This window comes from Paenibacillus sp. EKM211P, from assembly GCF_011066175.1.
Taxonomy (GTDB): domain Bacteria; phylum Bacillota; class Bacilli; order Paenibacillales; family Paenibacillaceae; genus Paenibacillus; species Paenibacillus polymyxa.
The window spans coordinates 173,014-230,684 of record NZ_JAAMNS010000006.1; the positions used below are offsets into that span (position 1 = coordinate 173,014).

A 57,671-nucleotide genomic window follows, 5' to 3' on the forward strand; every position below is an offset into this window, starting at 1 on the left:
CAGCTGTTGCTCACACTCGCTTCATTTGAATCACAAACCTACCCGAAGCAACTATTCGAAGTCATTGTAGCTGATGATGGTTCTACAGACGGAACGAAAGAAATGGTCGAAGGCTTCAAAGCATCCTATCCTCTTATCTATGTGTCACACCCTGAACAACGCGGTCGATCTGCCGTTCGAAATTTGGGACTGCGCCGAGCAAAAGGGCTATACATCATTTTCTGTGACGCTGACTTTTTGGTGCTGCCTCATTTCATTAAAACCGTGAGCCGTTATCACCGCAAGTATCCCAAATCTGTGTTTTCAGGCATTCCGCACTCGTGGGACGATGCATTTACCCACTATCACCCTGATTTTTCTGTGGAAGAAAAAGAACATTGTCGGAGCATACTTACACAATCCGGCTTATGGAATCCTGACTTTGAAACAGCGAATGAAATTACCCCGGTCATAACGCCAGAAGATATCCTTCATCAAACGGGCGCACTGTCTAAAGTCGTTAGTCCCACAAGGGTTCCTCCCAATACGCAGAAACAATTTGCCTCAACGGACGTAGCTCCCTGGATGATGCTAGTAACTCGTTGTGTGGCCATCAGACGCAACCACTTAATTCGTATTGGAGGTTTCAATGAACGGTTTGTACTGTATGGACTGGAAGACTGGGATCTTGGCTATAGACTGCATCGCTTAAAAATCCCTTTTTATTGCATCAAAGAGGTGGTCGGGTATCATCAGGAGCATCCAACCCATCTTAGAGGTAACGTTTTAAATACGGAAAATTTAAGAATCATGTATGAAACTTACGGGTTCAATGACTCCTCGTTAAATTTATTTGCTCTGATTCCTCCATCCGAGGATTTTGAGACCTACAAAAATACGCTGCGAGTATTGCGCAGGGGACTCCGTTCCAGGTTAACACGTTCATCGGCTATGTTGTTGAGAAGGACACTACGCATTGCTGCCAAGCAGTTTTATTATCACAACAACACCCCAGCATACCAACAATCATTACGAGCGATACAAAGGAAAGCTGAGAACCGGAAAAGCCGAGTCGCTCATGTGTTACGAGAAATGTTAGTAAAGTCTGAAAAGCTGGTGTAATAACAAGAGGGCGGAAGGTCATGAGATATATACCTGGAAGCAGGTTCTGTCTTGGATAGATAATGTCGTATATTAGATTAGTCAAATCATAAATATAGGTTAATTGCGGAAGATTTCATTTTCAGGAGGTAATTCATCGAATGAAAAATCCACAATCGAATGAGATTGTGGATATATGTGACTTCATCTGGATGCAAAACAGCAGCCATTTCATTTACTTTTGCTTTTCTGTTAATGTTCTCACTTCAATAGGATGCAGGTTTGCCTCGATCTGAGCCCGCTGCGGTTCATACCACTCTGGTAGCATTAATTTCTGCCCCAAAGATTCCGCAGGTTCATCGTTAGCAAAGCCCGGTGGATCTGTAGCAATTTCAAATAGTATGCCGCCCGCTTCTCTGAAATATATCGCATTAAAATATTGGCGGTCGATGATGGGAGTCGGCTGATACCCATAATGCTGAACTGTGCTTCTCCAGTCTTCATGTTGCTCGAAATCTTTTGCGCGCCATGCAATGTGATGCACTGTGCCTGCTCCACCAAAGCCTAAACCCATCTTGGCAAGCGGAACATCCACGATATTACCGATTTCTCCTGCAGATTGATAACGAGCATATTCGGCATCTTCGTCGATTTTCGTAAATCCGAGTATACTCTCCAATGCATCCATCGTTTTCTGTGGATTGACGCTAAATAGTACGGCGCCTCCGAACCCTTTAATGGCGTTGTCAGCCGAAATGCCATCGTAAGACCAAGTACTGTTCGCTCCTTCCGCACGTTCAACAAGCTCAAGACGTAGGCCCTCATTATCCTCGAATTGAAGATATTGTTCATTAAAACGGCTTGTTTTCGTAACTTCAATACCAAAGCTTTGCAAACGGTGCTGCCAAAAATCAAGTGAACCTGGCGGTACCACATACGAGGTTATGCCCACCTGACCGCCTCCGACTCGCCCTTTGGGAGTTCCTGGTGCCGGGAAAAAAGTAATGATCGTTCCAGGACTTCCTGCCTCGTTACCAAAATACAAGTGGTAAACCTCAGGAGCATCGAAGTTGATCGTTTTCTTCACTAACCGAAGTCCAAGAATACCTGCATAGAAATCGACATTTGCCTGCGGATTACCAGCAAAAGCTGTAATATGATGAATACCTGCAGTTTGAAGTGACATATAAAATCCTCCTTTTAATTGTAGAAATCCTTATTTTTATCATTGGTAATTTTTAATGACTTAGGTTCATGTATTAATGAAGTATTGCATCAATGGAATATGGACCTGCGCCTATCAACGCAATACCGACTACGACAGCAATAAGAACCAGCGGATATTCATAGCCATTAGCGGTGGCCCAGATCCCGTTTTGACCATGTACTTTGACAATCGCTCCAAGCATCGTCATCGTAATCAACAATGCTGCCAGTGGAGTAAGCAGTCCTACAGCAAATAGAGCTCCTCCCAGCAATTCCATCAATCCAGCGGCCACGGCCATCAGTACTCCGGGCTTGATCCCGATTGATTCCATCCAACCACTGGTACCTTTTGGACCATAACCACCAAACCAGCCAAAAAGCTTCTGAGCCCCGTGCCCCACAAATAGCAATCCTACTACCAAACGTATCAACAACAATCCACTCGCCAACATAAAATCACGCTCCATATTATATTTATTATTTAAAGATTTTTAAATTAGAGATATTTGGCAAAGCTAAATTCATGGTTTAACGATTTTAGCCTGCTCTCTTCTAAGTTTTTCAGGAGTTACATCATCACCATTTGGATCATAAATCGTAGCGTTCAAGAGAATGCTTTGTACAGAGCCCCGGAAGATTTGAAGGTATTCCTTGCGAAGATCCATTTGCTCCGTTTTTTCAATTTCAGTTAACCCAACTTCTTTTGCTTTGTTTGCCAACTGATTAATTCTTTCTAAAATCGCAATCATGTGTATACCTCCCTATGCAAAATTTTCTGTTTGTCTTTATCTTTAATTTATTTATCTTGATATAAAGATATAATACATTTTTATTCTTGTCAATACTTTATTACAAAGAGAAGAAGATGATGAACTCTTGAGTACCTTCTCACCCCCATAATATCAAGGCCATCTCCATACTGATATTACTTGTATTTTAAACGTACCATCGCAGTGACCAGACCGTCGTAGGTAAGACGGATATCCTGATAAGATCGCTTCTTTATCTGGATATCCATCTGATACGAATGCGAAGCAGCCTTCAGTTCAACTGTATACACGTCCCGAATACAATTCGAAACCTAACAGCTTTGAAACAGACCCTTAGTCCAGCTCCTGTCCATCATTTTCAATTTGAATATGACCACAATACAGACATTGATGGGTACAGTTTTGTGTCAAAGCCGGCTGTCCTTCGATCTTCACATCACTTTTCCCATTCAGCCACGGCATGGTCAGGACTGGAACACACGGAGCCTTCTTCACGCCATAGATGTCTACCATCTCACTAGCCTGCACAGCTGGATTTAAGGGACTGGAGCAATTTCCAAAAGACTGAATGTTCACTCCTGGAACGTAATCTCCAATGTTCATTTGTGCTTTGTTTTTTACGTAGACTCCATGGCTAAAAGGTCTCTTCAAACGGGTAGGTTGTGTGCCATAACTACAACTTAAGATCGCTCCTGCCACGACATAGCTTTTTTTTGCACCCGTTCCCGGTCTCACCTGGGCTTCTCCCACTTACCCCATCCTCCTTAGTGCTTCTATCTCAACTCTTTGCACTCGAATACCTGTAAAAGATCGGCGCAGCAGGCTTTCTGCCACAGCCAAATGGATATAGATATAAGGTTCGATCAGTCCCTCAATCCGAAAAACAGGAGGCTCTATCTCCCCCTGTCTCAGTAGCAAACGCTTCAACGTACCATTGAGGTACCATTCCGTTTGTGCGGACAAACAGTCCACCATCGGCGGACGAAGCACCCAGTATACCTCCTGTCTGGCCTGCTGGAAATCGGTAAGGATGGCTGCTTTCCACTTCAGTTCCGGCATATATTTCTCCAATAATACTTTCATCCGATCGGACACCAGTGGTAGGGGAAATTCCAAAAAATCCGGGTACACTGTTCGTGGATCGGTATGTACAGCCAAAAAAAGAGGTTCATCCTGCTGTTGCTGTCCCTCGGCCTCCGTCAGGATATCTTCTACTTGCAAAGGAGACAGCGCAGCAGGCTCCACCCGATGCTTTACCCGCTCGTCTACCATCAGTCGAAAATATCTCAGTGCAACCACCCCCTTTTGCTAGCAGCATCCCTGACCTGTGTAGACCACTCCAAACCAATGGCTCCTCTACGCTGTTCATCGGTAAAAATGACTCCTTGTACGTTTGCACCCGTAAAATCAGTCCCGATCAGGCAAGCCCCTTTAAAGGATGCACCTGTCACATCTGCTCCAACAAAGCAGGCATCCGTGAGGTCTGCCCCGTCCAAGGACGCTTTTTGTAGTAACGCCTCTTGAAATATGGCTCCCCGCAACTGTGCATCTTGAAAACGGGCCCCCTGCAAGCTCGCCCCTGTGAAATCTACGCCAGCAAAACCCAATGCCTCCCAATCTAGTGAAGCATCTGATCCATATCCGGCGTTACCTATAACGACATCCAATATGGCCTCTTTCAACGAGCATCCGCTAAAATTGGCTCCATGAAGTACGCTGTATGTCAAATCGATTCCATTTAGCTGACTTTCCTGCCACACCGTTCCTACCAGGATACAACCATGCAGACGGCTGTGTTCCATTCTGATTTGGCGAAAGGCTGTATAACGGAAATCCAACAGGCTGTAATCCCCATCCGATAGTTCAACTTGGGTCAACGCCTGATAGCTGTACGCATGTTCTTCTCTTTCCTCCAACCACGACTGGATTTCATTTGCCTCCATGGCTCTGCGATCTTCTCGATATACCGACACACTATGATCCATATATTCCCCCACACGAATCTCGAACGTCTCATCTCGCTCCAGCTCTTGAAACTCCGGCAAGCACACCGCCTGTTTCATCGCCAAACGCAAAGCATTCACAACGAGCGCATGAATGTGTACTGCTGCCTCCAACATTATCTGCTCCCATTCAAGCTCCGATAGAGAAACATGCTGCTTCTCTACCTCCCCTCGCAATTGTCGCTGCAAATCGGTCCAGTAGGAATATGTCCAGCTTGTATCCCATTCAAATCGGATCGGCTGCGGATCAAGCATCCATAAAACATCAGAAGCCTCTACGAAATAAGCAGGTCGTTCTTCCAGCCACGTGGTACGCAGCATAGAGTACGTGATATAACCGATCTTTCCTTTTCTTCCTTGAAGCTGCTCTTGCCGAATGTGCTGGCAATATCCCCGAAACTCTTCGACACAGGCCTGAATCCGTTGCTCCTGTGTCCCCTTGAACTTCAGTGCCCAGTCTCTGCGGATGAGAAACCACGCCTGATTCAAAATGGCTTGCCATTGCGGTTCTAACTCATCCATAGGCTTCTCCATTTGTACTCAACCACCACCCAAAGCTCTTCATAAACTCATATCTACAGGCTGATGTCATTCGTCCGCTGCCCTACAGCCTAATTCGACTTCACTTCACTGCCCTTCATATCCGCTGATCCACTCAATTGAATATGACTGCCATTGCAATCCATACGCAGCTCGCTGCCTGCCGACAAATTCATCGTTTTCCCAGCCGACAAGCTCAGATTACCACCCGCCGAGATACTTACCTTTTTATTGCTCATAATATGAATGCCTTCCTTATCGTCCAGCTTGATAAAAATAGCACCATCTTTACCCGTCACGACCAGTTCATCCGGTCCCAAACGAATTTCTTTTCCATGAGGTGTTCGCCATATTTTCATCTGCGGATTGGAAAACTTGTTATGCCCGCTTCCTCTGTCTGCACGTCGGACTGCACTGCCTGCTACCCCATCCTCTTCACGGCTGCCCGGAAAATAGAGTGAAACCGGGTCCCCTTTCTCCGGCATTACGTACCAGCCTGTATGTCCCCCGCCGCTATACACCGTCGAATAATTGAACCAATGCGCTTGATCGACCGCCTGCTTCTTGTCGCAATCTAGATGGATACGTACCTGATCCTGACGTACGTCTACGACCACCCCGCCTAATGAAGCACCCGCCAGCTTTTCCTGATAATAGCCTTTCTGCCGTAAGCCTTTGTACGAGGCAAGCACATATTGATGCCGCAACAGCCCTTGCCTCATCTCCGTATAAGCCTCAATGACATACAAACTGTGTCCCTGAAAGGTCAACTGAGCGCCCAGATCCAGCACCTCGTCTGTCTCCACCTCATAAAAAATAAAATCATTTTCGTTCACCTTCGCCTGCTCATTTTCCTGAAAGTAGCGAAAAGGCAGCATCTGCTTGCGTACCGTATAACGGGTATGATCTAGCACGGTCTGTGCAGGGCTGTCTTCAATGCCAAAATAAAATTTAGGACTGTCAAAACGCGCCACAGGCATCAGACTCGTATGATAGCGGGAAGCCATGCGTCTTAAAAAAGCCCAATCCGTTTCCTGATACTGAATGGCAATCCGTCCAATGGGCTCTCCACCTGTCGCTCCATCAATCACATCCAACCCTTCATAATCCTTACCAATCTGCTCCAGCATCTGAGGAATCGTCATTTTGGTATATTGAAAAGAACGGGTGCGTTGCTGAATATCCATCCGATAAGTATGGGATATCGCCTCTACCTCCAGATAGTACACATCCCGCACAACCTTCACTTCGACCGATAGCGCAATCCCGCTGAATAGCGGCTTACTTTCACCCAATTCATTCTGCTGGCTTACCTCAATCACCGTGTTCTTTTCCGTCGTTTCCACATAGCTGTCTTGCATCTCTTCCGGGATGATCCCTGTAAAATAGAGCCGAGTATGCTCGTTGATTTTCTTCGTGAGGGTAAGCTGCTCCAGCTCAACCAGCTCGTAAGGCTGGATTTGGATATTATCGTAGCCCAGACTCATAGCGAATCCGCTCCTTTCTCAAGCGTAGTTTGTAAGGGCAATGAAACTGCATGAAGCGACTGCACTGTGTTTTCCGCTACAGGTATCCATACCTCCATGTCCGATTCCGTACAGTTAAACGTCCCCATCATCACCTGTCCTGCATGGGTGAACAGCAGGATTTCGTTGTACAAATTCGTATCCACGCCTGCAGCAACAAAACGGATCACTCCAATGGACAGACCGCAATGATTTACGATCACTTGAGTGCCCAACCAGTTACGGATCGGTTGTACAGCTCGCAAAGTGTCCGCCATTTGTTCCACAAACTCAGAAAGTTCCTCGTCTGCCAAAGTGGACTCTGTCCGATTAAAGGTGATATTCACCGTTCCATCCTCCGAGGTATAAATGACCTCTGGACGATATTCCGAAGGATACTTAAATTGGGCCTGCTCCAGTGGCATCAAGCTAAAAGATTTCGGCGCGCTTACTTCCAATTGCCCGTCCAAAATCATTCTCCATTCCAACGCAATGAACTCATCACCTAACCGCAACACCATACTTTTTCCAGACACGGATTGATCCTGATCAGATATAGCAGTTTGAGAAAGACTCGTATTTACGTTATTAGATGCAACATCATAATTAAGCCTATTTTTGAGACTTAAAATATGCTCGTCCATATAGCTCATAGGGTTAGTCCCTTCTTCTTAAAAAGATGAGAGTTTCATTCAAAATATAAAAGCAAAAGGGCATATTTAACAATAACCCATCTTATGTATGTATCGGCCAGAATAGAGATTTTGTTTACAGAAAGAACCATAGCATGCGTTATTTTCAATGTATATTTCTGAAATTAATATGGAAAAGGGGATTGATATGGGAACGGACAATGGATCGAATTGAATCCTTCCTTGCTCAGAATAAAAGCAGTTATTATGACTTGGAAAGGCTGCTCCCATAATAAAAATGATTTTATCAAATGGTTTGGATAATCGGAGTTTGTAGAGTTAAAGTTACACTTGGGTCCACATTCAAACCCATTAAAAAGCAAAAACCCGCTCTATGAGCGGGTTTTTTAAATGGAGTCGAACCGTGGCTTTGCAAATCCACAATTCGCCGCCGCATGATGCTAAGGATGTTTGGGGAAGTATCTTGCTATTAAACTTACTTCAAGAAGTCAGTAACCTTTTCTGTTATTTCAATAGCATTTTCAACTATTTCCCCACCATCACTAGTAAATCCTAATAATGTTTTCATAAAAGTATCGATTTTTTGTAAAACGCCTTTATTCTTCTCCAAGTCAATACTTTCTCTACTTTTATACAGTCCACCTAATAATGAGTCATAGACTTTCTCAAATTCATTGATTCCCCAACGCTTATAACGTTGAACGGCAGCCTCAATATCATCTAATTTATGAAGAAGGACAGCTATCAGCTTTTTAGGTAACGCAGATTCCTCTAATTGTTTACTCAAATCAGCTATTTGGGTTTCAATATCTTCTAATTGCTCTTTTGACACGGTAATAATCTCTTCTTTTTCTTCAAGACCATCAGAACATAATTCGAGAGTATTTATAATAACATCAGTAATGTAGTGTTGAAATTTCGTTATATCATTATCTAAACCGACAGCAATAAAGGCTCTTTGTATTTCATCTAATTGAGTAATATATCTATCCTTATTTTTAAAATTAGTTTCCACTTGTTTCTTTACTAAGTCGATTAATGACAAGTATCCACTTAAAGTACCAAACAGATCATTTTCTTTTATTTCCAATATTATACAAAAAGCTGATTTAACTGTAACCCCCTTTTCACCTAAATAAATCGTACCATTTTTACTTTTCTTATACTCTTTAACTGATTTTAGAAATGATAATAAAATAGAAATAGGTGTATTATTCACTGTTTTCACCATGCTTAAAACTCCTCTACTATTCATCTAGCATTTACCGATGCAGATAATGCATGGGCTTCGTGCTTTTTGTTGACTCCGTTTCAAAACAACAAACAGAAAAAGTTTACTTAACCTTTATCATGATTTTGTATTGCATCAGTCTGTACCGTCCTTATTCCCCTATCTGCCCTCTTCATTTACATTAATTTAATAAGGACCTTCACCAAAAGCGTCATTTTACTGTTAAACTACCGCCAAGTATATCTCTATTACTCAACAGAATATTTTTCTCAATAAATTCTCCTATTTCTTTCTTAAGGTACCCATATCCAAAAGAAACTTCACCTGAGTTAGGATCAATCGGTTCTATTTGAATAAATGTGACAGTTTTATCGTATTTATGTTCGTATGCAGTTCCGTTTGTTTGCTTAGGATACAACGTAATAACTTTATCTATCTTGTTACTACGATTTCTTTCAATAGGACAACGATATAGGATTCGATTATAATCGCTGATTTGAATAAAATCATCTGTTTCTCGATTGAGCCGAGCATTCCATAAATATCTGTATTTTCGATACTTTACTTCAATGATTAGTGATTTGATAAGTTTACCATCAGTATTATATAAATCCAATCGAAGGTCAGGTCTGCTATGATTATTTGCTATAAATCCAAACTCATCCTCATTCAAACGTTTTGGTATCTCCTGGTCATATATAAGCTCTAAACGATATTCATTTTTTCTGAAGATCATTCTTTCACCTGTTAAAAGCTCACCCACATATTGTTCTTGATAATGGTCAGCAAGCCAGCCCGAATCCCAATCAAACTCTAACTCTTTTAAAACATCAATGACCAAACATGTTGAATAGACTTCCATTAAGACAGATGATCGTTTAAAAGGATAGGTACTTTGACGATTAGAAGGATTCCTCTTCATATCAGTATGAATATCTTTGTATAAACGATACAATACTGAGTACCGTTGATCCCTAAGCACTAAAAGAGGCGGACGCTTAAAAACTGGCATATACTTTACATCTTTTAACCAACCATTCTCGAGGTACCTAGAGAACATACTAACTATACGTAATATCTGTTGTAATTCATTCTGTATTTTTTCCCCATTTGCTTCTTCCTGTTGTAATGTCCTTTTTATCCCTTCACGCTCCTTCCGCAGTTGTCTCACAACGGTTTGACTCCCATACTGCATTCCTTTCTGATCATAATTAGATAGGCTAAAATCTACTTGTTCAAGTTTTTCTTGAGCAGACTTGATTCTGGTTTTTTGCGACTCTAATCGTTTTCGATAGCTGTATTCTAAATTTTTAATGTTGCGCTTCAAAAAAACAAGAAACCATTTAAGCCATTGATTCTCAGGAACGTCAGGAGTTATAACAGCATGTTTCTCATAGAAATTTTCAGGACGATATAAATTAATGTTTTTTTGCCCGCCCTTTGTAGCAAGCCACCTTTGACTTTTTAAGTCAGGCTTTTTAGACACTGAACGAAGGTGGTACTGCTGTACAATATGTTCAGAAGGTGCCTCTATTATCAATCCCAAAGCATGTTTTAATCTACGAAGTTTTGATTGAATATGCTGATAAATATTTAGCACATGCGCTGATGACTGATTTTCATCCACGTATACCCCAAACCTACGAGTCACAATATCATAGGATAATCCTGCAATCTTTTGCTCCAAATACTTCCGAAGATAGAAAAAACGATCCTCATCAAAGTTGCTACCTTTAATAGTATACATTCCCTGATAAGTCCCCTGTTTTGTCTCTAATCTCACCATATAGTGTCCGGGCGCTGGCATATTATCAGTATCATTAGCCTGTACAAGCTCCTCCGTCTTAGAAGGAGAGAGTTCTAATAATTCATCACTGTCAAAACGATCAACGTAGAGTCTATCTAATGAATCAGTTGATTCAAATCGAATTCTAATTGCCTGATACTCGTTTACCTCTACAGTAGGAGATAAATCATTTTCTTCAACCTTAGTTAACTGGAGTTCACCTTCCTTCCAGTTTTCATAACTATATCGGTATCCAATAAATACTCTAGGATGCATAGTCATGAATTCTCATCTCCCGAGCCTTGCGGTGTATCTCGGCAAGTGTGAACTCAAAGTCGCTTATTTCCCTCGCTTGCTCGCTAATGAAGAGAGTAAATAATTCACTCTGCTGAACGTCCCCTTGGGTTTCACTTGCCGTACCGATTAGATCCTGAAATTGATCGGATGAACCACGAATTTTTGTTAATATACGTTGTTTAATCTGAAGATCAATTACAATTTTCCGGTCAAGATAAGGTTTGCCTGACGAATTTAAAGGTATGGAGTTTAGATATTCGCCCATTTTGCGAATAACTCGATGGGAAACTCCCTTTTGATTGTCATATTGTTGTATTGTTTCATGAAGCTGATCAAAAAATTTCAGCTCGTCTAAGCTAAAGGCACCTATTGCATGATTCTCACTACGCCATTTTGTAAATACATCCTTCGCTCCAAACGAAATAAGAGGCTTAGTAGGTTCAACAGGTTCACGTTCTGCTAGGTAGCTAAAAGACAATTTTCTCAATGTTACAATATTGGCTCGATCCAAAAAGCGATCCGAGAAGTTCTTAGTAGTTTCATCTATATTTGCAGTTCCAATAAATACAATGTTATCACCAATTTCAATGGAATCAGGGTAATCAGAACGATTATGACAAGTTGCCATATCTTTGTTATATAATCTCAATCTTCTCTCCTGATTTTCTGGTAGTTCTAAGATACTAATGAATGGGGCAAACCAATGTTCAACTTGGCTTAAATTCATTTCATCAAAAACAACCATATGCATCTGTTCGGGGTCATCTTTAGCATGTTTTAAAAATTCTACAAAGCCAGTATCCGATGGAACATAGAGCCCTGTGGAAGCATTAAGATACCCCAACAGATCACTCGGTTCCGTATAGCTTGGACTGATTGGTAATACTAAAAGTGTGTCTTTATCTTGTTTAAGCCCCATTGCCTCCGCATAAAGCAGAGCAAGTTGGGATTTACCTGTTCCAGACATACCTGCAAGTACGGTTATCGGATTGGTTTTTACACTCACATGGAAATTTATTAGATCATCAAGATCATAAAACAATCTTTTAGATTCTCCAAGAGTTGTTAGATGTTCGATAAATTGTATTTCTAGATTGTCATAATCAATCTCATCTTGATCACTACCATTTTTTTCCTCGTGCAGATGATGTGTTTTAGATGACATATCGTGTTTCGAGTCCACTCGTTCCTTGTCTTCAACTGCAACACGAACAAAGGAAGATTCGGCTTCTTGCAAATATTTTAGATCAAGAAAAACTAGATTATCACTTCCATAAATTTGATAATCCGAAATAGCATCTGGATCAATTTTCACCCTTTCTACCGTACTATCAAATGATGATTCATAAACCCATCCATGATCATCAGATGCGTTCCAATCGCCATTAAGTTTATAGAGGTATTCCCCACAAATAACATACTTTGGACCTTCACTATGATAATAAAAATCCTGAAATCGAAGCGCTTTTCCTGACTGAAGAGATGAATCCCATGAGCTTATACTCATTCCCAACTTTGGAACTGAGGCATATTCTGCACCATCTCTATAACCATCGTCTATATTTAATATTTCAATATTTTTAAATATTTTTTCTGAATAACCATCCAATGCCTTCGAATAATTGATCTGCGGTCGGAATACAATTAATTTATTTTCCAATCTTCTGTTTAATGAATCAATGCGCTTATCAAGATCATATGTATACATATAACCTGCCGGGTAAAAGTTGCGCGGGAATCGTAAATTATTATCAGTTAAACCAATATATAGCGGGTTAAGATTCCTCTCTATAAACATACTATTTAATTCAAGTAAAGGAACTGGTTCTGGTGATAGAGGTTTAACAAAAAATTGTGGATTACTGGATTGACCAAAAGGCATAATTGGATCATCAGTTGAATAGTACAATTCATCTTTACTTGCCAGTTTACCAAGCATGAGGCAATTGGATGTATTTTTAAAGCGACTTTTTTCTTCTTTATCTAATCTAAACATTTGGATTTTCTCCTCTTTTCCACAAAGATATAAGTTCAATCAAAGACTTGTGATCATGCATTATGAAGGTAGAATAATGAAGTCCCGCTTTTTCTTGTATAGCAAATAACCTCTTTGATGAAATACCATTCTGTTGAATATATATACGAGTAAGTCCATTTTTCACAAGGTCACCTCTTTGTTTTGACCACTCCTTGGAAGCTACAAAAATTATTTCTGGAAATAAACTCTGTACTAAAGACACATCTGAAGATTCATATATTACACAGAAATCATTTATTTTCTCTGTTGGTTCAACTTTCCAACTATCTAACTTGCGTTGGAGTTCAAGAATTTCTTGGTCCTTTTTTTGGAGTTTAGAATCATATAGTAACTTCTGTTCCTCTAATTTTGAATTTCCAAGACTATTTAATCTCTCAATTTCTGTTTCTTTCTCAGCGACTGTAAATTGCACTTTGTTTACTTGCTCTTGAAGACTCAGAACCTGTTTCTTAGTAATGGTAATCTCCTTATTGCGCTCTTCTGTAATTTTAAGTTTTTCTTTTAGTACACTTACTGAATCCTCTAGCTCCTCGACCTTTACTTTATAGCTTTTCATTTTCTCTAACTTATCTACTTCTTTTTGTCCTTTTTTAGCACATTTGTATATAAAGTCGGTGACCAATCCATATTTTAAGGAATAGTCTAACTGTTCATTTTCAACAGCATACGCCAATGACAATATCCCATCATCCTGAGATTTCCAATAAGAAGTATAGAAATCTGTAAGTGACATACCTCCCACTTTATCGAGCTCTGCCTTATTTTTTTTTATTTGTTCATCGGGAAGTAGTGATATAGCAATTTTAAAAAGGTTATCTTTTTGCTCCTCATCCAAGTAGAGATCTTGTCTTAATTTCTTAGTTGCTTCTTCCTCATCTTTAACTTCATAAGTAAAATCAAATAAACATTCATTATTATCCAGTCTTTTTTTCAACACTGGCATAATTTCTTCAAAAAGCTTCATATCATATTTTAAAGTCAATGCAACTTTCAAATAGTCAGGTATATTCTCAGAGGATACACGCGCTAAAAATTCTTCATTTGATGTTACACTTGATAAATCGCTTAGTTGGTGTCTATTGTTTATATGGTAAAAAAATGGATCAATCGTTTTCTTTCGTGTCTTAGGCGTCTGACGTTTAAATATTTGAATAATATAATTTCTTTTTAATTTCAATGGTGCCTGTTTTGTAAAACCCGGCACAACTTCTTTGAAATCGCTAAGAATCTCATTAGAAATTTTATCATCTAAAAGGCTTACATAAAATTCTATTGCTTCGGTCAATCCTTATCATCCTTTCAAATTAAATAGTTATTTAGTCATAATTCAATTTTTTTCAAATTGACCACCTCTTAGGTATATTATACCTATAAAAAAGGTAGTGTTAAGCATAAATAACTAGAATCTGTCTTGACCAAAAATAATTGTGAAAGAGAATTGTCTGACACTCTTGATTTGCATGACGGAGAAGTCGCCAGTTTCTTTCGTTGGTCAATCAGCTTGCCGAGGATCCGTTTTCTCTTTAAAGACAAATAATCATCCCCTTTGAACCTCAAAAAGCGACGATACCGACAAAAGCGTCACTCTACGCCAACATCGGTACCGTCGCTATTTTTCTAATTTAATGGAGCACACCATATAAACTTTTAACTTTATCGAACAGAAATGAAATTAATCTGTCATCAATATATTTTTCTAAAACAGTATGTTTTTCATTACTAAGCACCCTCTGCAACAAGAGAAAAGAGGTACACCCTGTTTTTGCTTTCGGCCATCTCAAAACGTAGTCCGATTCGAAGACAGTCATAAAATTATTCTGGACCTAGAGGGCCCTTCTCCACCTTTAAGGGCTTTTAAATATTCGCCTTTGCTAGATTAACCCTATTAACACTGTATATATCATAATCCTTGTTATGCCAAAAATCTTTGATCCCTATTCTTTTCATTAGATCAAATTCCTCTTTGTACAAAGGGTACATCCCAACTAAATGTATTGTCTTATCGGGCAGTTCAATCACCGCGTCCTCTTTTTCTAGTATTGCAGAGGCAAAAATAAAATAACCTGTCATATCAGACTCTTGTGATATGGGTTCATCTAAAGAAAACAAATCTGCATAAGAGAATGCCTTTACTCCCCTAAATTCAGCAGCAAAATAGGCAGCAGCCAGCCCCCAACTTTCATCTTGCGTTTCTAGACTTATGATTAGTTCTGGTTTCGCGTTCTTCCAGCCTATAAATTCACCATCAGATAAACCATACGTCACCGCTGTTAGCATACCTTCCTCAGGCAAATCATAGTAAAAAAACACATGTATAGGCGTACTTCCATCTGAAGGCTCTACTTTTCTTATAACGTCCTCCTGACCAAATATTCCCTCAAGCTTATTCATATAAAGTTCCGCATTCGTTTTCAATTAGTTCCGTCCCCCTAAGATTTTAAGGTCCTTTATACTCATCCGAATGATCTTCATCCTTATGACTCCTATTAGAACTTGGACTTTCTGGACGATAATGATCTGGATTATTATGCTCATCTAAAAATTGTTTTCTTGTAATACCACGTTCTTGAGCACTTTGCTTATGCTTCCTAAACTCATAGCCAGGTTTGTGCCCCATATCCCATGGCTCTTTAGGATCAAGAGTATCACCTGTTAGTGGATCTTTTACTTTACCATCAACATCTTTAGCATTTTCCCAGGTTTCTTCCCTAACTCCCTTCCGAAACTTAGAAGGACGACTATAAGTATCTTTGGGTTCACGTGGACGTTTGGGCTTCGTAGCAGGAGGAGGAGCTTTAACCGCCTCATTGCTCGGTTTCTTCGGTGTTAAAGGTCCCTCAGTCTTACCGGATTTTGTACCAGCCGGTTTAGACGGCGATGTTGAGCCTTGATTTTTCTCCTTAATCATTTTCCAGAGTTCCGCAGAATCTCCTCCTGTATTCGACGCCCCATGGTAGGACATCACACCTCCATGATATATCATACCAGCAGATGCAACGTTCACCAACACACCAGCCGGAGATAATACGACCGATCCATCAAGGAGAAAGCCGCCAACCTCTCCCCCCGTACCAATCATCATCTCTCCAACCCCGGCTATAGTGCTGAACACGTCTCCTATCACTTCACCTGTTTTACCTGCAATCGGATGTTTTGGGTTGTAGTCAATATGATGTTTACCATGTGATACACTTCTTAAACCAGCTTGGTATGCTCCTTGAGTAGCATCCCATGCCATTTCACTGCTAATCCGGGCTCCTTCTAACCGTAGTTGTGCGTTCAGTAATTCAGCCTCACCTTGCTTCTCTAATGCTTGTTCCCACCATGACTGAGATTCCTCTTCTTGCTTTGGCTTTGCTTGTTGAGCCATATAGCTGTCATAATTTGCTCTCCAGCGTTGTCTAAGATCTACCGGAATCTGCTGATACGCATGAACCATGGCATTAGACTCTTTCAGCAGGCTTTGAACCAGCTCTAATGGGCCACCGGAATGTGCTATATGACGTGCACTCGTATATACTTTGCCTAAAATCCACTTGCTATAATAGGCTTGTTTCGCTTGCTCATGCTCATACTGACTAATCAATCCTTGAAGCGCCAGACCTGCCAAATGTTTTAACGGATGTACCCCTACTTCTTTAGACGCTCCCAGGGTAAGCGTTCCTTTGCTGCGAACAGGAATCGCTGCGGTTGCTTGTAAAACCGTTGCCACCACTTTACCTGCTAGTCCACCCGACGTATTCAACATCACATTGGCCACTTTCCCGACTACTGGAATGGAGCCTAATAGCTTGGATACCGTACCTAGCAAAGCGTTGGCCTGTTGAAGCGCCGCTGGACTTGTAACCTTTGCCGTAGGAGTAGAAGTTGCACTGCTGGAAGAAGCGTTGGCTGCTTTAGATTGTGCGGCCTCATACGCCTTAATATTCATCAATGGAGGCTCGGGTACAGGAGGGAGGTCAGCTACGAAAACCGGAGCTTTCACCGTACCTTCCTGATAAATCACTGGAGCTTTCGTGTCCGTCTCACGATCTAGCACCATACTGCTGGCTCCGCCTTTTAAGTATATTGCGGTTCCAGCTTCCAGTGATAGTTCCTGACCTGCATCCAGCTTTACATGACCGCCCTGAATCTGTACATTCCCCGGACTGTTGACGGTGATGCCTGTATCCTCATGTAGCGTAATCGAAAACCCATCGGAAGTGGACAGGGTCAGCTCCTGCTCAGACATTTCGATGCCGCTACCTTGTACGTGTTTCCATGCCTTCACATCTGGCCGTCCATTGGCGTGGCGATGCTGTCGCAAGGAATCAGTCACATAGGCTTCCTGTTCACAGTGTGTAGGCAGATACAATTCCACTTGTTCCCCAACTTCAGGCATGTCGTACCAGCCGCTATGTTCTTCCGCCACATAACGGGTGGCTACGGGAAACCAACAGGCTTTAGCTGGGTCTTGCTTCGGATCAATTTCCAGTTGAAGTTGTACGAAATCCTGTTGTACTTTCAATACCGTTCCCGTGAGTGAAATCCCAATGGCTTGATCATTTTCATACCGAGTATAGTGAATATCCCGTTCGGCTTGGAGATCATAACGAGTTTGGAGTAAACCGTCCCTTAACTCTGTCACTGCCCTCACAACAACTAGCTCTTTGCCTTGTCCGACGGGTAACGTAATCAAGTCACCCAGCGCATAGTATTGCAGATTTTCAATCGTATAGGTGACATACGCGCCAGCACGTTCACCTGGTTTTCCTGTATCTAAATCATGAAATGTTTTTCGAACCCTATAAAATACATCTCGTTCCACCTTGTACTGCTTGCCTTCTGGCATTCCAAAGAAAACCTTAGGTGATGCAGCCGTGATCTCCGGCACAAGTACCGAGCCAAAGCGAGAGACAAGGCGCTTTAAAAAGGCCCAGTCGGTTTCTTCATATTGTAAAACAAAAGCACCTAACACGGCATAACTGGTTACCGTATCAATCGCATCCCCATACATGTATTTCCGAACCATCGTTGTAACCAGATCATCATAGGTACGATGTATGTCCTGATAGGAGCGCCTTTTCGTTTTGATATCCATTTGATAGGAATGCGAGGCCGCCTCCAGTTCAAAGGTGTATACTCCCCGTATACAGTGCACAGACATGCGTGTAATTAACCCATGAAATAAACGTCTAAGCGACTGTCCTTGCTCATCTAACTGACGTATAACAATCGGTTCCTGCTCCATGTCCTGTCCAACACACGCGGCCCCCTGTTCTTCCGACAGCATGCCGCTCACATACAGGTATGCATGATCGTTAACAGCCCTGGTAATTCGCAATTGTTCCATATGCTGAGGTTGAAAAGGACCGTATAAGCGAAGACTTTCATACCCTATTCCGTTTTGCAGTACGTCCAAATGCTTTCATATCTCCTTCCCAGCGGCACAAGGTACGTTCGCCAGCCACCTTGTGTTTACATGTGTTCGTAGCTACCACACAATTCAAATCGTGAGTTTAAGAGGTTATTTTTAACAGCAAACCATTCTTATGTATGTATCGGATAGAATAAAGATTTTGTTTACAGAAAGCCCCATCCATTCTGTTATTTTGAATTAACATGGCTAACGAATGAATGCATGAAGCTCCCCAAAACCGTCTTGCCCCTAAAAGAAAAGAGATATTAAAATAGCGAATCACATTCACATTGGTTCTACCTAATCCCAAAAGGAGGGAACTTATTGAAGCCAATTATTATTTCCTTTGCTTCAAAGCATATCGCTAAAGAGGCGTTGGTACTATCGAGAAGTACCTTGTGTATGGGAAATATTACACAAGGTTTCTTAGAAAATATGAGGCGTATCCGCATGTAAAAAAAGTGGATATTGTAGCGTGGAATCGCTTGATTAATGACTGATTTCTAAGCAATAAATGATAATAAAAAACCACCAACCAGAAACACTGGCTGATGGCTTTCTTGTCTTACTCAAATGGAGGCGAGGGGAGTCGAACCCCTGTCCGAAGATAACGACACATAAGCTTCTACGGGTGTAGTCACAGTTTTGATGTCACCCGAGTATCGCCCCGTAACCGGCTATACGTTGGGTCAGCCTGATTGTCTTCTTCAGCACACCCCAGGCGGAGATGTGGCAGCGTATCCCACTATAGGTTAGCCCCTACATCCGGCACATGGGCGATGCAGGAGAGGAGCACGCTCACAGGTTATTAAGCTGCGAAAGCGTAGTTGTTTTGTTGTTTGCCGTTTAATAGGCTTTAGCGTTGATGAAGTGGACGCGTCCCCACTACCCGCTACCCATGCTCGAACTATCCCCGTCGAATCCATAAACGCCCCCTTATTATAAAAGGGCTCCACGGATAAATCCGGAAATACCGGAGCATAAGTGCATAATATCAAAAGCTGAATCCTAAGATTCAACACTCGAACCATGTTAAATCAAGATGCATTGAAAAATTACTACTTCGTTAGTATAACATATTACATGTCATAACGAAACGGATTGAAGCCATTATAGCTTGATAAAATAGCACCATTACAGGAACAAGTAACTTATCCACGTAATTTGTACCATTCTAATCAGCAGTAACTTATCTTGCAATTTTTTGCTTCTCTCGCAGAGCACGTTGGATATCACGCTGTGCATCACGTTTGGCAGCCGTTTCTCGCTTGTCATACTGCTTTTTACCTCTACCCAGTCCCAGCAGCAGTTTGGCATAACCGTTGCGAACATAAATTTTGAGCGGTACGATGGTGTAGCCTTCCTGTTTCGAGAGACCAATAAGCTTACGAATCTGCTCTTTATGCAGCAGCAACTTACGCGTGCGCGTCGGATCAGTCGGATTGTTACGATTACCTTGTTCAAAAGGGCTGATATGCATATTGTGAATATGGATTTCGCCATTACGGATCGTAGCAAAAGCATCGCTTATATTAGAGCGACCATTCCGCAGAGACTTAATTTCCGTTCCCGTTAACACCATGCCCGCCTCGTAGGTGTCCTCAATAAAATAGTCATGGGAAGCTTTTTTGTTCTGGGCGAGCACTTTCCCATCTGCCTTCTTACCCATGAATACCACTCCTTATAAATAACTTAGATTCAATCTAGAATTCTTGCTACAAAGAGCTACCTAGAAATATATTGTAACAAATTTCGGAGGGTAAAAGCAAGAAAGGTCAAGCCTTCTACATTTCTCATTACACGTATAGCACACTAAAACCAAGCGGCTTCTATCCATTACTACAGACAGAAACCGCTCATATACCTAAGCATCCGTAAGCTTCATTCACTGCTCTCGGAAGCCCCAATCTCCTAACAAGTAAGTTATACCAACCTACTTTTTCTTTTTCCGTACAAACCCAGCGGTGCTATTCCCGCCGTTACCGCCCTTTTTTTTCCGCTTGCGACGTGCTACGCCTTCACCGCCTGATCTGGCATCATTACCTGGGGTAGCTGCATCACCAATGAAGATCCCGCTGGCAGACGTCTTCTTCCGTCGCTTGCTTGCACCCGTTGCGGGGGAATTGTATCCGCCCTTGCCACTACCAAAACCGAAGCTGCCTGTCGATCCTGTTCCGACACCGTTTCCACCACCACGCCCTGCGCGACCTGCAGTGCTGATGCCTCCGTTGCCGCCCTCTTTAGGCTTTCCAGCCACCTCACGGCCGCCTTTACGCTCTCTACCAGCTTTGTCCTTGCCGCCCTTGCGGTCACGTCCTTCTCGGCCCCTGCCTTTACCGCGGCCCTCGCCACGTGCAAAATCTCCGCCCTGGCCCGAGCCACCCGTCCGTTCACGGCGTGCCCGTTGCTTCATATCGACGAGTTCGAAGTCAATTGTATAATCCTCCATGTTCACACGTGCGACGCGAACTTTAACCTCATCCCCAATGCGGAACACCTTAGAGGTACGTTCTCCAATTAACGCCATATGCTGCTCGTCAAAATGATAATAGTCGTCCGTAAGTGCACTCAGACGCGTCAGACCCTCGACAGTGTTGTCCAACTCAATGAACATCCCAAAGCTGGTTACACTGCTGATAATTCCTTCGAATTCCTCGCCGACTTTATCCAGCATATATTCAGCCTTTTTCATTTGCTCTGTGTCGCGCTCTGCATCCACAGCCACACGTTCACGCTCGGAGGATTGCTGAGCAATATCTGGCATGCGTGCGGTCAAGTATTCCTGACGCTCATCTGTCAAAGCCCCGCCATTCTCCAATACCTCACGAATGACACGGTGAATCACCAAGTCAGGGTAACGACGAATCGGCGATGTAAAATGAGAGTAATATTCCGCTGCTAGTCCAAAATGACCTGTCGACTCCGCATCATACTTGGCCTGCTTCATCGAACGCAGCATCATCGTGCTAAGCACCGTTTGCTCCTTCGTGCCCTGAATGTCTTCCAACAATGTTTGCAGTGCACGCGGATGAATAGAATTCCCTCTACCTTTGATCTGATGACCAAAATTAGCTGCGAAAGCCATAAAATTTTGCAGCTTCTCTGGATCGGGGTCCTCATGAATTCGGTACAAGAACGGTACCTTAAGCCAGTGAAAATGTTCGGCTACCGTTTCATTGGCCGCCAGCATAAACTCTTCGATAATTTGTTCGGCTATCGTACGATCCCTTTTCACAATATCGACAGCTTTGCCTTCGTCATCTACAATCACTTTGGCCTCATCAAAATCAAAATCAACCGCACCCCGGCGCATCCGATTTGCACGCAGCTTCAACGCCAAATCCTTCATCGTACGGAATACATCAACCAGGTCCTTGTAGCGTTCCATCAGTTCTGCATCTTCCTCTTCGAGGATTTTGCGAACGTTCGTGTAGGTCATCCGTTCCTTTGTTTTAATCACGCTGGTGAAAATATCATGCTTTACGACCTTCATATGCTCATTGAATTCCATCTCACAGGATAAAGTCAGTCGATCCACCTGAGGATTCAATGAACATATTCCGTTTGAAAGTCGATGTGGAAGCATCGGAATGACGCGGTCAACCAAATACACACTACAACCGCGGTTATATGCCTCCTGATCCAGTTTGGAGTTCTCACGCACATAATACCCTACGTCAGCAATATGAACGCCCAGACGGTAGTTTCCATTCGGCAAGCGCTCTACATTAACCGCATCATCGAGGTCTTTGGCATCCTCACCGTCGATGGTAACAATGACCTTATCGCGCAAATCACGCCGTCCTTGACGTATAATTTCTTCTTCCGTAATCGCATCAGGAGCCTGATCCGCTTCCGCCATCACTTCATCCGGAAAAGCCTCTGGAAGCTGATGCTTGCGAATAACGGACAATATGTCGACGCCCGGATCATCCTTATGACCCAGCACTTCCAGCACTTCGCCTTCCGCCGCTGCACGTCCTTCTGGATAGCTCACAATACGTACGACGACCTTTTGCCCGTTCACAGCTCCGTTGAAGCTGTCCTTAGGAATGAAAATGTCCCGATTAATACGTTTATCATCCGGCAAAACAAAACCATATGCTTCGTGGCTCTGAAACACACCGACTACCTGAAGCACTGCGCGCTTCACGATTCGCACAACTTCGCCTTCTAATCGGCCACCCGCAGGTCCCTTTGACGTCACTCTTACCAGTACCGTATCTCCATTCATTGCGCTCTTTAAGTCGTTAGCATGAATGTATACATCCGGGTGCTCCCGGTCCTCTGGAATCAAAAAAGCAAAGCCCTTGGCATGAGCCTGCAAACGCCCGCGCTGCAAATCCATCCTTTCTGGAACACCATAACGGTTCGTGCGGGTCAGCAAAATTTTCCCGTCTTCCTCCAATGCGTTCAAAAGCTTAAGGAATTCACGAAACTCTTCTGCATCCTTAACATCAAAATGTTGCTCCAGCTCCTGGTATGTCATAGGCTTGTATGCGGTCTCGCGCATGAAATCAAGTAGTTGTTGCTCTGTTATCATAATTTTGTCCACCTCGGGTGACCTTTAATTTTCAGTAATAAATCCGCATGTTCCTTGTTCCTGATACAAGGCTCTTAATATACTCATACCCTAGTATACACGAATTTAATCGACGGCATCCCTGCCTGTCCAAAATCCAAAAAAGCCCCCGTTTCCCATGAAACGAAGGCTTAAGGTATATACTTATCTTATTTTGCGAAAAATGCAACCAAAACGGAAACGATCATAAAACATGCACCCAAAACAGCAGTTACGCGTTGTAAAATCAAATCCATACCGCGAGCTTTGGTCTTGCCGAACAGATGCTCAGCACCGCCAGAGATGGCACCGGACAAACCTGCGCTTTTCCCCTTTTGCAGTAAAACAACCGCTATAACAGCAATCGAGAATACAACGAGCAGCACTTTCAAAAAGATTTCCATGAAAAATCCCACCTCCTGAGCTTATACATCTGTTTTGCAAAACAACACAGCCTCTTTTATGAAAACATGCACATATCATGCTTTAAATAGCCGGAAATTAACGCAAAACACTATTTTTATTCTACCACAGCTTCCAGTAGATAACAACAGCTACAGTAAGACACTTAGCCATTAAGCTTCTGTAGATAATAGATACATTATTCATAACAAAAAACAGACCTGCTTGCATATAGCGAGCAGGTCTGTTTAATTCATGCGTAAAAGCTTCGAGCGTCAGACTTCGTGATCATAAATCATCGATCTAAGACGCTGTCAGCATTTTTCGCAATATTATTTTTTCAGGTTGTAGAAAGATTTCAGGCCATGGTATTGAGCCAGTTCGCCCAGTTGATCCTCAATGCGGAGCAATTGGTTGTACTTCGCAATACGGTCAGTACGGGAAGGAGCACCAGTTTTGATTTGGCCTGCATTTGTTGCAACAGCGATATCAGCGATTGTGCTGTCTTCGGATTCACCGGAACGGTGAGAGATTACAGCTGTGTATCCTGCGCGTTTAGCCAATTCGATAGCATCGAATGTTTCAGTCAGCGTACCGATTTGGTTTACTTTGATCAGGATAGAGTTACCGATGTTTTCATCGATACCTTTAGCCAGACGCTCGGTGTTAGTTACGAACAGGTCGTCACCAACCAATTGGATTTTGTTGCCCAGTTTTTCAGTGAGCAATTTCCAACCTTCCCAGTCATCTTCGGAGCAGCCATCTTCAATTGTGATGATTGGGTATTTATCAACCCAAGAAGCAAGCAGGTCAACGAACTCAGCAGAAGTGAAGGATTTGCCTTCGCCTTCCAAAGTGTATTTGCCATCTTTGAAGAACTCAGTGGAGGCAACGTCCATACCGAGGAATACGTCAACACCTGGTTTGTAACCAGCTTTTTCGATTGCTTCGATAATAGTGGACAGAGCTTCTTCGTTGGATTTGAAGTTAGGAGCAAAACCACCTTCATCACCAACAGCTGTGTTCAAGCCTTTGGAATTCAGTACAGATTTCAGGTTGTGGAAGATTTCTGCGCCAACACGCAGAGCTTCTTTAAATGTAGGAGCGCCTACAGGCAGAACCATGAATTCTTGTACGTCAACGTTGTTGTCGGCATGAGCACCACCGTTAACGATGTTCATCATTGGTACTGGCAATTGTTTAGCGTTGAATCCACCCAGGTAAGTGTACAGTGGCAAGCCCAGAGCTTCAGCAGCAGCGCGAGCGACAGCCATGGATACAGCCAGAATTGCATTTGCACCCAGTTTACCTTTGTTTGGAGTACCATCCAATTTGATCATCAGTGTATCGATTTCTACTTGGTTCACAGCATCCAAGCCGATTACTTCAGGAGCAATAATTTCGTTCACGTTTTTAACTGCTTGCAGAACACCTTTACCCAGGTAACGGGATTTGTCGTTATCGCGAAGCTCTACAGCTTCGTGAGCGCCTGTGGATGCACCAGAAGGAACGATAGCGCGACCAATCGCACCGGATTCCAGATATACTTCAACTTCAACCGTAGGGTTACCACGGGAGTCGAGGACTTCGCGAGCGTACACGTCAGAAATAATAGTCATTTGTACTTAATCTCCTTTGTAATTCATAATTTATTGGTCAAGCCTATACTTATTAAATCAAGCTTACTTGCGGGATGCAATCATAGATTTTCCTGTCATTTCCGCAGGTTGCGGAAGTTGCATCAAATCCAGAAGCGTTGGAGCTACGTCAGCCAGAATTCCATGCTCACGTAGAACGATATTTTCGTCAGTCAAAATGAACGGAACCGGATTCGTTGTGTGAGCTGTGAACGGACGTCCCTGCTCATCAATTTCCATATCCGCGTTACCATGGTCAGCGATGATAATTACCACGCCGCCTTTGGCTTTAACTGCATCTACAACACGTCCAACACATTCATCCGTCGTCTCTACTGCCTTAATTGTTGGTTCCAGCATACCGGAGTGTCCAACCATATCCGGATTGGCAAAGTTCAGGATAATCGCATCATGCTTGTCGGCTTCGATTTCCTTAACAGCAGCATCCGCTACTTCATACGCACTCATTTCAGGCTGCAGATCATATGTAGCCACTTTAGGCGAGTTGATCAAAATACGAGTTTCGCCAGGAAGCTCCACATCGCGTCCGCCACTGAAAAAGAAAGTAACGTGCGGATACTTTTCTGTCTCAGCAATACGCAATTGCTTTTTGTTGTTTTGTACCAGCACTTCGCCAAACGTGTTGTCCAGGTTTTTCGGTTCATAGGCAACAAAGCCTCCAACCGTTTCACTGAACAAGGTCAGGCAAACAAAGTGCAGATTTTTAGGCCATTGTGGCCCACGGTCAAAACCACGGAAATCTTCATTGGTAAATACTTGAGACAATTGAATCGCACGGTCAGGACGGAAATTCAGGAATACGACAGAGTCATTGCTTTCAACCAGCCCTACAGGGCTTCCATCAGCCTTCACAATAACAGTTGGCTCCACGAATTCATCGAACACTGATTTTTCATACGATTCCTTCAATGCTTCGAGTGGGTCGGTATATTGAGGACCTTCACCGTATACGATTGCACGGTAAGATTTCTCAACACGTTCCCAACGTTTGTCGCGGTCCATTGCATAATAGCGTCCTTGTACGGTTGCAATTTGGCCAATGCCCACTTCCTGAATTTTAGCGACCAGTTGTTGCATAAAGCCTACGCCGCTATCAGGCATAACGTCACGTCCATCCATGAAAGCATGAATGTACACTTCGGTTAATCCTTCTTTTTTAGCCAGATCCAGCATAGCGAACAGATGGCTGATATGGCTATGCACACCACCGTCGGACAGAAGTCCGTACAAGTGAAGTTTAGTGTTGTTCTTCTTCGCATGCTGCACGGCTTTAACCAATGTTTCATTGTCGAAGAACTCGCCTTCACGGATGGACTTCGAAATACGAGTCAAATCTTGATATACGATTCGGCCTGCGCCGATGTTCAAGTGACCTACTTCGGAGTTACCCATTTGTCCTTCCGGCAGACCCACCGCTTCACCAGAAGCCGTCAAAGTAGTATGTGGATACTGTTTTAAATACCGGTCGTAATTCGGTTTGTTGGCCTGTGCAACCGCATTGCCTTCCACAGTGTCACGCAGTCCGAATCCGTCCATAATAATTAAAGCTACCGGTTTTGGTGCTGTCATCTTACTTCGCCCCCTCAACAAGCGCGATGTACGACGCCGGTTGAAGACTGGCACCGCCCACGAGCGCGCCGTCGATATCGCTTTGACCCAGGTACTCAGTAACATTTTCAGGTTTTACACTACCACCGTACTGAATACGTACAGCATTTGCTGTATTTTCATCATACAGCTCTTTAATCAAACTACGGATGTAGGAAATCACTTCATTCGCATCCTGCGAAGTAGAGGATTTGCCTGTTCCGATGGCCCAGATTGGCTCATAAGCAACTACGACTTGTGCTGCTTGATCTTTAGCCAGACCAGCAAAAGCTGCTACAGTTTGCACTTTTACAACTTCTTTGGTTTGACCTGCTTCACGGTCTTCCAGCTTTTCGCCTACACATACAATTGGTGTCAGGCCATGACGGAATGCTGCATGAACCTTTTTGTTCACCGTTTCGTCTGTTTCGTTGAAATACTCACGACGCTCGGAGTGTCCGATCACAACGTAGTCTACGCCCAGATCTTTAAGCATTCCGCCGCTGATTTCACCTGTAAATGCGCCATCTTCTGCAAAGTGCAGGTTTTGTGCGCCGATTTTAATAGATGTGCCTTTTACTGCTTCAACCAGAGCAGGAAGATTTGTAAATGGAGCACATATAACGCTCTCCACTCCTGCAACCTCTGCTTTACCTTTGATCTCTTCGATGAAGGTTTTAGCTTCTGGTACGGTTTTGAACATCTTCCAGTTACCCGCGATAATCGGTGTTCTCAATGGTTTCAACTCCTAACTATTAGGTGCCCTAAAGCCTTTATTACGCGTAATGCGTTTGATTATTTATCGTTAAGTGCAACAACACCCGGAAGTGCTTTGCCTTCCATGAATTCCAGGGATGCGCCGCCGCCAGTGGAGATGTGATCCATTTTGTCAGCCAAGTGGAATTTTTCAGCCGCAGCCGCAGAATCACCGCCACCAATGATGGTGTATGCTTCTGTTGTAGCACAAGCTTCCGCTACTTCACGAGTACCGCCAGCGAAAGGCTCGATTTCAAATACACCCATTGGTCCATTCCAAACAACCAATTTGGAGTTTTTGATAACATCTGCATAAATTTTACGAGTTTTCGGTCCGATATCCACGCCTTCCCAATCTGCAGGAATGCCGTCGATGTCCACAATGTTCGTGTTCGCTGTAGCGCTGAAATCGTCAGAGATAACGATATCCACAGGAAGGTAGAAGTTTTTGCCAAGCTTCTTCGCTTTTTCAATAAATCCAAGAGCTACGTCCAGTTTGGATTCATCCAGCAAAGATTGACCCACTTCATGACCTTGAGCTTTGAAGAATGTATAAGTCAAACCGCCGCCAATAATTACGTTATCTGCAATGTTCAGCAGGTTGTCGATTACGTCGATTTTGTCTTTTACTTTGGAACCACCAATAATGGCTGTAAAAGGACGATCTGGATTCGACAAAGCTTTACCAATAACAGACAACTCTTTTTCCATCAGCAAGCCGGAAACAGCCGGAAGGAAATGCGCGATACCTTCTGTAGAAGCATGAGCACGGTGTGCTGCACCAAAAGCATCATTCACGAAAATGTCAGCCAGTTCAGCAAATTGCTTAGCCAGTTCAGGATCATTTTTCTCTTCTCCTGGGTAGAAGCGTACATTTTCAAGCAATAGCACATCGCCGTTTTGCAGTTCAGCCACTTTCGCTTTAACAGCTTCACCAACTGCTTCGTCCACTTTAACAACTGGCTTTTTCAGCAGTTCGGACAAACGTACACCAGCAGCAGTCAGACGCATGGATTCAACGACTTGACCCTTTGGACGTCCAAAGTGACTCGCCAAAATAACTTTTGCACCTTTTTCAATCAGGTAGTTAATGGTTGGCAAGGTTTCGCGAATACGCTTGTCATCTGTAATTTTACCATCTTCAACCGGAACGTTAAAATCTACACGAACAAACACCCGTTTTCCATTCAGTTCTATATCACGTACGCTCTTTTTGTTCATCTCCATATTCCTCCGCACCCTTATAATTTTACGAAACAGGAATTTAAGGCACATTTTGATATATAAAGAGCGGAAACAATAACACCTGTTTCCGCTCTATGATGTTGCTCGATAAGGAAATTCTTATTTAGCCAATTTAGCGAAGTATTCCAAAGTACGGATCAATTGTGCAGTGTAGGACATTTCGTTGTCGTACCAAGCTACAGTTTTAACCAGTTGTTTGTCGCCAACAGTCAGAACTTTAGTTTGAGTTGCATCAAACAGGGATCCGAAAGTCAGACCTTTGATGTCAGAAGAAACGATTTGATCTTCAGTGTATCCGTAAGTTTCAGGATCGGAAGCTTCTTTCATCGCTGCGTTGATTTCTTCAGCAGTTACGTTTTTCTCCAGAACTGTTACCAGCTCAGTCAGGGAACCTGTTGGTACTGGAACACGTTGAGCTGCGCCATCCAATTTACCTTTCAGCTCAGGGATAACCAGACCGATTGCTTTAGCAGCACCAGTAGTGTTAGGGATGATGTTTTCAGCTGCTGCGCGAGCACGACGGAAGTCACCTTTAGCATGTGGAGCATCCAAAGTGTTTTGGTCGCCAGTGTAAGCGTGAATTGTAGTCATCAAGCCTTCAACGATACCAAATTTGTCTTGCAATGTTTTAGCCATAGGAGCCAGGCAGTTAGTTGTGCAAGAAGCACCGGAAATTACAGTTTCAGATCCGTCCAGAATTTCATGGTTTACGTTGTAAACGACAGTTTTCATGTCGCCAGTAGCTGGAGCGGAGATAACAACCTTTTTAGCGCCGCCTTTCAAATGTTTCTCAGCAGCTTCTTTAGTTGTGAAGAAACCTGTGCATTCCAGAACGATGTCTACACCCAGGTCTCCCCAAGGCAATTCTTCAGGGTTACGGTTAGCCAAAACTTTAACTTCTTTACCGTTTACTTTGAAGAAACCGTCATGTACTTCTACTTCCCCTTGGAAAGTACCTTGTGTTGTATCATATTTCAACAGATGTGCCAGCATTTTGGAATCTGTCAAGTCGTTAATTGCTACTACTTCAATACCTTCTACGTCTTGAATACGGCGGAAAGCAAGGCGTCCAATACGTCCGAAACCGTTAATACCAACTTTAACTGTCATGAGTGAGTTCCTCCCAAAGTTCGTTTAGTTTAGTTTTATATATTCAAGACAGACCCGAAAGCCCGTCAAGACAACACAATTAAAAAACCTTATCAATCTCTTAAATAACGGCTTACAATCTCGGCAGCAGCGCCTTCGTCGGTGACAAGAATGTCTTCCTGTCCGAAACGCAATACCGCATGAATAGCAGCCGCCTTGCTCTTGCCTCCAGCCACACCTAACACCGTCTCCGTGCGCCTGATGTCCTCCAAACGGAGTCCAAGCGTCAGCATTCTGTGAACAACGACGCCGTCTTCGTTAAAATAATAACCAAACGATTCGGCGACCGCGCCCTCATTGCTGATCTGGGCGAAGGTTTCAGGGTCAAGCTTGCGTCTGTGGGCCATTGCTATGGCGTTGCCTATCCCGTGAATGATAATACGACTTTCTCGAATCAGGCTCAATATATCCTGAATATTCGTATCCTCAAGCAAGGAGTTGTAAGCATGATTGCTGAGCAAATCCGGTACATGGAGCAGACGGTATTGAGCGCCGACCTTGCGAGCCATCGTGGAGGCAATTGTATTTGCCTGCATTTCCATGCTCTCTCCCAAACCCCCGCGTGCCGGTACAAACCATCCGCCTTTAAGCGGGCCGTTAGCAGGTAATGTCAGTTGTTCCGCCACATCTGCAATCGTCGTGCCACCTGTTACAGCGACCACGTCCTCGTCATCCATAACACTCAGCAGCGCCTTTGCGCCAGCACGGCCCAGTTCCTGCTTCGCTAACGGTGAAGCATCCGAATCCCCTGGAACGACAACCACCTTCCTCAAACCGTAGGCTTGACGAATCTGATCCTCCAATTGGGACAGGCCGAACAAGTTGTTCGCAATCGGCTCCAGCTGTTCCAGCAGATCCAGTCCTGCTTTGCTCACCTTCATGCCCACACTCTCAATCTCAATTAGCCCTTGCGCTTTAAGGAGATCAGTCTCAGCGCGCAGTACGCGCTCGGTCATATCCAGTGAAGCTGCCAGTGTTCTGCGTCCAATAACTTCGGACAGCATAATCTGATGCAGGATCGTGTACCTTTTTTTCAAAACATCCATGAGGTCGGGCAGAAGCTGCTTCTGTATTTCTAATATCTTTCGCATGCTTTCCACTCCCGCACACTTCTAAGTTCTGTCTCTATGCTATATCTCTAACTGGTCTTAAAATGTCCCGGGATAACTTTTTAAGTCCCACGTATATCTTACCCAATATTTGCTTCACATGCAAGTCTATCTGAACCTATATTTCTCAACTTTTTATGTGAATATGCGCACGTAATAAAAGCTTGCAATTCAATGCCGTATATCATATAATCATCTTTGTTTCCAATTAATTAGTTAGTTGCTTGTAATGTTCATCTGTGCGCCCGTGGTCCAACGGATATGACGTAGGCCTCCGGAGCCTGAGATCGAGGTTCGATTCCTCGCGGGCGCGTCGTTTTATATGATCGGCTAAATGTTCCATATAATGTTTTTAACCAAAAAGAGCGCTGAGCGCTCTTTTTTCAATCAATAGTTTGACTTTCTTTGACTTTTTGTTTGAAATTGTTTATCATGTGGTTAATACGGTAACAGTTTATAAATAGGGATGTGTAATCGGCATATCCACCAAATCCACTAACGATATTTAAGGGAGGTTTTTTGACGTGAGCTATGTTCCTATGGTAGTAGAACAAAGTAACCGCGGCGAACGCGCCTATGACATTTATTCCAGACTGTTGAAGGATCGCATTATTTTGTTGGGCTCGGACGTCAATGACGTTGTAGCCAACTCAATTATTGCACAAATGCTGTTTTTGGCTGCTGAAGATCCTGAAAAAGACATTCACTTGTATATTAACAGTCCTGGCGGTTCCATCACAGCTGGTATGGCCATTTTCGATACGATGCAATACATTAAACCTGACGTATCTACCATTTGTGTAGGTATGGCTGCTTCCATGGGTGCTTTCTTGCTGAATGCAGGTGCCAAAGGCAAGCGTTTTGCCTTGCCAAACAGTGAAATTATGATTCACCAACCACTGGGCGGTGCACAAGGACAGGCAACGGATATCGAAATTCGCGCCCGTCGCATTCTGAAAATGCGTGACAAATTGAACCGCATTCTCGCAGATCGCACAGGTCAACCACTGGAACGCATCGAAAAAGACACAGACCGTGACTATTTCATGTCCGCTGATGATGCCAAAGAATACGGTATTATTGATAAAGTGTTAACTAGCTCCTCTCCAGAAGGTGTATAAGAAAAGTGGTTTACTTCTGAATAGCTGGTAAATAGAAAGGCTGCCTCGGATTTTTGTATCCAGTAGGCAGCCTTTTTGATTTGCTATTTTTTAAAAATATAGGTCATCCAAATTATTGATTTTGTCCCGCAAAAGGCTTTCCGCCCTGAGGTAGCAGTTGAGCGAACGAGTAAGTAAACTCCGGAATTCCATACGCGTATGGGGCATAATCATACAAATCAAACACGATGGTTACTCCACTATTGGTCACATAAAAATTCTGATCTGCGGCCAACTCTTTAAATTTTTCAAAACCTTCGCCAGCCTGGAGCGCATCAATTTTTTTCTTCAAATCAGCATTCAAAAATTTTTTATAGTTCGGATTTGCCTTCAATACGTCAGACAATTGCAGCAGCTTGCCATCAGCGAGCGAGAACGTGTATCCTTTACGCGCCGTCATGCCATGTGCGCCACCTGTATACGAGTAGTCCTGCATAATCACACTTAGAATACCGTCCTTGTTATAGGCAATTGCAAAATCATTCTCGAAATCATACGGTCTTTCTGCTGTAACCTCTCCCTCTGCCACCATCTTTTTGCCTGCTGCCAATACTGTCTCTGCATGCTTTTTTAGCACATTATTAATGGTCTGTTGAGCCTCAGGATTCAGCTGGCTGCCGCTGATTTGTGGATACTTAATCTTATAAGATACCTTTGCATTGCTCGAAGCTGGAAGCGTCTGAGATGCAATTGTGATTGGATTTAGCTGGCTTTTACTCAATGTTACGGTTTTCTGAGCTGCATTCCACTGAGCATCGATACCCAGATAGTCTTTCAGCAGACTCATAGGAATGTACAGCTTCCCGGCGATCATTTTGGCATCCATGCTGCGCGTGTTGATTCCGTTCACATTGACATAGGCATCCGAGGAGGAGACCACGATATAGAGCTTGTTGTACCCACTCCCCACTGTATATGTCCCTTCTTTGGTGTCATAGCTCACCGGAATTCCCAAGCTGTCACGCAGTGCTGCCACTGGAATCATGGTGTTCCCGTTCACTTGAATACCTTTAGCGGCCAACGTTTTACCATTCCATTGGATGGCGATCCCTGGTTGCTGTGTTGTCGCTTGCTGCTGTTTGGTCGATGCTGCCCCAATATAGGAAACGGGAATAACCGCAACCCCTGCTAAAATTCCCGCTGCCAGCAATGCTGAGCCCCATTTTTTTGTATGTTTGTTCATCGTAAGTATTCCTCCTATTGCAAATCTGTATAATCTATGTGTTTTGATCACTTTTCTTATTATATCTATACCCTATTGTATGTAGTTTACAATCTGTACACTCACTGATTTCAATCTGTACACCTAACAGCCATTAGCTATGACAGACTCATTACAAAACGGTTTCAATAGACAAAAGAAGCCAACAAGTCACCCTGCAATGTTGCAGGCGCTTGCGGCTCCGTTTAATGGCCTATACTAGTTCATCTCATATTGGGCAGACACTTGGACTTTCACCGTTACTTGGCCCGACTGTATCTCTGTTCCGCCACTCATATCCATGAGCGCTTTGGACATGGCATTCTCACGTTGTGTGAAAACCTGAGCTTCCCCGCCATCTACTGTCACATTCACCAGAGCCCCTAAGCCGCGTTTAGCTGATTTTGCTACGGCACTGGCTTTGGATTGAGCGTTATCCAACGCTTTTGCAATAGCAGCTTCCTCATAAGAAGAAGGATTCTCTACGGAAAACTGTATATTATCTACGTTGTTTGCACCGGAGTTTGTAGCCTCATCCAGCAGCTGACCAATTTTGTCCAAGTTGCGATATTTCACAGAAAGTGTATGGTTGGCCATGTAGCCTTTGAGCTTCTGTCCTTCTTTCTCGTTATAGGTATAGTTAGGTTGTACAGAGAACTGGCTTGTCTGAATATCGTCTGCACTGATACTCCATTTTCCTTTTAACAGCTGTGTGACCTTGTTTATTTTCGCAGCATTAGCTTTTTGAGCAGCAGCAGCAGTATTTCCTTCCGATTGCACCCCAATGGAGAGATAAGCGATGTCTGGCTTAGCCATTATTTCACCACTTCCACTCACGTTAATTACACCATTCGCCGTCGTCGCCGTTGCAGCATAAGCCCGATCAGCCCCCGTCCACAGCCCTCCTGCTACTCCTCCAGCTAATAATGCTCCTGCAAGAATTGCCGTGCTTACTGTTTTTGTCCAAACTCTCATCGTACTCAACCTCTTTCTTGAAAATGTTTGTACCTTCCAGACGGAAAAAACGGGAAAAGGTTGCAGTCAAGCGGTATAAATTTCCGAAACAAGGCATACCACAGGGGTTTTAATTATTTGTAGCTTGGACCTAATGCGGTCGCTATATTCAAATAAATATACATCAATAGCTTAATGGTGGGACGGGTTGAATACTTTTCTCTGGATACAAAAAAAAGCCCCCAAGGGGGCTTTCACTAAGAGATACATCATATCACAAAGCAGATGTTCGTTTATTGATTTTCCAGCTCAACCTTACTAACCAGACTTACTAAAGCGTTTACAGCCTGTTCGGCGTCCGCACCTTCGGCACTAATATTGATTTCAGTACCTGTACTGATGGCGAGGCTCATAATACCCATGATGCTCTTGGCATTAACCTTTTTGTCTTCTTTTTCCACAAAAATTTCTGATGAATATTTATTCGCTTCCTGTACGAACAGCGCAGCAGGTCTGGCGTGCAGTCCTGTTTTCAAGCGTACGACTACTGGATGTTTTGACATGTCAGCTTACCCCCTCATCAAATAAATCTGGACGCTATTTACTCCATTTTATTTATCACATTATAACATTAACCCGGGACAGACACTAGAAAAAAAACTAAAAAAACCGGGGCTAAAAGCCCCACAGACCCTTTTTTACGGAATCAGGCCGTTTTCCCCCCTGATTTTGTCAGCCATCTCATCAATTTTGCGAAGTCGATGATTTACACCCGATTTACTCACGACCCCTTTGAGCATTTCCCCGACTTCTTTCAAATTTAAATCGGGATGAGCGAGTCGAATTTCTGCCACTTCACGCAGCTTATCCGGCAAGGTCTCCAAACCAACTTCCCTCTCCAGCAGCTTGATATTCTCAATTTGCCGGACAGCGGCTCCGATCGTCTTGTTCAAATTCGCTGTTTCGCAATTAACAATACGGTTTACGGAATTGCGCATATCGCGCATAATGCGTACATCCTCAAACTTGAACAAGGCTTGGTGCGCCCCAATGATACTGAGCAGCTCAATGATCTTCTCGCCTTCCTTGATGTAAAGAATAAAGCCTTTTTTTCGCTCAATACAGCGGGCGTTGAGATGAAACTCATTAGCGAGATCAACTAACGCCTGACAATGCTCCTCATACATCGAAGAAATCTCAAGGTGGTAAGACGACCCCTCTGGATTATTCACAGAGCCACCTGCCATAAAGGCACCCCGCAAATAAGCCCGCTTACAACAGTTTTTCCGAATGATATCACGATTAATCCCGTCAGTGAACAAGAAACCTTCTGAGACAATATAAAGCTCCTTTAGCAGCTCTTGTACACCATTGGGAATACGGACAATATACACATTATTTTTTTTCAAGCGCATTTTTTTCCGTACAAGCAGTTCGATGTGAAGTTGAAAATGCTTTTTGATCAAGGAGTAAATCCGCCTTGCAATCGCGGCATTTTCTGTGGACACGTCCAATATCACCCTTTTATTCGACAGTTGTACGGATCCGAGCATACGTATGAGCGCAGACAGTTCCGCTTTTTCACAGCAGGGCTGGCTTTCAATCATCGTAAGCTCTTTTTTCGTTTGTGCCGCAAAGGACAAGGGACTCACCTCCTTCTTAACATCCAGTTTTGTACCAATTGGTAAATATGCTGGCTCAGTTTGTCGGCATCATGCCGTAAATACGTACGGAACAGAACTAACGTATCTGCCACTACTTTATATCCTCGATCAGCCAGCTCGCCCATGTCTACCTGAACAGGCTTAGCTCCCTGCTCGGCATACATCTCCTGTACTTGGGGTGGAATTTCCCCGTTATTCACAATGACATAGTCAAAGAGGTGATGCCCAACATGCTCATAGATCGCTTGCAGGTGATCTCCCACTGTATAGCCGTCGGTTTCCCCTGGCTGGGTCATCACGTTGCAGACAAATATTTTGATCGCATCTGATTTCACCACAGCCTCAGCAAGCTTTGGCACAAGCAGATTCGGTAAAATGCTGGTATATAGACTGCCGGGACCAATCAGAATCGCATCGGCTTCATTAATGGCTTCCACAGCCTCAGGCAACGGCTCCACGTGAGTCGGTTCAAGAAAAACACGTTTGATGCGTCCGCCCGCTTCCGGGATTTTGGACTCCCCGGTGATCACCGTGCCATCCTCCATCTCGGCGCTGAGCACAACGCCTTCTTCAGCCGCTGGCAGTACACGCCCCCGGACAGCAAATACACGGCTAAGCTCACGCACCGCCGTTACAAAATCCCCCGATATATCAGTCATCGCTGCTAAGATCAAATTCCCCAGACTATGGCCTGACAATCCTGATCCAGCACCGAAACGGTATTTTAGCATATCTGACATTACTGGTTCCACGTCAGCCAAGGCAGTCAGCACATTGCGGATATCCCCTGGAGGGGGCATCTGCAGCTCACTGCGCAATATCCCGGAGCTTCCGCCATCGTCAGCGACTGTAACAATTGCCGTAATATCCAGCGGCTTTTGCTTCAAGCCCCGCAGCATGACGGACAAGCCGGTTCCGCCGCCCATAACAACAATACGTGGGCGCTCCCGTTGTGATCCGGTCTCTTTCATGATTTCACCTCATTAATGCCGGTCCCGATCAGCATCCCGATGCGAAACAGAAACGGATTCTGTCTCGCTGGCACCCAGCATTTTTCCTAAATACTCCGATATTGCAACTGAACGATGCTTACCTCCAGTACAGCCAATACCGATAATGACCTGGCTTTTACCTTCTTTGCGATACTGCGGAATCAAAAAGTGCAACATATCCAACAACTTGGTTAGAAACGCCTGGGTCTCCGGCCACTTCATAACATAATCATATACATCGCTATCCTGTCCCGTGTGTGGACGTAGTTGGTCCACATAGTGGGGATTAGGCAGGAAGCGCACATCGAATACAAGATCGGCATCAATGGGAATACCATACTTGAAGCCAAAAGATGTAATGTTCACGGACAGCATACTGCTCTCCAGATGGGAAAATCTCGAAATAATCCTCGCCTTTAAGGTTGCGGGCTTCATCGTACTGGTATCAATAACCTGTGTAGCGGAGCTTTTGAGTTCTTCCAACATCTTACGCTCCAATCGAATCCCGTCCAAAGGCATACCATCTGGAGCAAGCGGATGCCGTCGACGGCTTTCCTTGTACCGCTGTACAAGAACACCGTCATTCGCATTCAAGAATAAAATTTCACAATGAATCGTAAAATGATCTTTAATATAATTTAGCGATTCTGACAAGGCGGTGAAAAATTCTCGTCCGCGTAGATCAATGACGAGAGCCACCTTGCCAATTTTACCGTTAGACTGCTCAATCAACTCGGCAAATTTGGGAATCAGCACAGGGGGCAGATTATCAACGCAGAAGAAGCCCAAGTCTTCAAGGCTTTGCACCGCAATGGTCTTCCCTGCGCCTGACATCCCTGTAATAATAATGAGCGTTGCCCACGGTGCAGCATTTTTTAAATTATCTGTCATATGGACTTCCCTCTCCTTTTGCTTCTTTGCTCTATGTCAGTACCCCTATCGTCAACCCCGGATTAAGAGCGTAGCAGCAACCCAGCAGCCCCTACGATACCCGCATCATTGCCTAAAACCGCTGGTACGATATATACCCCTTTTTGAAGCGGCTCAGGTGCCAGCTTGGCGTATACGCGACGCATCTCTTCAAACAAAAAGTCGCCTGCTTTAGAAACACCGCCGCCTATAATAAACAACTCTGGATTAAGCACAGCGGCAACCGCTGCCATCGATTTCCCCAAATAAAAGGCAGCCCGGTTCACGATACGCAACGCGACTTCATCCCCAGCTTTAGCAGCATCGAATACTTCCTTGGCAGCAATGTGATCTTCCAGCGCCAGAGAGGTCCGGTCGCCACGTTCCACAGCATCCTTGGCCATACGAATGATGCCTGTTGCGGAAGATACAGTTTCCAAGCAACCCATTTTGCCGCATCCACACTGAATAGCCTCCAGATCAGGCACGACGCTGATATGTCCAATTTCCCCAGCCATACCCGAAGAACCTTGGTATATTCTACCATTTATAATAATACCGCCACCTACACCTGTTCCCAGGGTATAGCATACACAGTTTTCTATGCCTTTGCCTGCGCCAGCCCAAGCCTCACCCAGCGCAGCAACATTCGCATCGTTGTCTATTTTTACAGGCTTGCCAATCCGGTTCTCTAGGAGCGCACGGATCGGTACGTCACGAAAGCCAATATTAGGAGCGAGGACAATAATACCATCACGAACATTCGTAAAACCTGCAACACCTGCACCGACACCTTTTAGTTGATCCCACTCATAAGGAGATTGCTCAACAATATGCCGCACATATTTTTCGATATTACCGATGACAACGTCTACACCTTTATCGGTTTCGGTTGGTCCCTCATATGTGTGCAAAAGCTGTCCGTCTTCATTACAAATGCCGACTTTAATCGCGGTACCGCCCAAATCGACACCTACATAGATACTTTCAGACATGTTCCAAGCCACCTTTATGTTTACTTAAAAAACTGGTATAAAATATATGCTTAAAATTCCTGCCTCGTAGGAGTAATCCTACGTTCCAACTATAATTGAAGCCCCCGTTACGGTCAAGGACACTTACCTGTTGAAAAATGTACGATTAGCTGAACTTTTTAACTCATGCCTCCGTAAGAAAAACGTCTATTGACGTACTTTCAAGGAAGCCAGACCACGCTTAACGGAATTTTTCTTGTGATTATAGAATTGTTCAGCTCCGCTGAAAATTTATAAATTCAATAATCATAAAAAGGAGAAAGCCTGTGCAAATGCACCAGGCTTTCTCTTCCTGAACAAACAACGGGGCTTAACAGAGGGGGCTTAGCCCCTCACATGAGCCACTTTGTGTATTATAGACACTCTTTATTGATCCAGTGTTTCGCTCCAGTCGTGGACAGCGCTGCCTTCAAGATACTTCTCGCAATCCATAGCCGCCATACATCCCGTTCCCGCAGCCGTAATGGCTTGTCGATAACGGTTATCCTGCACGTCCCCACAGGCAAAAACACCCGGGATGTTCGTTTCCGTCGTGCCTGGCTTCACTTCAATATAGCCGTGTTCATCGGTATGAATTTGTCCGTTCAGGAAGCCTGTGTTCGGTGTATGGCCAATCGCCACAAACACGCCATCTGCCTCAATCAGCTCATCCTGGTTGGTCTCATTATTGTGTACTTTCAAGCCCTTTAAGCCAGTTTCCCCTGTTACAACTTCCAGAGGAGTACGATTTAATGCCCAATGTACTTTTTCATTTTCACGTGCGCGGTCTTGCATAATTTTAGATGCCCGCAATTCGTCACGACGATGGACCAAGGTTACGCTGGAAGCGAAACGGGTCAAGAAGCTCGCTTCCTCCATGGCTGAATCGCCACCGCCGACCACGATAATCTTTTTCCCACGGAAAAAGAAGCCGTCGCAAGTTGCGCATGTGCTAACTCCGCGACCTACATTGTCCTGCTCACCCGGAATGCCGAGATATTTGGCGGACGCGCCTGTAGCAATAATAACCGACTCCGCCTCAATGATGCCTTTACCCTCTACCTTCACTTTAAAAGGGCGCTTGCTGAAATCGACTTCCTCTACCCAACCGGAAGTAAACTCAGCGCCAAAACGTTCGGCCTGCTTGCGCATGTTATCCATCAGCTCAGGTCCGAGAATACCTTGCTCAAAACCCGGGAAATTTTCAATTTCAGTCGTTGTGGTAAGCTGCCCACCGGGCTGCATTCCTTCAATGATCAGCGGATTCATGTTGGCGCGTGCCAAATAAATAGCGGCTGTGTAGCCTGCAGGACCTGTACCAATAATTATGGATTTATACATACGTTTGTTGCCTCCTTTAAGTGATGTTTGGAGCAGATGTTAGACCTGCTTTTTAAACGTGGAGAGCGGCTGCTTTAGCTTCTGTTTGATACCACACACGCTGTCAATTTGACGTGCGTAGCGGCTTACGGTCGATACGGAAATACCATAGCGGTCAGCTACTTCCTGATAGGTGACGGAATGATGATGCAATTTGGCTGTCAAATATTCCAGTGCAGCTGCCCATCCCTCAGTATGCTGAACCATCGGGACCTCTGGAGCAAGCCGATCCAAATACTCCTGCCAAAGTGATCTCAAATCATGCTGCATGGCCGGATCGGATGATTTGCTCATGACGGTTAGTACCTTGTCCAGCACGGCCTGCCATTGTGGATCAACTGGCGAAGCAGAGATGTCACCTTCAGTTGTATGCGGATCTTGCTCAGCCTCTAACCGCTCAGGATGTTCTGTTTCCGTGTGTGTATGCTGCACATCCTGCTCTGCCAGCTCTTGCAATACTTGCAAAGCACGGCGTTTGAGTTCACCCTCCTGATCAGGATCTTCTACGAAGGACTCCAGTGCCTGACGCACTTCATCGTCACCGATCAAGCTTAACGCCTGAATAACCTGTAGCTGAGTCGCTCGGTCTCCGTGGCGCAAGGCCCAGAAGAAAGATGATCGGATTAGCGGGTCCTTCTTCATACTGTCAGGCACCTGCTCAGCGCCAAACTTCTCCCACATGCGGAATTGCTCCTCAAACGGGAGATGATAGTGATAGCTGAGCACTTGCAGCGGTGTGCCTTCCTGCTGAAGCTCTTCCAATCTGGATAGGAAAAACCTTGGAACCTCCGAGGAAGCATCCTGCTTTTGCAAATGACTCCATAACCGCCGAGCTTCCGCATATCTTCCCGTATTGCTGGCAGCCACCGCTGTGTAATGGTACAAAGAAGCGTCCGCATTGTTCTCTCCATTGCTATGAAGCAACCTGCGGAAATGCCTGTAGGCCTCCTCATGGCGCCCGAGAATCCCCATAGTGGTCGCCAGCTTGAACACCTGCTCCTCCTGAAACGGTATAGTGACCGCCAAGGTTTGAACCAGACGATCCAATTCTGGGCCGCCGCCTTCGTGCTGATAAAAAATCGCCAAGTTGCACAATGCGTGTAAATTACCCGGCTCATCCTCCAACACTTGAATAATGGTAGCCTTAGCATTTTGGAACAATCCCATGTAGTAATACGCTAGCGCCAGATTATTCCGCGCAGCGAACATGTCCGGTTGCTCCTCCGAAATTTGCTTGAGCAGTTGGGCTGCCTGAGCAAATTTTCCTTCCTCCAGCAGAACACGGGCCTGATCATGCTCGACCACTCCCTGCCGGGCCTTAATGCGGTTCAGCTTCGTTGGACGGTCCAGCTCATAATAGAGCAGCTCCATCATTTCCTCGGCTTCATCAAGAAACTGGCCTTCTTCGTCCTCCTCCAGGTACGTGACCAATGCTTTTTCCGCTTCTTCAAACTGCTCCATATTAGCGTAATTATTCGCCATATAGAAATAACATTCTGTCATCGACGAGTCTACGTCACTCAGAACAGAGGACAGGATATCATTCGAACCTGCATAATCCCCCATCTCTGATAATATACCCGCCATATTGCAATGATTCACCGGATTATCCGGTTCATATTCAACGGCTTTGCGAAAATATTTCAATGCCTTGTCATAATGATTGCGATCAAGCGAGCGCACAGCTTTCTCAAAAAAGAAAGATGCGTCGAAACGCAAAGCAATAATCTTAGGGCTAGGTTCCGAAACTCGCAGATGTTTCCCTTTCATAAATAACCAAGGCACCTCCTTTAAAAGTAACTGGCATGTTCATACCCTTCAGTATACCACAACTTCAAAACGACTTGACAGTCGATCCTACCTCATTCCAAAAAACGGTTCCGTACTCGTACCCCAATAGATACATATGCAAAAATACGCAAAATAGCCGAGCGCATTTCCCCTGTATGAAAGGCGCGTTCGGCTAGCAACTAGATATAACATTAAGACCCAATAAATAAGTATTATAGCGCTAACGGAACCCGTGAACGTTCACGGTGCTGAAATACAGCGAGCTCGCGATAGCCAACTTCATATAAAAGCGCTCGCGCCTTCTCCAAGTGCTCAGCCAGCTTTGCCGGATCATGGGCATCCGAGCCGATGGTCAACGGGATACCTAGCGTGAAAGCTTCCTCTAGCATGCGTCGGCTCGGAAACATTTCGGCACAGGGTTTGGAAAGCCCCGATGCATTCAGTTCCATGGCCCGACCGCTGCGGGCCACCGCTGAGAGTGCGGAGCGCTCCAATTCACGTAGCTCATCCTCTTCCTCCGGCTTCGGATGATGGCCGAAACGTTTAATGACATCCAAATGACCCATGATGTCATATAAACCCGTAGCGGCCGCCTTGGAAACCGCATCATAATATGTGCGGTATACCTCCAGCACATTTTTGCCTTCCCAATGGTGTACCTGACGGAAGTCGGTGACATCCCACTCACCGAGAAAGTGGACGGAGCCAATCACATAATCCCATGGGTATGCATGGATGATATCTTCAATTTCGCGTTCCCAGCCCTCGATATAGTCGCCTTCCAAACCAACACGAATATCAATTTGCCCTTTGTAGCGTTCCTTCAAATCCAAGCATTCTTCCACGTATCGAGGCAGCTCATCCATAGGCATCGCCATTTCTGGATAATAGTTGGCCGGTTCTACATGCAGCAGCGGCATATGATCGGACAAACCGAGCTGATCCAGCCCCAGTCGAATTCCCTGCTGTACGTACTCCTCCAGACTTCCTATCGCATGCCCGCAGCGGGAATGATGCGTATGATAGTCAATTTTCATGTAGCCCTCCCCTTTTCAAACCCTACAATACCCGTCCTAATCACGACGAGGGCGTTCATGACGGCGATTCAGCTCAGCCAGCACGTCATCGAGTGGTAGCTTGCGCTCCTGCAACAGCACCAGCAGGTGATAAATCAGGTCGCTGACCTCCAGGCGCAACTCCTCATTATCTTTGTTTTTGGCTGCAATAATCGTCTCGGAGGCTTCTTCGCCAACCTTCTTCAGGATTTTGTCTACGCCTTTATCAAAAAGATAGGTCGTATAGGCTCCTTCAGGACGTGTCTCCTCGCGCTCCTTAATAATTGCCTCCAACTGGGCAAGCACCTCAAAGCGGCCTTCTGAAGCACTGGAAATAGCATTGGTACGGGTTGCCTGCACTTGAGCTCCTGCATTTCCTGCCCCAGCTACTACAGCTGTCCCTGGCACGGAAATATCACGAGAAAAGCAACTCGTTGCGCCTGTATGACAGGCCGGACCGCTCGGAATGACACGCACCAATAGAGCATCGCCGTCACAATCCAGCTGAATGGAAGAGATCTTCTGCGTATTCCCTGAAGTTGCCCCCTTATGCCACAGCTCCTGTCTGGAACGTGACCAGAACCAGGTCTCTCCTGACTCCAAAGACAGTTTCAGCGACTCACGGTTCATGTAGGCCAGCGTCAATACCTGAAGCGTAGCATCATCCTGCACAATCGCCGAGACAAGCCCGGCCTCATTCCAGCGGACATTATCCAGTATCTGCTCCAGAGATAGCTGTTGGTTCAATTCGTTGCTCATCGTATCTCCACTCCTCTGCGCTTCAAATCTCGTTTCAACTCAGGAATCCCGATTTCTTTATAGTGAAAAATCGTTGCTGCTAATCCAGCATCTGCTTTACCTGACGTAAACACGTCATAGAAATGTTCCTGTTTGCCGGCTCCGCCGGAAGCAATCACTGGAATCCCTACGGTATCCGAAACAGCGGAAGTCAGTGGCAGGTCAAAGCCATCCTTGGTTCCATCTGCGTTCATGCTGGTCAGCAGAATCTCACCGGCTCCCAGTTGCTCTGCTTCCTTAGCCCAGGCCAAGGCTCGAATACCCGATGGCGTGCGGCCTCCGTGCGTGTATACCTCCCATTCGCCCCACGCCTCATTGTACTTGGCATCAATGGCAACAACGATACATTGTGAACCAAAGCTGCGCGCACCTTCCGCAATCAGCTGCGGGTTGCGGACAGCTGCCGTATTTACGCCAATTTTATCAGCACCGGCACGCAAAATGCGTTTCATATCATCGACATGAGATATCCCGCCACCTACAGTGAAAGGAATGGCAATTTCCCCGGCTGTCTGGCGAACTACTTCTTCCATCGTGGCGCGACCTTCAACCGAAGCGGATATATCCAGAAACACGATTTCGTCCGCCCCTTCCCGGTCATAAAGCGCAGCCAGCTCCACCGGGTCACCTGCATCGCGTAAGTTCACAAAATTAACGCCCTTAACCACCCTGCCATCCTTTACATCCAGACAGGGAATAATACGTTTAGCCAGCATGCCTACTCCCCCTATGCTTTTGCTACAGCTTGTACGGCAACCTGTAAATCAATGCTCCCTGTATACAATGCTTTACCCACAATAGCTCCGCCTACGCCTTCTTTCGCATAGGTGCTCAGTGTGATTAGATCATCCATCTTGCTGACTCCGCCGGATGCAATCACGGTTCGTCCACTGCTTTTGGCAAGCGCTGCGATTGCCTCCACATTCGGGCCCTGCATCATGCCGTCACGGGAAATATCTGTGAAAATAAATGTTTCCGCTCCCTTGGAGGCCAACTCAGCAGCCAATTCATCTGCTCGAACCTCCGAGGTTTCGAGCCATCCACGCGTAGCCACATAGCCATTTCGCGCATCTAGACCGATGGCGATCCGATCACCGTAGGTACCCAATACCGCTTCCGTAAAAGCACGATCCTCAATAGCTGCCGTGCCCAAAATCACCCGGCTCACGCCCAGCGACAACAGCCGCTCCACATGCTCGCGCGTACGTAAGCCGCCGCCCACTTGTACAGGTACTTGCACCGCAGAAGCAATCCGTCCAATGAGCGCATCATTCACCGGTTGACCTGCTTTGGCACCGTCCAAATCAACCAAATGAATGTAGGAGCCGCCCAAGCGCTCCCATTCTCGTGCTACTTCCACCGGATTTTCGTTGTATATTGTCTCCTGGTTATAATCACCTTGTACCAGTCGTACACATTTGCCATCGCGAATATCAATCGCCGGGTATATCGTGAACAAAGTTAAGACCCCCTTGTGAGCTATTCAACATCTATATGCCTTTACATCAATCAGCGACCAAAGTTGGCGTACCACCAAATGCAGACTCACGAATCGTTACGCTCGCTTTTTCGCTTCTGCTAGTTCCAAAAACTGACGAAGCAGGCGCATCCCCATTTCTCCGCTTTTCTCTGGATGGAACTGCATGCCATACACATGGCCTCTGCCCACGATAGCCGTTACGGGCCCACCGTAGTCGGTCACCGCCAGCAGATCACTTTCGACCTCCGGCTTCGCATGATAGGAATGCACAAAATACACATGCCCTTCCTCCAAGCCCTGCAACAGCGGGTGCTCCGGCTGAGTCATACGCAGACGATTCCAGCCCATATGCGGCACTTTAACGCCCAGATCAGGAGCAAACCGAACGACCTCGCCTGGTAAAATATTAAGTCCTTCATGACTGCCGTATTCTTCACCACGAGTGAACAATAGCTGCATTCCCAAACAAACACCGAGCAGCGGTTGTCCAGCACTTGCAACCTCCTGAATAACCCGATCCAATCCGCTGGAACGCAGATGCTCCATCGCATCCCCGAAGGCCCCTACACCCGGCAAAATCACACCGCTGGAGGCACGAATCACTTGAGCATCTCCTGTCACTACAGCCTCAAAGCCAAGGCGCTCAACCGCCTTGCTCACACTATGCAGATTCCCTCTGCCGTAATCCACAATGGCAATGGACATGGACTACAGCACTCCCTTCGTTGAAGGCACTCCTGTCACCCGCGGATCAATGGAGGTCGCCTCATCCAAAGCACGCCCCAGCGCTTTGAACACCGCCTCAATCATATGGTGGGTATTTTGCCCGTAGTGAACAATGACGTGCAACGTCATGCGAGCCTCCAACGCAAATTTCCATAGAAATTCATGCACCAGCTCTGTCGAGAAGCTGCCTACCTGCTGAGAAGGGTACTCTGCACGATACTCAAAATGAGGCCGATTACTCAGATCAATAACAACCTGCGCGAGCGCCTCATCCATCGGTACAAAGACGCTGGCATAGCGCTTGATGCCTTTTTTATCACCCAATGCTTCCAGCAAGGTTTGCCCCAGACAGATCCCAATGTCCTCGACGGTATGGTGGTCGTCGATATCCACATCCCCTCTGGCCTGTACATTTAGATCAAATTGTCCGTGCTTGGTGAACAAATCTAGCATGTGATTTAAAAAAGGAACATCCGTTTCAATCTTAGCCTGCCCTGTCCCGTCTACTGCAAATGACAGCTGAATGTCTGTTTCATTCGTTTTCCGGCTGACACTGCCTGTACGCCCTGCTTCGTTATTTTCGTTCCCCATCGCCATCCACCGCCTTCTTCTCATTGTCCAATCGAACTTGTATCGCCCGTGCGTGGCCTTCCAGCCCTTCATGCCGGGCAAGCTGCATAATGGTCTCTCCATTGCGCAGCAGTGCTTCCTTGCTGTAATAGATCATACTCGACTTCTTGATAAAATCATCAATGTCCACTGGCGAGGAAAAACGCGCCGTTCCATTCGTCGGGATGATGTGGTTAGGTCCGGCAAAATAATCGCCTACCGGCTCCGAGCTGTACGCTCCCAGAAAAATAGCTCCTGCATTTTCGATCATCCCCATATGTTCCATCGGCTGCTCTGTCATGATCTCCAAATGCTCGGGCGCAAGCCGATTGACAATACGGATGCCCTCTTCCAAATTGTCAACGACAATGATGGCTCCGTATGCCTCTACCGATGCAGCAGCAATATCTCTGCGCGGCAACTCCGCCAATTGACGCTCTACCTCGGCTGATACTTCTTCGGCCAAGCGTTGCGAAGGCGTAACCAGAATGGCTGAGGCCATTTCGTCATGTTCAGCCTGTGAAAGTAGATCAGCCGCTACATAAGAGGGATTCGCTGTGTTGTCAGCCAATACGACAATTTCACTCGGTCCCGCAATACTGTCGATATCCACTGCACCGTATACCTCACGCTTCGCCAGCGCTACATAAATGTTGCCAGGACCGCAAATTTTATCAACCGGTTCAATACTATGTGTCCCGTATGCAAGAGAGGCAATGGCCTGCGCTCCGCCAACCCTGAATATTTCCGTTACACCAGCCTCTGCCGCAGCTACCAGTGTATAGGGGTCGATCCCTGCCTTGCCGCCTGTCGCCGGGGGTGTCACCATAACGATCTCCGGTACTCCAGCCACCTGAGCGGGAATGACATTCATCAACACCGAGGATGGATAGGCGGCTTTACCGCCTGGAACATACACGCCTACACGTTTCAACGGCCGGATGATTTGACCGAGTAAGCTACCGTCCGGCTGTAAATCCATCCATGAGTTACGCTTTTGCTTGAGGTGAAAAGCGCGAATATGATCCGCCGCTTCTCGAATTGCCTGTATAAATGAAGGCTCTACCTTGTCATAGGCCGACTTCAATTCTTCATCTGTCACACGAAGCTGCTCCGCTGTCAGCGATACACCATCAAACGTTTCCGTATACCGCAGAACAGCCTCATCCCCCTCTTGGCGTACCGATTGAATAATGGTACGCACAGCCTCGTTTTGCTCCGGTGTTCCGTAATCCACCTCTCGTTGGAGGCTGAAATCACGGGCTGCTACGATCTTCATTTGCTCATTCCCCCCTACCTGCTGCTTGCTTGCAGAATGTTCCTGAACCGTTGCTCCGTTCCTTTAATTCTTCGGTACAACTTCAGTTGGAATCACCTGATGCAATCGATCACACAATGCCTGAATCGGACCATTTTTCATCCGGTAACTGACCCGGTTGGCAATCAAACGACTGGTAATATCCAGTATGCTAATCTGCTCAACCAATCCGTTCTCACGCAAGGTCTGTCCTGTCTCCACCATATCTACAATGCGATCTGCCAGACCAATTAACGGCGCCAGCTCGATGGAGCCGTTCAGCTTAATGACCTCCACCTGCTGACCTTGCTCCCGAAAATACTGGGAAGCCACATTTGGATATTTGGTAGCGACCCGTTGACGAATACCTGGTTGCCAATCAGGTAAAGCAATTACCGACATCCGGCAACGGGCAATCCCCAGATCCAGCAGCTCATATACATCCTTGTTTTCTTCCAGCAAAACATCCTTACCGACAATGCCGATGTCAGCTGCACCATACTCCACATACGTAGGAACATCGACGGGCTTCGCCATAATAAATTCCATTCCCAGCTCAGGCAATGGGATAACCAACTTGCGGGTTTCGTCCACATCCAGTGGAATTGGAACCCCTGCCTGGCGGAACAACTTGGAAGCCTGTTTGTAAATCCGTCCTTTCGGCATGGCTACCTTCAATGTTTCCGTCATGACAATTCCCCCCTTTGTACGGGCCGTCTTCCTTCAGCTGTATAGCTGTATACCTCTGCGTACAGATCCTGCTGCTCACGACGTCGATCCTCCGGTCCCCCCGTGAGTCCTGTCACCACAGTAAAACCCTCTGCACGTAGCTGTGCTGCGGCGGATAGCGCCTCTTGTCGTTCCTGCTCGTCATAACGGATAAATATCGGACGCTTCGTCTCAATTGAAATACCATCCACACCATCAACGATTCGGTTCGTCTTCAATGCGAATCCCGTTGCCGGTACCGATCGCCCAAACTGCTGAAGCAGATTGTCATAACGACCTCCGTTGCATACCGGAAACCCGATTTCCGCTGCATAGCCCTCAAAAGTCATTCCTGTATAATATGAAAAATCACCGATCATGGTAAGGTCAATTAACACATGCTCAGATACGCCGTATGCCTCCAGCACTTCCCACACCTCGCACAAATGAGCAATGGATTGAATCGTCTGCTGCTCCACACTAAGGCCAGTAGCCTGCTCGCAAATTTCCTTCCCACCACGAAGCCGAAGAATGGCCTCCAGCTTATCCCGATGCGCGGGGGCCAAACCTAAAGCTTCAATCGCCGTTCGGTAGCCCACTACATCACGACTGAGCAACAGTTCTTTTAGTGCTTGCTGTTCAGCCTGGCGACCTGGAATGATCTCTTCAAATAACCCGTTCAGGAATCCCACATGTCCCATGGCAATTTTAAAAGAGTTAACACCCGCTGCCTGCAATGATGCAATGGCCAATGCTACAACCTCTGCATCAGCCTCAGGTGAATCATCCCCTACCAGCTCCACGCCTGTTTGAAAAAACTCCGCCTCTCTTCCTGCCTCTTCCTCAATCGCTCGAAATACATTGGCGTGATAGGACAGGCGAAGCGGTACTTCTTCTTCCTTTAACAACGAAGACACCACCCGTGCAATCGGAGCAGTCATATCAGAACGAAGTACCAACGTAGTCCCCCGGTTGTTGAGCAATTTAAACAGCTTCCGATCAGAAGTAGAACTAGCCACTCCCACTGTATCGTAGTATTCCATCGTAGGCGTCATAATCTGACGGTAACCCCAACGCTCCATACATGCGAGTACATTCAGTTCAATGGCCCGCAGCTTCGACACTGCACGTGGAAGATAATCTCGAACCCCTACAGGAATCTCAAATCCTTTTGGCTTAGACATCTCTATCACCTCATGATTTCACAATATCTTTATCATGGTAAAGTGCTAACAAACTAAAGTATATTCGATATATTATCATGCCCTACTTATGAACGTCAACCAAACGTAGCAGCCCATTTTTACAGCCCGGACAAGTCGCTGTCCCTCTCTATATTTTATCCAATGCAAAATACATGAATCCTAAAAAAAGACTGTCAGCCTTAAGCCAACAGTCTAAGTCAAAGTATTTAGTAGTTTGCCTGTTCATCTTTACTCTGGGATGGAAACTTCGGAACTGTCCCCAAACCGATCCATGAAAATGGTACATATCGAAAAAACAACGTCACAATCAGCCATGTTCCAAACAGCGCCAACACCCATCCGCCAGCAACAGAGAAGACATATTCTATGGGTGTACCATGCAAATCCAGTTTGCGATACACTCGTAATAACGCCGGATGAAGTAAATAAATACCGAAAGAACATGCTCCCAGCCAACTGATGAACATTCGCAGTCTATCACTAGTATGACGATATAAAAAAACCGATAACTGAAACAGCACCAATGCAGATACGAGAGCATATGCATTATGTAGCAGTTCATAGACCAGCGAGTCTGCATAAATGGCTTTGCGGTAGGCTACAAACCATACTTGTACATAAACGACCCCCAGTAATAACCAAGCCGCCCACAGGGCCCACCAGCTGATCAATCGACCGCGACCTATTACCGTGCCTGGGACTGGAAAAAGCCACTTTTTAAACCCTTCATATCCAATCGCTACAGCGGCACCCAAGGCAAAGTAACTGATATACGTAATCGCAAGGCTTCCTCTCTCCTCTTGCCAAACGTATTTGTTCAGTAGTACAAACCCCCATTGAATGACTAACCCTACTGTCAAAATGACAAAAGCTGCTCTCCGCGGACTCGATAACCAATGACGTAAACGCTGCACTCCCCACAACAACAGCGGAAAGACCAAATAAAATTGGATGATGATAATGACATAATACAAATGCGTATACGCTTTTCCCGTTAGCAGCACGAGCGGAAGATCACTAAGCGGCATCAACCCACGTGTCACCAAGGTCAAATAGTACATAAGAGAAAATAAAACGTAGGGTAACACAATAAACATCAGTCTTTTTCGAAAAAACAAAAGCATACTCTTTCCACGAAGTGGCCGATCGACATAATTGTAAAATAGAACAAAACCGCTCACAAAAATAAATACAGGCACTGCAAAACTGCTAAACATATTTAAAAATAAAAAAGGATAAAACAATAGAGAATGACGCGCATCAATCAAAGCCATTGAAGTTGCATGGATGGTAATGACGGCCGCAATTAATATTCCCCGGTAAATATCAAGCTCTGGTATACGTTCTTTTTTGACCAAATCAACACGCTCCCATATCGCTTTGCAAAAATATCTATTATCAATTTTTAAACATAACCAACATGCATTACCCCACTTATTATACAGAAAAACAGCACAAGAAAGACCCCTTAATATATAAGGGGCCTTTCTTATCATGCTATTACTTCTCATCCACACCAGAGCGTCTTAAATCACGCAATGGATTACCGCCTACAAAAGCACCTGCCGGAACATCTTTATGCACAACCGCCCCGGCCGCTACCACAGCCCCGTCACCGATGGTAACACCCGGCAAAATGGTTGTGTTTGCGCCGATCAGCACACGATCCCCGATCACCACTTTACCGATGCGATACTCCTGTATAAGGTATTCATGAGCCAGTATGGTTGTGTTATATCCAATAACTGAATTGTTCCCGATCGTAATATGCTCCGGAAAAAAAACGTCCACCATCACCATCAGACCAAAGGCCGCATGTTCCCCTACCTTCATCCCCAGCATTCTACGGTAAATAGCATTTTTCAGAGAAAGCACAGGACAATAACGGGCAATCTGTATGAAAATGAAGTTCTTAATGCCTTTCCAAGGGCTCACCGTCCGATAAATTTGCCACAACGCATTGGGACCTTCTACAGGATAGCGGTTCACCTTTCTCACGATACATTGACACCTTGAAGCTCCAACTTCAGCAAATCCCTCATATCATATAGCATGTAGTCTGGTCCATATCCGCGCAGAGCTTCCTCACCCTTAAGCGACCAAGCCACCCCCGCAGATTTCACACCTGCCGCCTGAGCTGACAAAATATCAAAGGAGCTATCTCCAACCATCAACGTATGTTCCGCTTCAGCATTCAGACCTGCCAAGGCCTTGAGCACTGGCTCAGCGTGAGGCTTCGGATGTTCCACATCGTCTACCGTCACAATGTAATCCATAGACGAAGTCAGATCAAACAGGTTAAGTACACGCATCGTGGATGGTCGTATCTTGGTTGTCACAACCCCTAGCTTAATTCCTCGTGCGCGCAGCTCCTGAATAACCTCAATAACATGTGGAAATGGCTTCACCATTTGATCATGATGAATTTGATTATAAGCACGGTAGTCTTTAACTAGCCCAGATACATCCGTTAATCCCGTAAAAGTACGGAGTTGATCGTCCAGCGTTCCCCCCATATGAGGAATAATGTGCTCCCGCGTTAGCGGATCCGCATCTGGATGGTTCAAAATGTGTAAAAATGTGCTGATTATCAACTCATTCGTATCCATAATGGTACCGTCTAAATCAAACAAAATCGTATTTATCATAGATGCTCCTTCTTGTCCTCATCCGTGTCTTCCTTAGATAGCTTATCCGCTGTGGCTGTTGAAGAAACCGCATCCTGCCCAGGACGGGATACTTGTTCTGGCGTCATATCAGGTACCTGATCAATCCCTGTCTTGCTGGAAACAATCGGGTCGCTATATCTCGCAACGGCTGAGCCCTTCCGACGACGAACCAAGATGAAAATCACAGCAGCTACAATGATGAAAATAGCAAGCAACTGTGAGATCCGTACGTTACCGTAATTCGGATCCAAGTACCCCGGTTCAAACCCTAGCCATACCATAGGGGACCACAGAGCATTCACAAAGGAAGCCAGCCAGTCCGGTCCCTGAAAGGCCAAGCTGTCCGTCCGCACCCGCTCGATGAAAAAGCGACCAATAGAGTACCAAATGAAGTAAAATGCAAACATTTCACCCGCACGTACAAATTTCATCCGGCGAATCACAAGCAGCAAAATCACGCCTACAATACTCCACAGCGATTCGTACAGGAACGTAGGGTGGTGAAACACCCCGTTAACGTTCATCTGATTCACAATGAAATCCGGTAGATGCAGCTGACTGCGCAAAAAAGTCTCCTCCGTTGGTCCACCGTAAGCCTCTTGATTGACAAAATTACCCCAGCGTCCAATCGCTTGACCGATTAATAGACCCGGCGCACAAATATCAGCGATACGCCAGAAGTTATACCCTTTATAACGGAAATAAATAACCGCACATATAATGGCACCAATCAAGGCACCATATATCGCGATACCGCCATTCCAAATTTTAAAGATATCCCATAGATTATCCCGGTAGTCTTCCCATTTGAAGGCTACATAATAAATACGCGCTCCAATAATGGCCGATGGAACACCCAGAAGCAGCATATCCATAAAGAATTCCTGCGGAATACCGAATCTTTTTCCCTCACGGATGGCGAGATATAAACCCACAAGCGCCGCCAGCCCCAAAATAAGCCCATACCAATGGACCTTGATTGCCCCGATTGAAAAAGCAATCGGATTCAGCAGTAATGTTGCCGTTGACATATGTTTCTCTCACTCCTTGTCCTTCCTTGCAACCGAACGAACCTTAATCCATCTCTTCCATATCTTCAGAAATCGTAGCAGTCAGCTTGTTTGTAAATTGCAGGGCTGCATTAACGCCCATTTGTTTCAAACGATAGTTCATCGCCGCTACCTCGATAATAACAGCCAGATTTCGGCCTGGACGAACTGGAATCGTAACAAGTGGAACGTCTGTATCAATAATGCGTGTGGTTTCTTCATCGAGACCGAGACGGTCATACTGCTTGTCCTGTTGCCATGCCTCCAGACGGACAACCAATGTAATCCGCTTATTATTACGAACTGCACCAGCACCAAACAGTGTCATTACATTAATAATGCCTACGCCACGAATTTCAAGCAGGTGACGAATGAGTTCAGGTGCTGTTCCATGCAACTGAAAATCGGACGTTTGCCGGATTTCTACCGCATCATCTGCTACCAAGCGATGCCCACGTTTGACAAGCTCCAGTGCTGTTTCACTCTTACCAATTCCACTACTGCCTGTAATAAGCATTCCCACGCCATACACGTCACATAATACGCCATGAATAGTTGCCGTAGGTGCCAGCTTTCTTTCCAGAAAACCTGTGATACGGCTCGATAAAATCGTCGTCGCCATATTAGTTCGCAGTACAGGAATATCTCGCTCTGTACTTGCCTCCACTAGCTCGGCCGGTACTTCCAGGCCACGTGTGATGATAATACATGGAGTCAGCTCTGTACACAAACGCTCCATTCGATCCCGTCGCTCCTCAGGAGGCAGCATACCCAGAAAGGCCAGCTCAGACCTTCCCAAAAGCTGTACCCGCTCCTGTGTATGATATTCAAAATACCCGGCCATCTCCAGGCCTGGGCGATTCAAATCGTCCACGGTGATCAGTCTGCGCAGACCCTTTTCACCGGAAATAACCTCCATTTGGAATTGCTGTACAAGCTCGGATACCTTTACCTGTTTAGCCATTGTATTCTCTCCTCATCTGCAAAAACCGGATTCTATACGCCATTTGATTTATGTAGCATTATTCTATTAACCATACAACCCCACGCAGTCTATCCTGAATGAGTCCACACTTCACTTGATTTAACAATAGGATTCCAGGCTATCCCTATCCCGACAGTTGGAGGCCCCAATCTGGAACTCCTGCCAACGAACCTTGTCTGAATCTAGACCTGCACCATTGTACACCCATCGTATCGGAATTTTCCATTGAATGCAATGCCGAAGCTAGTAGCGGATATGATATACAAATACAAAAGAGTCGCAGTTCTCCGCTTGGGAAAACTGCGACTCTCTTCCAGAGGCTGATCTTATTCGCCAACCAGAATGCTCAATTCCGATTCCTTATCAAAAATATGAACTTTGTTCATATCAACAGCCAACTTCGCTTTGACACCATCACGAGTATTGGAACGTCCGTCTACACGGGCAATAATCGTATCGTTTCCAGCACCGCTCAGGTACAACAGCATTTCATGACCGAGATTTTCCGTTACATCCACAGTGGATGTAAAGATCGTGTTCGGAGAAGCCTCCAAGAATACAGGCTCTTCATGAATATCCTCAGGACGAATGCCCAAGATCACTTCTTTGCCAATGTAGCCTTTCGCTTTCAAAATCTGTCCCTTACCTTCAGGTACAAACAGATCCAGACCTGGTGCTGCGAAATGCAATGCACCTTCTTTTTCAACCAGCTTACCTGAGATAAAGTTCATTGTAGGAGAGCCGATAAAACCAGCAACGAACAGATTCACTGGACGGTTGTACAGTTCATCCGGGGATGCAGCTTGTTGAATGATACCATCCTTCATAACTACAATCCGATCACCCATCGTCATGGCTTCAACCTGGTCATGTGTTACATAGATAACGGTCGTTTCCAGACGCTTAGCCAACTTCGTGATTTCCGCACGCATTTGACCACGCAACTTGGCATCCAAGTTGGACAGTGGCTCATCCATCAAGAAGACTTGTGGGTCACGCACAATCGCACGTCCCAAGGCAACACGCTGACGCTGACCGCCTGATAACGCTTTCGGCTTGCGATCCAACAGATGCTCAATATCAAGGATTTTAGCTGCTTCACGTACGCGTTTATCAATTTCTTCCTTTTTAACCTTGCGGAGCTTCAGACCAAAAGCCATGTTTTGGTATACATTCATATGTGGATACAAGGCATAGGATTGGAATACCATCGCGATATCGCGGTCTTTTGGAGCCACATCGTTCACAACACGATCACCAATGTACAATTTACCGTCTGAAATTTCCTCCAGACCAGCAATCATACGAAGTGTAGTAGACTTCCCACAACCAGAAGGACCAACCAATACGAGAAATTCTTTATCTTGAATGTCCAAATTGACATCAACAACCGTAGCTTTTTCTGCACCCGGATATTTCTTGAAAATATGCTCTAAACGTACGCCAGCCATAGCTTTTGCCTCCCCAAGGTCAAGTTTTGAAATCGAATACATTTTCTACTTGTATCTTACCCTAGTACCTAAACCCTGGCTATTCGCAAACTGCACAAAAATGCTATTTCCTTTTTGTCACTTTGTACAATAGCAGATATAGTTTGACCAAAACTGCATCATTAAAAGTCCGCACGTCCAATCCGGTCTCCTGTTTAATCTTGTCCAAACGGTAAATCAACGTATTACGGTGAACATACAGACGCTTGGCTGTCTCACTCACATTACAATCCAGTTGAAAAAAGATATCCAATGTAGCCATCGTTTCTGAGTCTTCCAGTATGACAGATGACTTCATTACCTGCTCCAAAAATAGTACACGCTGCTCCTTGGGAATGCGATTTAACAGTCTCTCCAAATGAAGCTCCCATGAAAGGTGGATGTGCTCTGTTACATGAAAAAGCTTGCCAAGATGGATCGTCTCCCATAATAAATTCAGCTCGTGGGGGAAACTTTGCAAAGGGACTGAAGGCTTGGAAATCGCCAAATGGAATACACCGACCCATTCATTCGCGATAAGCTCATATAACCCCAAGCTAAAAGCCGTAAGTACCTCCTCCAGCGGTTCCGCAAAATCTGCCTCTCTAGTCTCAGGATCTTTATCCCGTTCATCGTCGACCCCTAATAAAAGCTCCTTTTTTGCGAGAATCAGCCAAGATTGTTCGTCTAATGGAGTAAGCAGCACATTCCCTCCAAAATAGCTCGCTAACAATCGATGAAGCTGCGTATAGGTGATAGCCCCATCCTGTGTTCCCTCGCCATTCAGTAAAAAAGGCACCATACACGCTGATAACGAATCACGAAGCTCCAATTCAGTGGGAACTTCTTCCTCACTGTTTAGATCGGCAGCCTGCTGTATGAGCCATTGTCCAAAACGATTCATCCGCTCTTCCTCGCTATAGGCTGGGTTGATCGACAAGCGTGGACCATTCTGCCAGACTTGTTCCATGTTCCCCAGTAACGCTTCTATCAGCTTCCGTTCTCGATCCGTCAAATATCTGTCCTCTACCGCAAAAGCAGCCAGTTCACCTGCCGATGCACGAAACGGAAAATATAATTTATTCTCACTAACAAACGATCTATCCGGTATAACTGAATCGGCTGTTTCTCCTTCTGCCATCATTTCTGGGCACCAAGGCACTATGGTAAAAGGCGCTTGAATTATATTCTGAAGCTGTTGCTGAATCCATTCTGTATCCAAAGTCACGCGATCACCACTTCACTTTTTTTAGAATATAGATTAAACACTAAGCGAACATAATGAACTCATTATAACCTGTCGATACCTTAAAATAAAAAGCTATATAAAAACATGACTTATATCAATACAAAAAAAGCCATCAACTTATAGTTGATGACTTCTGATGAGCCATGAAGGACTCGAACCTTCGACACCCTGATTAAAAGTCAGGTGCTCTACCAACTGAGCTAATGGCTCGTAAAACTGGTGGAGGATGATGGATTCGAACCACCGAACCCGTAAGGGAGCAGATTTACAGTCTGATGCGTTTGGCCACTTCGCTAATCCTCCATATAAAGGTGGCTCGGGACGGAATCGAACC

Annotated in this window: 51 protein-coding genes, 4 tRNA genes, 1 other RNA gene and 1 pseudogene (2 of these 57 only partly in view); 4 read left to right on the forward strand and 53 right to left on the reverse strand. The window is 45.2% G+C overall.

The features are described 5' to 3' along the window. Window positions 1-1,101, forward strand: the 3' portion of a protein-coding gene (locus G9G57_RS12215; protein WP_044786803.1) for a glycosyltransferase. The gene continues 48 nt to the left of window position 1, outside the view; only the last 1,101 of its 1,149 coding nucleotides appear in the window; the start codon falls outside the window, past its left edge; the stop codon is at window positions 1,099-1,101. A 214-nt stretch (window positions 1,102-1,315) separates the two neighbouring features. Here the strand turns inward: G9G57_RS12215 and G9G57_RS12220 are convergent, their stop codons facing one another. The 15 genes and pseudogenes from G9G57_RS12220 to G9G57_RS12290 all read right to left on the reverse strand — a co-directional run bounded on the left by G9G57_RS12220 (window position 1,316) and on the right by G9G57_RS12290 (window position 18,510). Then, window positions 1,316-2,266: a ring-cleaving dioxygenase gene (locus tag G9G57_RS12220; RefSeq protein ID WP_044786802.1), complete on the reverse strand. Its 951-nt coding sequence runs from the start codon at window positions 2,264-2,266 to the stop codon at window positions 1,316-1,318. A 73-nt stretch (window positions 2,267-2,339) separates the two neighbouring features. Further along, complete coding sequence (locus G9G57_RS12225; protein ID WP_019685803.1) at window positions 2,340-2,738, reverse strand: DoxX family protein; 399 nt, start codon at window positions 2,736-2,738, stop codon at window positions 2,340-2,342. A 69-nt stretch (window positions 2,739-2,807) separates the two neighbouring features. Next, entirely contained in the window at window positions 2,808-3,035 is a 228-nt protein-coding gene (locus G9G57_RS12230) for a DUF896 domain-containing protein (protein ID WP_016820137.1), read from the reverse strand. A 92-nt stretch (window positions 3,036-3,127) separates the two neighbouring features. After that, window positions 3,128-3,361 (reverse strand): annotated as a pseudogene (locus G9G57_RS26405) (hypothetical protein); the annotation flags it as partial. Between the two features lie 28 nt (window positions 3,362-3,389). After that, window positions 3,390-3,806, reverse strand: coding sequence for a DUF4280 domain-containing protein (locus tag G9G57_RS12235; protein ID WP_016820136.1), 417 nt, complete (start codon window positions 3,804-3,806; stop codon window positions 3,390-3,392). Beyond that, window positions 3,807-4,328: a hypothetical protein gene (locus G9G57_RS12240; RefSeq protein ID WP_164965020.1), complete on the reverse strand. Its 522-nt coding sequence runs from the start codon at window positions 4,326-4,328 to the stop codon at window positions 3,807-3,809. It lies immediately after the preceding gene. A gap of 14 nt (window positions 4,329-4,342) precedes the next feature. After that, complete coding sequence (locus tag G9G57_RS12245) at window positions 4,343-5,593, reverse strand: pentapeptide repeat-containing protein (protein ID WP_164965007.1); 1,251 nt, start codon at window positions 5,591-5,593, stop codon at window positions 4,343-4,345. 77 nt (window positions 5,594-5,670) lie between these two features. Further along, a complete protein-coding gene (locus G9G57_RS12250) occupies window positions 5,671-7,086 on the reverse strand; it encodes a contractile injection system protein, VgrG/Pvc8 family (protein ID WP_039276512.1) in 1,416 nt (471 codons plus the stop codon). Then, window positions 7,083-7,757 (reverse strand): hypothetical protein, encoded by a 675-nt coding sequence (locus tag G9G57_RS12255; protein ID WP_164965008.1) that lies wholly within the window; start codon window positions 7,755-7,757, stop codon window positions 7,083-7,085. Before G9G57_RS12255 ends, G9G57_RS12250 begins: the two co-directional genes overlap by 4 nt. A 475-nt stretch (window positions 7,758-8,232) precedes the next feature. Then, on the reverse strand, window positions 8,233-8,988 hold the full coding sequence (locus G9G57_RS12260) for a hypothetical protein (protein ID WP_164965009.1): 756 nt from the start codon (window positions 8,986-8,988) through the stop codon (window positions 8,233-8,235). A 211-nt stretch (window positions 8,989-9,199) separates the two neighbouring features. After that, window positions 9,200-11,056, reverse strand: coding sequence for a DUF2357 domain-containing protein (locus G9G57_RS12265; protein ID WP_164965010.1), 1,857 nt, complete (start codon window positions 11,054-11,056; stop codon window positions 9,200-9,202). Then, complete coding sequence (locus G9G57_RS12270) at window positions 11,040-13,067, reverse strand: McrB family protein (protein ID WP_164965011.1); 2,028 nt, start codon at window positions 13,065-13,067, stop codon at window positions 11,040-11,042. Before G9G57_RS12270 ends, G9G57_RS12265 begins: the two co-directional genes overlap by 17 nt. Then, entirely contained in the window at window positions 13,060-14,394 is a 1,335-nt protein-coding gene (locus G9G57_RS12275) for a hypothetical protein (protein WP_164965012.1), read from the reverse strand. The genes G9G57_RS12270 and G9G57_RS12275 overlap by 8 nt, the downstream gene beginning before the upstream one ends. Before the next feature lie 569 nt (window positions 14,395-14,963). Next, window positions 14,964-15,524, reverse strand: a complete 561-nt coding sequence (locus G9G57_RS12280) for a suppressor of fused domain protein (protein ID WP_164965013.1) — start codon at window positions 15,522-15,524, stop codon at window positions 14,964-14,966. Window positions 15,525-15,546: 22 nt separating this feature from the next. Continuing rightward, on the reverse strand, window positions 15,547-18,510 hold the full coding sequence (locus G9G57_RS12290; RefSeq protein ID WP_238799283.1) for a GH-E family nuclease: 2,964 nt from the start codon (window positions 18,508-18,510) through the stop codon (window positions 15,547-15,549). 321 nt (window positions 18,511-18,831) lie between these two features. On the opposite strand from G9G57_RS12290, the gene G9G57_RS26225 reads away from it, so the two are divergent. Beyond that, window positions 18,832-18,963: a hypothetical protein gene (locus G9G57_RS26225; RefSeq protein ID WP_274597702.1), complete on the forward strand. Its 132-nt coding sequence runs from the start codon at window positions 18,832-18,834 to the stop codon at window positions 18,961-18,963. Between the two features lie 115 nt (window positions 18,964-19,078). On the opposite strand, the gene ssrA is transcribed toward G9G57_RS26225, so the two are convergent. The 10 genes from ssrA to G9G57_RS12340 form a co-directional block, all read right to left on the reverse strand. Further along, window positions 19,079-19,443: a transfer-messenger RNA gene (gene ssrA, locus G9G57_RS12295) on the reverse strand. 253 nt (window positions 19,444-19,696) lie between these two features. Then, a complete protein-coding gene (gene smpB / locus G9G57_RS12300) occupies window positions 19,697-20,176 on the reverse strand; it encodes an SsrA-binding protein SmpB (RefSeq protein WP_007428162.1) in 480 nt (159 codons plus the stop codon). 264 nt (window positions 20,177-20,440) lie between these two features. Then, window positions 20,441-23,050 (reverse strand): ribonuclease R, encoded by a 2,610-nt coding sequence (rnr, locus tag G9G57_RS12305; protein WP_123796634.1) that lies wholly within the window; start codon window positions 23,048-23,050, stop codon window positions 20,441-20,443. Window positions 23,051-23,238: 188 nt separating this feature from the next. Beyond that, window positions 23,239-23,472: a preprotein translocase subunit SecG gene (secG, locus tag G9G57_RS12310; RefSeq protein WP_013368823.1), complete on the reverse strand. Its 234-nt coding sequence runs from the start codon at window positions 23,470-23,472 to the stop codon at window positions 23,239-23,241. Window positions 23,473-23,802: 330 nt separating this feature from the next. Beyond that, complete coding sequence (eno, locus tag G9G57_RS12315; RefSeq protein WP_013368821.1) at window positions 23,803-25,089, reverse strand: phosphopyruvate hydratase; 1,287 nt, start codon at window positions 25,087-25,089, stop codon at window positions 23,803-23,805. A gap of 63 nt (window positions 25,090-25,152) precedes the next feature. Then, window positions 25,153-26,697 (reverse strand): 2,3-bisphosphoglycerate-independent phosphoglycerate mutase, encoded by a 1,545-nt coding sequence (gene gpmI / locus G9G57_RS12320; protein WP_016820126.1) that lies wholly within the window; start codon window positions 26,695-26,697, stop codon window positions 25,153-25,155. Window position 26,698: 1 nt separating this feature from the next. Further along, complete coding sequence (gene tpiA, locus G9G57_RS12325; RefSeq protein ID WP_013308264.1) at window positions 26,699-27,451, reverse strand: triose-phosphate isomerase; 753 nt, start codon at window positions 27,449-27,451, stop codon at window positions 26,699-26,701. A gap of 59 nt (window positions 27,452-27,510) precedes the next feature. Beyond that, window positions 27,511-28,692 (reverse strand): phosphoglycerate kinase, encoded by a 1,182-nt coding sequence (locus G9G57_RS12330; protein ID WP_044786793.1) that lies wholly within the window; start codon window positions 28,690-28,692, stop codon window positions 27,511-27,513. Window positions 28,693-28,815: 123 nt separating this feature from the next. After that, window positions 28,816-29,826, reverse strand: coding sequence for a type I glyceraldehyde-3-phosphate dehydrogenase (gene gap, locus G9G57_RS12335; RefSeq protein ID WP_013368817.1), 1,011 nt, complete (start codon window positions 29,824-29,826; stop codon window positions 28,816-28,818). Between the two features lie 92 nt (window positions 29,827-29,918). Beyond that, window positions 29,919-30,956: a sugar-binding transcriptional regulator gene (locus tag G9G57_RS12340; RefSeq protein ID WP_013368816.1), complete on the reverse strand. Its 1,038-nt coding sequence runs from the start codon at window positions 30,954-30,956 to the stop codon at window positions 29,919-29,921. A 259-nt stretch (window positions 30,957-31,215) separates the two neighbouring features. Between G9G57_RS12340 and G9G57_RS12345 the strand changes: the two genes are divergently transcribed. Continuing rightward, a tRNA-Arg gene (locus G9G57_RS12345) sits at window positions 31,216-31,287 on the forward strand. Window positions 31,288-31,498: 211 nt separating this feature from the next. Further along, complete coding sequence (gene clpP / locus G9G57_RS12350; protein WP_013368815.1) at window positions 31,499-32,095, forward strand: ATP-dependent Clp endopeptidase proteolytic subunit ClpP; 597 nt, start codon at window positions 31,499-31,501, stop codon at window positions 32,093-32,095. Window positions 32,096-32,207: 112 nt separating this feature from the next. Here clpP and G9G57_RS12355 read toward each other — a convergent pair whose 3' ends face one another. From G9G57_RS12355 to G9G57_RS12490, 28 genes are all read right to left on the reverse strand, one after another. Next, window positions 32,208-33,317: a PdaC/SigV domain-containing protein gene (locus tag G9G57_RS12355; RefSeq protein ID WP_013368813.1), complete on the reverse strand. Its 1,110-nt coding sequence runs from the start codon at window positions 33,315-33,317 to the stop codon at window positions 32,208-32,210. Window positions 33,318-33,554: 237 nt separating this feature from the next. Next, window positions 33,555-34,310: an SIMPL domain-containing protein gene (locus tag G9G57_RS12360; RefSeq protein WP_016820124.1), complete on the reverse strand. Its 756-nt coding sequence runs from the start codon at window positions 34,308-34,310 to the stop codon at window positions 33,555-33,557. Window positions 34,311-34,582: 272 nt separating this feature from the next. Beyond that, window positions 34,583-34,852: an HPr family phosphocarrier protein gene (locus tag G9G57_RS12365; RefSeq protein WP_013368811.1), complete on the reverse strand. Its 270-nt coding sequence runs from the start codon at window positions 34,850-34,852 to the stop codon at window positions 34,583-34,585. 135 nt (window positions 34,853-34,987) lie between these two features. After that, the gene (whiA, locus tag G9G57_RS12370; RefSeq protein WP_013368810.1) at window positions 34,988-35,932 is read right to left on the reverse strand and encodes a DNA-binding protein WhiA; all 945 of its coding nucleotides are present in this window, start codon (window positions 35,930-35,932) and stop codon (window positions 34,988-34,990) included. Window positions 35,933-35,937: 5 nt separating this feature from the next. Next, on the reverse strand, window positions 35,938-36,924 hold the full coding sequence (locus G9G57_RS12375) for a gluconeogenesis factor YvcK family protein (RefSeq protein ID WP_013368809.1): 987 nt from the start codon (window positions 36,922-36,924) through the stop codon (window positions 35,938-35,940). 12 nt (window positions 36,925-36,936) lie between these two features. Further along, complete coding sequence (gene rapZ / locus G9G57_RS12380; protein WP_013368808.1) at window positions 36,937-37,836, reverse strand: RNase adapter RapZ; 900 nt, start codon at window positions 37,834-37,836, stop codon at window positions 36,937-36,939. Between the two features lie 62 nt (window positions 37,837-37,898). Then, window positions 37,899-38,849, reverse strand: coding sequence for an ROK family glucokinase (locus G9G57_RS12385; protein ID WP_016820123.1), 951 nt, complete (start codon window positions 38,847-38,849; stop codon window positions 37,899-37,901). A gap of 405 nt (window positions 38,850-39,254) precedes the next feature. After that, window positions 39,255-40,208, reverse strand: coding sequence for a thioredoxin-disulfide reductase (gene trxB, locus G9G57_RS12390; RefSeq protein WP_013368806.1), 954 nt, complete (start codon window positions 40,206-40,208; stop codon window positions 39,255-39,257). Between the two features lie 39 nt (window positions 40,209-40,247). Beyond that, window positions 40,248-42,017: a tetratricopeptide repeat protein gene (locus G9G57_RS12395; protein ID WP_016820122.1), complete on the reverse strand. Its 1,770-nt coding sequence runs from the start codon at window positions 42,015-42,017 to the stop codon at window positions 40,248-40,250. A 233-nt stretch (window positions 42,018-42,250) separates the two neighbouring features. Continuing rightward, on the reverse strand, window positions 42,251-43,075 hold the full coding sequence (gene hisJ / locus G9G57_RS12400; RefSeq protein WP_016820121.1) for a histidinol-phosphatase HisJ: 825 nt from the start codon (window positions 43,073-43,075) through the stop codon (window positions 42,251-42,253). 36 nt (window positions 43,076-43,111) lie between these two features. After that, entirely contained in the window at window positions 43,112-43,852 is a 741-nt protein-coding gene (hisIE, locus tag G9G57_RS12405) for a bifunctional phosphoribosyl-AMP cyclohydrolase/phosphoribosyl-ATP diphosphatase HisIE (protein ID WP_016820120.1), read from the reverse strand. Beyond that, window positions 43,849-44,607, reverse strand: a complete 759-nt coding sequence (gene hisF / locus G9G57_RS12410) for an imidazole glycerol phosphate synthase subunit HisF (protein ID WP_016820119.1) — start codon at window positions 44,605-44,607, stop codon at window positions 43,849-43,851. The genes hisIE and hisF overlap by 4 nt, the downstream gene beginning before the upstream one ends. An 11-nt stretch (window positions 44,608-44,618) precedes the next feature. After that, window positions 44,619-45,350 (reverse strand): 1-(5-phosphoribosyl)-5-[(5-phosphoribosylamino)methylideneamino]imidazole-4-carboxamide isomerase, encoded by a 732-nt coding sequence (gene hisA, locus G9G57_RS12415; protein WP_016820118.1) that lies wholly within the window; start codon window positions 45,348-45,350, stop codon window positions 44,619-44,621. Between the two features lie 96 nt (window positions 45,351-45,446). Beyond that, window positions 45,447-46,076: an imidazole glycerol phosphate synthase subunit HisH gene (hisH, locus tag G9G57_RS12420; RefSeq protein ID WP_016820117.1), complete on the reverse strand. Its 630-nt coding sequence runs from the start codon at window positions 46,074-46,076 to the stop codon at window positions 45,447-45,449. Between the two features lie 3 nt (window positions 46,077-46,079). After that, entirely contained in the window at window positions 46,080-46,688 is a 609-nt protein-coding gene (gene hisB, locus G9G57_RS12425) for an imidazoleglycerol-phosphate dehydratase HisB (RefSeq protein WP_029514351.1), read from the reverse strand. Next, the gene (gene hisD / locus G9G57_RS12430) at window positions 46,672-47,985 is read right to left on the reverse strand and encodes a histidinol dehydrogenase (protein WP_164965014.1); all 1,314 of its coding nucleotides are present in this window, start codon (window positions 47,983-47,985) and stop codon (window positions 46,672-46,674) included. The genes hisB and hisD overlap by 17 nt, the downstream gene beginning before the upstream one ends. Window positions 47,986-48,048: 63 nt before the next feature. Further along, window positions 48,049-48,693, reverse strand: coding sequence for an ATP phosphoribosyltransferase (gene hisG / locus G9G57_RS12435; protein ID WP_153794393.1), 645 nt, complete (start codon window positions 48,691-48,693; stop codon window positions 48,049-48,051). Further along, the gene (locus G9G57_RS12440) at window positions 48,690-49,895 is read right to left on the reverse strand and encodes an ATP phosphoribosyltransferase regulatory subunit (protein ID WP_017427883.1); all 1,206 of its coding nucleotides are present in this window, start codon (window positions 49,893-49,895) and stop codon (window positions 48,690-48,692) included. The genes hisG and G9G57_RS12440 overlap by 4 nt, the downstream gene beginning before the upstream one ends. Window positions 49,896-50,122: 227 nt before the next feature. Next, window positions 50,123-51,274, reverse strand: coding sequence for an acyltransferase (locus G9G57_RS12445; protein WP_126666607.1), 1,152 nt, complete (start codon window positions 51,272-51,274; stop codon window positions 50,123-50,125). Between the two features lie 142 nt (window positions 51,275-51,416). After that, window positions 51,417-51,914 carry an acyltransferase gene (locus G9G57_RS12450; protein WP_164965015.1) on the reverse strand — a complete coding sequence of 166 codons (498 nt, stop codon included), beginning with the start codon at window positions 51,912-51,914 and terminating at the stop codon, window positions 51,417-51,419. Continuing rightward, window positions 51,911-52,564 carry a pyrophosphatase PpaX gene (ppaX, locus tag G9G57_RS12455; protein ID WP_164965016.1) on the reverse strand — a complete coding sequence of 218 codons (654 nt, stop codon included), beginning with the start codon at window positions 52,562-52,564 and terminating at the stop codon, window positions 51,911-51,913. Before ppaX ends, G9G57_RS12450 begins: the two co-directional genes overlap by 4 nt. Continuing rightward, window positions 52,561-53,616 (reverse strand): prolipoprotein diacylglyceryl transferase, encoded by a 1,056-nt coding sequence (gene lgt, locus G9G57_RS12460; RefSeq protein WP_164965017.1) that lies wholly within the window; start codon window positions 53,614-53,616, stop codon window positions 52,561-52,563. The genes ppaX and lgt overlap by 4 nt, the downstream gene beginning before the upstream one ends. A gap of 43 nt (window positions 53,617-53,659) precedes the next feature. Then, window positions 53,660-54,598, reverse strand: coding sequence for an HPr(Ser) kinase/phosphatase (gene hprK / locus G9G57_RS12465; RefSeq protein WP_016820103.1), 939 nt, complete (start codon window positions 54,596-54,598; stop codon window positions 53,660-53,662). 347 nt (window positions 54,599-54,945) lie between these two features. Continuing rightward, window positions 54,946-56,070, reverse strand: coding sequence for an ABC transporter ATP-binding protein (locus G9G57_RS12470; protein WP_013368790.1), 1,125 nt, complete (start codon window positions 56,068-56,070; stop codon window positions 54,946-54,948). Window positions 56,071-56,173: 103 nt separating this feature from the next. Then, the gene (locus tag G9G57_RS12475) at window positions 56,174-57,316 is read right to left on the reverse strand and encodes a PucR family transcriptional regulator (protein ID WP_017427887.1); all 1,143 of its coding nucleotides are present in this window, start codon (window positions 57,314-57,316) and stop codon (window positions 56,174-56,176) included. 158 nt (window positions 57,317-57,474) lie between these two features. Beyond that, window positions 57,475-57,547, reverse strand: a tRNA-Lys gene (locus G9G57_RS12480). 7 nt (window positions 57,548-57,554) lie between these two features. Beyond that, window positions 57,555-57,640, reverse strand: a tRNA-Tyr gene (locus G9G57_RS12485). A gap of 9 nt (window positions 57,641-57,649) precedes the next feature. Beyond that, a tRNA-Phe gene (locus tag G9G57_RS12490) sits at window positions 57,650-57,671 on the reverse strand; it runs 51 nt beyond the window's last position.

What these genes read in the sequence shown, in the direction of transcription:
- G9G57_RS12220 (WP_044786802.1), bottom strand. Translation starts at nt 2,266, where the DNA reads ATGTCACTTCAAACTGCAGGTATTCATCATATTACAGCTTTTGCTGGT.
- G9G57_RS12225 (WP_019685803.1), bottom strand. Translation starts at nt 2,738, where the DNA reads ATGTTGGCGAGTGGATTGTTGTTGATACGTTTGGTAGTAGGATTGCTA.
- G9G57_RS12230 (WP_016820137.1), bottom strand. Translation starts at nt 3,035, where the DNA reads ATGATTGCGATTTTAGAAAGAATTAATCAGTTGGCAAACAAAGCAAAA.
- G9G57_RS12240 (WP_164965020.1), bottom strand. Translation starts at nt 4,328, where the DNA reads ATGGTAGACGAGCGGGTAAAGCATCGGGTGGAGCCTGCTGCGCTGTCT.
- G9G57_RS12245 (WP_164965007.1), bottom strand. Translation starts at nt 5,593, where the DNA reads ATGGAGAAGCCTATGGATGAGTTAGAACCGCAATGGCAAGCCATTTTG.
- G9G57_RS12250 (WP_039276512.1), bottom strand. Translation starts at nt 7,086, where the DNA reads ATGAGTCTGGGCTACGATAATATCCAAATCCAGCCTTACGAGCTGGTT.
- G9G57_RS12255 (WP_164965008.1), bottom strand. Translation starts at nt 7,757, where the DNA reads ATGAGCTATATGGACGAGCATATTTTAAGTCTCAAAAATAGGCTTAAT.
- G9G57_RS12260 (WP_164965009.1), bottom strand. Translation starts at nt 8,988, where the DNA reads ATGGTGAAAACAGTGAATAATACACCTATTTCTATTTTATTATCATTT.
- G9G57_RS12265 (WP_164965010.1), bottom strand. Translation starts at nt 11,056, where the DNA reads ATGACTATGCATCCTAGAGTATTTATTGGATACCGATATAGTTATGAA.
- G9G57_RS12270 (WP_164965011.1), bottom strand. Translation starts at nt 13,067, where the DNA reads ATGTTTAGATTAGATAAAGAAGAAAAAAGTCGCTTTAAAAATACATCC.
- smpB (WP_007428162.1), bottom strand. Translation starts at nt 20,176, where the DNA reads ATGGGTAAGAAGGCAGATGGGAAAGTGCTCGCCCAGAACAAAAAAGCT.
- rnr (WP_123796634.1), bottom strand. Translation starts at nt 23,050, where the DNA reads ATGATAACAGAGCAACAACTACTTGATTTCATGCGCGAGACCGCATAC.
- secG (WP_013368823.1), bottom strand. Translation starts at nt 23,472, where the DNA reads ATGGAAATCTTTTTGAAAGTGCTGCTCGTTGTATTCTCGATTGCTGTT.
- eno (WP_013368821.1), bottom strand. Translation starts at nt 25,089, where the DNA reads ATGACTATTATTTCTGACGTGTACGCTCGCGAAGTCCTCGACTCCCGT.
- gpmI (WP_016820126.1), bottom strand. Translation starts at nt 26,697, where the DNA reads ATGACAGCACCAAAACCGGTAGCTTTAATTATTATGGACGGATTCGGA.
- G9G57_RS12330 (WP_044786793.1), bottom strand. Translation starts at nt 28,692, where the DNA reads ATGAACAAAAAGAGCGTACGTGATATAGAACTGAATGGAAAACGGGTG.
- gap (WP_013368817.1), bottom strand. Translation starts at nt 29,826, where the DNA reads ATGACAGTTAAAGTTGGTATTAACGGTTTCGGACGTATTGGACGCCTT.
- G9G57_RS12340 (WP_013368816.1), bottom strand. Translation starts at nt 30,956, where the DNA reads ATGCGAAAGATATTAGAAATACAGAAGCAGCTTCTGCCCGACCTCATG.
- G9G57_RS12355 (WP_013368813.1), bottom strand. Translation starts at nt 33,317, where the DNA reads ATGAACAAACATACAAAAAAATGGGGCTCAGCATTGCTGGCAGCGGGA.
- G9G57_RS12360 (WP_016820124.1), bottom strand. Translation starts at nt 34,310, where the DNA reads ATGAGAGTTTGGACAAAAACAGTAAGCACGGCAATTCTTGCAGGAGCA.
- G9G57_RS12365 (WP_013368811.1), bottom strand. Translation starts at nt 34,852, where the DNA reads ATGTCAAAACATCCAGTAGTCGTACGCTTGAAAACAGGACTGCACGCC.
- G9G57_RS12375 (WP_013368809.1), bottom strand. Translation starts at nt 36,924, where the DNA reads ATGAAAGAGACCGGATCACAACGGGAGCGCCCACGTATTGTTGTTATG.
- rapZ (WP_013368808.1), bottom strand. Translation starts at nt 37,836, where the DNA reads ATGACAGATAATTTAAAAAATGCTGCACCGTGGGCAACGCTCATTATT.
- G9G57_RS12385 (WP_016820123.1), bottom strand. Translation starts at nt 38,849, where the DNA reads ATGTCTGAAAGTATCTATGTAGGTGTCGATTTGGGCGGTACCGCGATT.
- trxB (WP_013368806.1), bottom strand. Translation starts at nt 40,208, where the DNA reads ATGTATAAATCCATAATTATTGGTACAGGTCCTGCAGGCTACACAGCC.
- G9G57_RS12395 (WP_016820122.1), bottom strand. Translation starts at nt 42,017, where the DNA reads ATGAAAGGGAAACATCTGCGAGTTTCGGAACCTAGCCCTAAGATTATT.
- hisJ (WP_016820121.1), bottom strand. Translation starts at nt 43,075, where the DNA reads ATGAAAATTGACTATCATACGCATCATTCCCGCTGCGGGCATGCGATA.
- hisIE (WP_016820120.1), bottom strand. Translation starts at nt 43,852, where the DNA reads ATGAGCAACGAATTGAACCAACAGCTATCTCTGGAGCAGATACTGGAT.
- hisF (WP_016820119.1), bottom strand. Translation starts at nt 44,607, where the DNA reads ATGCTGGCTAAACGTATTATTCCCTGTCTGGATGTAAAGGATGGCAGG.
- hisH (WP_016820117.1), bottom strand. Translation starts at nt 46,076, where the DNA reads ATGTCCATTGCCATTGTGGATTACGGCAGAGGGAATCTGCATAGTGTG.
- hisB (WP_029514351.1), bottom strand. Translation starts at nt 46,688, where the DNA reads ATGGGGAACGAAAATAACGAAGCAGGGCGTACAGGCAGTGTCAGCCGG.
- hisD (WP_164965014.1), bottom strand. Translation starts at nt 47,985, where the DNA reads ATGAAGATCGTAGCAGCCCGTGATTTCAGCCTCCAACGAGAGGTGGAT.
- hisG (WP_153794393.1), bottom strand. Translation starts at nt 48,693, where the DNA reads ATGACGGAAACATTGAAGGTAGCCATGCCGAAAGGACGGATTTACAAA.
- G9G57_RS12440 (WP_017427883.1), bottom strand. Translation starts at nt 49,895, where the DNA reads ATGTCTAAGCCAAAAGGATTTGAGATTCCTGTAGGGGTTCGAGATTAT.
- ppaX (WP_164965016.1), bottom strand. Translation starts at nt 52,564, where the DNA reads ATGATAAATACGATTTTGTTTGATTTAGACGGTACCATTATGGATACG.
- lgt (WP_164965017.1), bottom strand. Translation starts at nt 53,616, where the DNA reads ATGTCAACGGCAACATTACTGCTGAATCCGATTGCTTTTTCAATCGGG.
- hprK (WP_016820103.1), bottom strand. Translation starts at nt 54,598, where the DNA reads ATGGCTAAACAGGTAAAGGTATCCGAGCTTGTACAGCAATTCCAAATG.
- G9G57_RS12470 (WP_013368790.1), bottom strand. Translation starts at nt 56,070, where the DNA reads ATGGCTGGCGTACGTTTAGAGCATATTTTCAAGAAATATCCGGGTGCA.